General features: G+C 61.3%; 60 protein-coding genes, 1 tRNA gene and 1 pseudogene (2 of these 62 cut by a window edge). 43 read left to right on the top strand and 19 right to left on the bottom strand.

Features of this window, described 5'->3' with window-relative positions; translation table 11 throughout:
* The 4 genes in view from VFO29_09615 to VFO29_09600 are tightly spaced (at most 52 nt apart) and all read left to right on the top strand, a layout consistent with a single transcriptional unit that may run on beyond the window.
* Positions 1–266, top strand: the 3' portion of a protein-coding gene (locus VFO29_09615) for an HAD-IIIA family hydrolase (protein ID HET9393757.1). 292 nt of this gene lie to the left of the window's left edge; 266 of the gene's 558 nt are visible here — the last part of the coding sequence; its start codon lies beyond the left edge, outside the window; its stop codon occupies positions 264–266.
* The gene (locus VFO29_09610) at positions 263–1,012 is read left to right on the top strand and encodes a transaldolase (GenBank protein HET9393756.1); all 750 of its coding nucleotides are present in this window, start codon (positions 263–265) and stop codon (positions 1,010–1,012) included. The genes VFO29_09615 and VFO29_09610 overlap by 4 nt, the downstream gene beginning before the upstream one ends.
* A gap of 52 nt (positions 1,013–1,064) precedes the next feature.
* Positions 1,065–1,859, top strand: coding sequence for a hypothetical protein (locus tag VFO29_09605; GenBank protein ID HET9393755.1), 795 nt, complete (start codon positions 1,065–1,067; stop codon positions 1,857–1,859).
* Between the two features lie 11 nt (positions 1,860–1,870).
* The gene (locus tag VFO29_09600; GenBank protein HET9393754.1) at positions 1,871–2,797 is read left to right on the top strand and encodes a sulfotransferase domain-containing protein; all 927 of its coding nucleotides are present in this window, start codon (positions 1,871–1,873) and stop codon (positions 2,795–2,797) included.
* Here the strand turns inward: VFO29_09600 and VFO29_09595 are convergent.
* From VFO29_09595 to VFO29_09580, 4 genes are read right to left on the bottom strand one after another with little or no spacing between them, the layout of a single operon-like run.
* Positions 2,786–3,472: a hypothetical protein gene (locus tag VFO29_09595; protein ID HET9393753.1), complete on the bottom strand. Its 687-nt coding sequence runs from the start codon at positions 3,470–3,472 to the stop codon at positions 2,786–2,788. The genes VFO29_09600 and VFO29_09595 overlap by 12 nt on opposite strands.
* 9 nt (positions 3,473–3,481) lie before the next feature.
* Positions 3,482–4,384 carry a hypothetical protein gene (locus VFO29_09590; protein ID HET9393752.1) on the bottom strand — a complete coding sequence of 301 codons (903 nt, stop codon included), beginning with the start codon at positions 4,382–4,384 and terminating at the stop codon, positions 3,482–3,484.
* 9 nt (positions 4,385–4,393) lie between these two features.
* Positions 4,394–5,635: a glycosyltransferase family 2 protein gene (locus VFO29_09585; GenBank protein HET9393751.1), complete on the bottom strand. Its 1,242-nt coding sequence runs from the start codon at positions 5,633–5,635 to the stop codon at positions 4,394–4,396.
* Complete coding sequence (locus VFO29_09580) at positions 5,632–6,561, bottom strand: glycosyltransferase family 2 protein (protein ID HET9393750.1); 930 nt, start codon at positions 6,559–6,561, stop codon at positions 5,632–5,634. Before VFO29_09580 ends, VFO29_09585 begins: the two co-directional genes overlap by 4 nt.
* A 13-nt stretch (positions 6,562–6,574) precedes the next feature.
* Between VFO29_09580 and VFO29_09575 the strand changes: the two genes are divergently transcribed.
* On the top strand, positions 6,575–8,371 hold the full coding sequence (locus VFO29_09575) for an FkbM family methyltransferase (protein ID HET9393749.1): 1,797 nt from the start codon (positions 6,575–6,577) through the stop codon (positions 8,369–8,371).
* A gap of 13 nt (positions 8,372–8,384) precedes the next feature.
* Here the strand turns inward: VFO29_09575 and VFO29_09570 are convergent, their stop codons facing one another.
* From VFO29_09570 to VFO29_09520, 11 genes are all read right to left on the bottom strand, one after another.
* The gene (locus VFO29_09570; protein ID HET9393748.1) at positions 8,385–9,548 is read right to left on the bottom strand and encodes a glycosyltransferase family 4 protein; all 1,164 of its coding nucleotides are present in this window, start codon (positions 9,546–9,548) and stop codon (positions 8,385–8,387) included.
* Entirely contained in the window at positions 9,539–11,614 is a 2,076-nt protein-coding gene (locus VFO29_09565) for a glycosyltransferase (protein HET9393747.1), read from the bottom strand. The genes VFO29_09570 and VFO29_09565 overlap by 10 nt, the downstream gene beginning before the upstream one ends.
* The gene (locus VFO29_09560) at positions 11,611–12,048 is read right to left on the bottom strand and encodes a hypothetical protein (GenBank protein ID HET9393746.1); all 438 of its coding nucleotides are present in this window, start codon (positions 12,046–12,048) and stop codon (positions 11,611–11,613) included. The genes VFO29_09565 and VFO29_09560 overlap by 4 nt, the downstream gene beginning before the upstream one ends.
* Before the next feature lie 63 nt (positions 12,049–12,111).
* The gene (locus VFO29_09555) at positions 12,112–12,597 is read right to left on the bottom strand and encodes a hypothetical protein (protein ID HET9393745.1); all 486 of its coding nucleotides are present in this window, start codon (positions 12,595–12,597) and stop codon (positions 12,112–12,114) included.
* A gap of 46 nt (positions 12,598–12,643) precedes the next feature.
* Positions 12,644–13,933: a glycosyl hydrolase family 28-related protein gene (locus VFO29_09550; GenBank protein ID HET9393744.1), complete on the bottom strand. Its 1,290-nt coding sequence runs from the start codon at positions 13,931–13,933 to the stop codon at positions 12,644–12,646.
* Positions 13,934–13,943: 10 nt separating this feature from the next.
* Positions 13,944–15,161, bottom strand: a complete 1,218-nt coding sequence (locus tag VFO29_09545; protein HET9393743.1) for a PLP-dependent aminotransferase family protein — start codon at positions 15,159–15,161, stop codon at positions 13,944–13,946.
* A gap of 69 nt (positions 15,162–15,230) precedes the next feature.
* A complete protein-coding gene (locus tag VFO29_09540; protein ID HET9393742.1) occupies positions 15,231–16,571 on the bottom strand; it encodes an FAD/NAD(P)-binding protein in 1,341 nt (446 codons plus the stop codon).
* A 49-nt stretch (positions 16,572–16,620) separates the two neighbouring features.
* A complete protein-coding gene (locus tag VFO29_09535) occupies positions 16,621–17,466 on the bottom strand; it encodes a polymer-forming cytoskeletal protein (GenBank protein ID HET9393741.1) in 846 nt (281 codons plus the stop codon).
* Positions 17,463–18,008, bottom strand: a complete 546-nt coding sequence (locus tag VFO29_09530) for a zf-HC2 domain-containing protein (GenBank protein ID HET9393740.1) — start codon at positions 18,006–18,008, stop codon at positions 17,463–17,465. The genes VFO29_09535 and VFO29_09530 overlap by 4 nt, the downstream gene beginning before the upstream one ends.
* A complete protein-coding gene (locus VFO29_09525) occupies positions 17,989–18,630 on the bottom strand; it encodes a sigma-70 family RNA polymerase sigma factor (protein HET9393739.1) in 642 nt (213 codons plus the stop codon). The genes VFO29_09530 and VFO29_09525 overlap by 20 nt, the downstream gene beginning before the upstream one ends.
* Positions 18,631–18,729: 99 nt before the next feature.
* On the bottom strand, positions 18,730–20,007 hold the full coding sequence (locus VFO29_09520; protein ID HET9393738.1) for a PQQ-binding-like beta-propeller repeat protein: 1,278 nt from the start codon (positions 20,005–20,007) through the stop codon (positions 18,730–18,732).
* A gap of 54 nt (positions 20,008–20,061) precedes the next feature.
* Between VFO29_09520 and VFO29_09515 the strand changes: the two genes are divergently transcribed.
* The 12 genes from VFO29_09515 to VFO29_09460 all read left to right on the top strand — a co-directional run bounded on the left by VFO29_09515 (position 20,062) and on the right by VFO29_09460 (position 34,717).
* Positions 20,062–21,597: a lysine 5,6-aminomutase subunit alpha gene (locus tag VFO29_09515; protein ID HET9393737.1), complete on the top strand. Its 1,536-nt coding sequence runs from the start codon at positions 20,062–20,064 to the stop codon at positions 21,595–21,597.
* Complete coding sequence (locus VFO29_09510; protein HET9393736.1) at positions 21,594–22,319, top strand: OAM dimerization domain-containing protein; 726 nt, start codon at positions 21,594–21,596, stop codon at positions 22,317–22,319. Before VFO29_09515 ends, VFO29_09510 begins: the two co-directional genes overlap by 4 nt.
* Entirely contained in the window at positions 22,316–22,957 is a 642-nt protein-coding gene (locus VFO29_09505; GenBank protein HET9393735.1) for a hypothetical protein, read from the top strand. The genes VFO29_09510 and VFO29_09505 overlap by 4 nt, the downstream gene beginning before the upstream one ends.
* Before the next feature lie 19 nt (positions 22,958–22,976).
* Positions 22,977–23,954, top strand: a complete 978-nt coding sequence (gmd, locus tag VFO29_09500) for a GDP-mannose 4,6-dehydratase (GenBank protein HET9393734.1) — start codon at positions 22,977–22,979, stop codon at positions 23,952–23,954.
* Positions 23,955–24,911 carry a GDP-mannose 4,6-dehydratase gene (locus VFO29_09495; protein ID HET9393733.1) on the top strand — a complete coding sequence of 319 codons (957 nt, stop codon included), beginning with the start codon at positions 23,955–23,957 and terminating at the stop codon, positions 24,909–24,911.
* On the top strand, positions 24,908–25,483 hold the full coding sequence (locus tag VFO29_09490; protein HET9393732.1) for an isoprenylcysteine carboxylmethyltransferase family protein: 576 nt from the start codon (positions 24,908–24,910) through the stop codon (positions 25,481–25,483). The genes VFO29_09495 and VFO29_09490 overlap by 4 nt, the downstream gene beginning before the upstream one ends.
* 2 nt (positions 25,484–25,485) lie before the next feature.
* Positions 25,486–26,394: a cation diffusion facilitator family transporter gene (locus VFO29_09485; GenBank protein ID HET9393731.1), complete on the top strand. Its 909-nt coding sequence runs from the start codon at positions 25,486–25,488 to the stop codon at positions 26,392–26,394.
* A 2-nt stretch (positions 26,395–26,396) separates the two neighbouring features.
* Entirely contained in the window at positions 26,397–27,743 is a 1,347-nt protein-coding gene (locus VFO29_09480; GenBank protein ID HET9393730.1) for a thiolase family protein, read from the top strand.
* A 297-nt stretch (positions 27,744–28,040) separates the two neighbouring features.
* Positions 28,041–29,207 carry an ADP-forming succinate--CoA ligase subunit beta gene (sucC, locus tag VFO29_09475; protein HET9393729.1) on the top strand — a complete coding sequence of 389 codons (1,167 nt, stop codon included), beginning with the start codon at positions 28,041–28,043 and terminating at the stop codon, positions 29,205–29,207.
* 84 nt (positions 29,208–29,291) lie between these two features.
* Positions 29,292–30,170 carry a succinate--CoA ligase subunit alpha gene (gene sucD, locus VFO29_09470; GenBank protein HET9393728.1) on the top strand — a complete coding sequence of 293 codons (879 nt, stop codon included), beginning with the start codon at positions 29,292–29,294 and terminating at the stop codon, positions 30,168–30,170.
* Between the two features lie 152 nt (positions 30,171–30,322).
* Complete coding sequence (locus VFO29_09465; protein ID HET9393727.1) at positions 30,323–34,405, top strand: TonB-dependent receptor; 4,083 nt, start codon at positions 30,323–30,325, stop codon at positions 34,403–34,405.
* A gap of 102 nt (positions 34,406–34,507) precedes the next feature.
* Complete coding sequence (locus VFO29_09460; protein HET9393726.1) at positions 34,508–34,717, top strand: hypothetical protein; 210 nt, start codon at positions 34,508–34,510, stop codon at positions 34,715–34,717.
* A gap of 120 nt (positions 34,718–34,837) precedes the next feature.
* Here VFO29_09460 and VFO29_09455 read toward each other — a convergent pair whose 3' ends face one another.
* Positions 34,838–35,134 (bottom strand): LysM peptidoglycan-binding domain-containing protein, encoded by a 297-nt coding sequence (locus VFO29_09455; GenBank protein ID HET9393725.1) that lies wholly within the window; start codon positions 35,132–35,134, stop codon positions 34,838–34,840.
* Between the two features lie 223 nt (positions 35,135–35,357).
* On the opposite strand from VFO29_09455, the gene lexA reads away from it, so the two are divergent.
* The 4 genes from lexA to VFO29_09435 all read left to right on the top strand — a co-directional run bounded on the left by lexA (position 35,358) and on the right by VFO29_09435 (position 38,742).
* Positions 35,358–35,963, top strand: coding sequence for a transcriptional repressor LexA (gene lexA, locus VFO29_09450; GenBank protein HET9393724.1), 606 nt, complete (start codon positions 35,358–35,360; stop codon positions 35,961–35,963).
* A gap of 81 nt (positions 35,964–36,044) precedes the next feature.
* Entirely contained in the window at positions 36,045–37,085 is a 1,041-nt protein-coding gene (locus VFO29_09445) for a PTS transporter subunit EIIC (GenBank protein ID HET9393723.1), read from the top strand.
* Positions 37,082–38,374, top strand: coding sequence for a methionine gamma-lyase family protein (locus tag VFO29_09440; protein HET9393722.1), 1,293 nt, complete (start codon positions 37,082–37,084; stop codon positions 38,372–38,374). Before VFO29_09445 ends, VFO29_09440 begins: the two co-directional genes overlap by 4 nt.
* A complete protein-coding gene (locus VFO29_09435) occupies positions 38,371–38,742 on the top strand; it encodes a PilZ domain-containing protein (GenBank protein ID HET9393721.1) in 372 nt (123 codons plus the stop codon). Before VFO29_09440 ends, VFO29_09435 begins: the two co-directional genes overlap by 4 nt.
* Here VFO29_09435 and VFO29_09430 read toward each other — a convergent pair.
* Positions 38,739–38,945: a hypothetical protein gene (locus VFO29_09430; GenBank protein ID HET9393720.1), complete on the bottom strand. Its 207-nt coding sequence runs from the start codon at positions 38,943–38,945 to the stop codon at positions 38,739–38,741. The genes VFO29_09435 and VFO29_09430 overlap by 4 nt on opposite strands.
* Positions 38,946–39,010: 65 nt before the next feature.
* Between VFO29_09430 and VFO29_09425 the strand changes: the two genes are divergently transcribed.
* Genes VFO29_09425 through VFO29_09410 form a run of 4 tightly spaced genes read left to right on the top strand, consistent with a single transcriptional unit; the run spans position 39,011 to position 42,103 of the window.
* A complete protein-coding gene (locus tag VFO29_09425; protein ID HET9393719.1) occupies positions 39,011–39,316 on the top strand; it encodes an FHA domain-containing protein in 306 nt (101 codons plus the stop codon).
* A 9-nt stretch (positions 39,317–39,325) separates the two neighbouring features.
* A complete protein-coding gene (panC, locus tag VFO29_09420; protein HET9393718.1) occupies positions 39,326–40,153 on the top strand; it encodes a pantoate--beta-alanine ligase in 828 nt (275 codons plus the stop codon).
* Positions 40,150–41,352 carry a bifunctional phosphopantothenoylcysteine decarboxylase/phosphopantothenate--cysteine ligase CoaBC gene (coaBC, locus tag VFO29_09415; protein ID HET9393717.1) on the top strand — a complete coding sequence of 401 codons (1,203 nt, stop codon included), beginning with the start codon at positions 40,150–40,152 and terminating at the stop codon, positions 41,350–41,352. Before panC ends, coaBC begins: the two co-directional genes overlap by 4 nt.
* Positions 41,336–42,103: a type III pantothenate kinase gene (locus tag VFO29_09410; protein HET9393716.1), complete on the top strand. Its 768-nt coding sequence runs from the start codon at positions 41,336–41,338 to the stop codon at positions 42,101–42,103. The genes coaBC and VFO29_09410 overlap by 17 nt, the downstream gene beginning before the upstream one ends.
* A 144-nt stretch (positions 42,104–42,247) precedes the next feature.
* On the opposite strand, the gene VFO29_09405 is transcribed toward VFO29_09410, so the two are convergent.
* Positions 42,248–42,319, bottom strand: a tRNA-Val gene (locus VFO29_09405).
* Between the two features lie 58 nt (positions 42,320–42,377).
* Here VFO29_09405 and dusB point away from each other — a divergent pair.
* The 11 genes and pseudogenes from dusB to truA all read left to right on the top strand — a co-directional run bounded on the left by dusB (position 42,378) and on the right by truA (position 52,744).
* Entirely contained in the window at positions 42,378–43,388 is a 1,011-nt protein-coding gene (gene dusB / locus VFO29_09400; GenBank protein ID HET9393715.1) for a tRNA dihydrouridine synthase DusB, read from the top strand.
* A complete protein-coding gene (locus VFO29_09395; protein HET9393714.1) occupies positions 43,389–44,630 on the top strand; it encodes an aspartate aminotransferase family protein in 1,242 nt (413 codons plus the stop codon).
* Positions 44,631–44,644: 14 nt separating this feature from the next.
* Positions 44,645–45,085 carry an aromatase/cyclase gene (locus tag VFO29_09390; protein HET9393713.1) on the top strand — a complete coding sequence of 147 codons (441 nt, stop codon included), beginning with the start codon at positions 44,645–44,647 and terminating at the stop codon, positions 45,083–45,085.
* Entirely contained in the window at positions 45,082–46,203 is a 1,122-nt protein-coding gene (locus VFO29_09385) for a hypothetical protein (GenBank protein HET9393712.1), read from the top strand. The genes VFO29_09390 and VFO29_09385 overlap by 4 nt, the downstream gene beginning before the upstream one ends.
* Complete coding sequence (locus VFO29_09380; GenBank protein ID HET9393711.1) at positions 46,200–46,841, top strand: hypothetical protein; 642 nt, start codon at positions 46,200–46,202, stop codon at positions 46,839–46,841. The genes VFO29_09385 and VFO29_09380 overlap by 4 nt, the downstream gene beginning before the upstream one ends.
* Complete coding sequence (locus VFO29_09375; GenBank protein ID HET9393710.1) at positions 46,838–47,740, top strand: hypothetical protein; 903 nt, start codon at positions 46,838–46,840, stop codon at positions 47,738–47,740. Before VFO29_09380 ends, VFO29_09375 begins: the two co-directional genes overlap by 4 nt.
* A gap of 90 nt (positions 47,741–47,830) precedes the next feature.
* Positions 47,831–49,216, top strand: a complete 1,386-nt coding sequence (locus VFO29_09370; protein ID HET9393709.1) for an APC family permease — start codon at positions 47,831–47,833, stop codon at positions 49,214–49,216.
* Positions 49,217–49,282: 66 nt separating this feature from the next.
* Positions 49,283–49,795 (top strand): transcription elongation factor GreA, encoded by a 513-nt coding sequence (greA, locus tag VFO29_09365; GenBank protein HET9393708.1) that lies wholly within the window; start codon positions 49,283–49,285, stop codon positions 49,793–49,795.
* Positions 49,796–49,848: 53 nt separating this feature from the next.
* Positions 49,849–51,294 (top strand): annotated as a pseudogene (gene lysS / locus VFO29_09360) (lysine--tRNA ligase).
* Between the two features lie 236 nt (positions 51,295–51,530).
* A complete protein-coding gene (locus VFO29_09355) occupies positions 51,531–51,965 on the top strand; it encodes a DUF5069 domain-containing protein (protein ID HET9393707.1) in 435 nt (144 codons plus the stop codon).
* On the top strand, positions 51,905–52,744 hold the full coding sequence (gene truA, locus VFO29_09350; protein ID HET9393706.1) for a tRNA pseudouridine(38-40) synthase TruA: 840 nt from the start codon (positions 51,905–51,907) through the stop codon (positions 52,742–52,744). The genes VFO29_09355 and truA overlap by 61 nt, the downstream gene beginning before the upstream one ends.
* Here the strand turns inward: truA and VFO29_09345 are convergent.
* Complete coding sequence (locus tag VFO29_09345) at positions 52,728–53,600, bottom strand: hypothetical protein (GenBank protein ID HET9393705.1); 873 nt, start codon at positions 53,598–53,600, stop codon at positions 52,728–52,730. The genes truA and VFO29_09345 overlap by 17 nt on opposite strands.
* 178 nt (positions 53,601–53,778) lie before the next feature.
* Here VFO29_09345 and rplM point away from each other — a divergent pair, with 178 nt between their 5' ends.
* The 7 genes from rplM to VFO29_09310 form a co-directional block, all read left to right on the top strand.
* Complete coding sequence (gene rplM, locus VFO29_09340; protein HET9393704.1) at positions 53,779–54,204, top strand: 50S ribosomal protein L13; 426 nt, start codon at positions 53,779–53,781, stop codon at positions 54,202–54,204.
* Complete coding sequence (gene rpsI, locus VFO29_09335; GenBank protein ID HET9393703.1) at positions 54,201–54,590, top strand: 30S ribosomal protein S9; 390 nt, start codon at positions 54,201–54,203, stop codon at positions 54,588–54,590. Before rplM ends, rpsI begins: the two co-directional genes overlap by 4 nt.
* Before the next feature lie 85 nt (positions 54,591–54,675).
* Positions 54,676–55,755, top strand: a complete 1,080-nt coding sequence (locus tag VFO29_09330) for a DUF3810 family protein (GenBank protein ID HET9393702.1) — start codon at positions 54,676–54,678, stop codon at positions 55,753–55,755.
* A gap of 61 nt (positions 55,756–55,816) precedes the next feature.
* Positions 55,817–56,035 (top strand): hypothetical protein, encoded by a 219-nt coding sequence (locus VFO29_09325; protein ID HET9393701.1) that lies wholly within the window; start codon positions 55,817–55,819, stop codon positions 56,033–56,035.
* On the top strand, positions 56,028–56,360 hold the full coding sequence (locus tag VFO29_09320) for a hypothetical protein (protein HET9393700.1): 333 nt from the start codon (positions 56,028–56,030) through the stop codon (positions 56,358–56,360). The genes VFO29_09325 and VFO29_09320 overlap by 8 nt, the downstream gene beginning before the upstream one ends.
* Entirely contained in the window at positions 56,357–56,644 is a 288-nt protein-coding gene (locus VFO29_09315; GenBank protein ID HET9393699.1) for a hypothetical protein, read from the top strand. The genes VFO29_09320 and VFO29_09315 overlap by 4 nt, the downstream gene beginning before the upstream one ends.
* Positions 56,645–56,647: 3 nt before the next feature.
* Positions 56,648–57,014 carry the start of a flagellar M-ring protein FliF C-terminal domain-containing protein gene (locus tag VFO29_09310; protein HET9393698.1) on the top strand. Its footprint extends 1,097 nt past the window's final position, so only the first 367 of its 1,464 coding nucleotides appear in the window; it begins with the start codon at positions 56,648–56,650; its stop codon lies beyond the right edge, outside the window.

Here is a 57,014-nt window from a genome sequence, read left to right as displayed (position 1 = left end):
ACGATGCCGACCGATGCGATTGCCGCAAACCCAAGCCGGGTCTCATCGTCAGCGCCTGCGCCGATTTTGGTTTGGACGCATCGCGCAGCTATATCGTGGGCGACCGTCTCAAGGACGTACTGGCCGGCCAAGCCGCCGGATGCACGACCGTTTTCGTCGACCGCCGGTATAAGGAAACCCCCGCCGACGTTCCGGCGGACATCCTTACCCGGTCTTTGGAAGAGGCCGTCGAAGTGATACTCCAGCGCGAAAGGACTCCAGCATGATTCCCGATCGAGTAACCGCTCTGAAAGTCAAACTCTTTGCCGATGGAGCGGACAAGGCCGGTATCCTCGAGATGTATGAGAAACCGTACATCAAGGGATTTACCACGAATCCGACGCTGATGCGGAAGGCCGGAATCGAAGATTTCGAGACATTCGCGCGCGATATTCTGAGCGTCGTGCCGGACAGGCCGATCTCGTTCGAAGTTTTTGCCGACGAGTTCGATGAAATGGAGAGGCAAGCTCGCTGGATCGCGACGTGGGGCGAAAACGTCTACGTAAAGATTCCGGTAACCAACACGCGCTCCGAAAGCTCGGCGCCGCTGATCGGGCGTCTTTCGCGGGACGGCATCAAGCTGAACGTCACGGCCATGATGACCGTCGATCAGGTGCGCGAAGTGTGCGGCGCACTCGATTCCGCCACGCCTGCATGCGTCTCGATTTTCGCGGGCCGCATTGCCGACACCGGACGGGACCCTATTCCGCTCATGCGCGAAGCGCTCCAAGTCCTCGCCGCGTACCCTAAGGTGGAACTGATTTGGGCCAGCCCGCGCGAGCTCCTCAACGTCTTTCAAGCTGACGAGATCGGTTGCCACATCATAACCGTGACCAACGATATTTTGGCCAAACTCGCACTCGTGAACAAAGATCTCACCGAGTACTCACTCGATACGGTCAAGATGTTCCACCGCGACGCGCAGGCCGCTGGGTTCCGAATTCGTACCGAACCCCTCGTTGAGAGGGCGTAAAGTCTTCATAATCCCGACAGGTTGTGCCATGGGACCGGGGAAGATTTAGGGTATGGCTATGACAGCTGCTGTTCCTGATATTATCGCCGAATCGCCCGATTTGGCCCTCGGCCGCGGATGGTACCCGGTCGAGTCTTTCGCCGGTACGCGCTTTCGTTGGGCAAGCAACGACGCGGAACTTTTGGTGGTGGCCTTGCAGCCGGTGCGTCACGCGCTGGTGCTTACGTTAGAACCCGGTCCCGGCGTAGGGTTGAAACCGTTTACGCTGCAGGTCATGGAGAGCGGCAAAGAGATTGCGCGCGCTGACGTGCGCGGGAAACAGCCCATTCGAATCGAGTTGCCGCCGGCGGGTCCGAAAATCTACCGTTTGATTTTTCATGTCGAGGGCGGCGGACGTACGATTGCCAACGATGCGCGCATCCTGAACTTCCGCGTTTTTGAAGCAGCTGTCCAGCGGGCCGATCGCGACGTCTTGCCGGCGGACATGGAATTGGGAACGGGATGGCATCCGATTGAAAAACACGGTGACGCCTCGTTCCGCTGGGTGAGCAACGATGCGAAGGTCACAATCTCCAATCCTGACGGCACGAAACACCTGGATCTCGATCTGCAGTCCGGACCGGGACTCGAGAACAAACCCTTCGTCTTACACGTATTGCAGAAAACCGGAAACGACACCAAGCTGGTGACAGACGTCCAGGTCACGGACCGGCAACGTGTGGACGTTCCCATCCCGAAGGGCGAGCGGGTCGAGCTGATTCTGCGCGTTGATTCCAAAGGACACAAGACGCCGGGTGATCCGCGTGAACTGAACTTCCGCGTCTTCCAATACGCCGGCACAGCCTAAAGAGATCGACCGTGCGATTTGCGCACATAACCCTCGGTAAAGCCGGCAGCCAATGGATAAAAGATGTCCTGAGCGATCCGGACATCTTTTCGTTACAGCGCGGGCTGCGCTTGGCGCCGCCGCCCGGCGGCATGTACAGCATTGCAGACTTTGCGAAAGAACCCGAAGGCTCGTTTGTCGCTCCCATCTATCACGTCGGCTACTCAGCTTGGAAAACCTATGCCGGTAAAGACGACCGCTGTATTGCCGTCCTGCGAGATCCGCGTGACTCGATCGTTTCCTGGGCGTTTTCAACCGCATACAGCCACGTCACGGAAGAGCACATTCAAATCATCCGTCCGACGATGCTGGCGCTCGATCTCCGTGGCAAGCTCGAAGTCGCCATGTACACATTTTGGGAGTCATCGGCAGCGCAGCGCTCGTGGGCGAAGAAGCCGAAGACGAAGACCGAGTACGTGCTGACGTACGAATGGATCATAGCCGATCAAAAGAAAGCGTTTCGCAGCATTCTCGATTTTTTCGGGTGGAAGGCTCCGGACGACGTCCTCCAAACCGTCATCGACCGCCTGTCGTTCACAACGCGAAGCGGCGGCCGCAAGCCCGGCGACAAGCAAGAGTTCAGCCACTACCGTAACGGCAAGGCCGGCGACTGGAAAAATTACTTCGACCGGAGCCTCGCGCAGCGCTTTGAGGCTGCATGCCCCGATCTGCTCAAAGATTTGGGCTACGAGAAGAGCAGCGATTGGTGGAAAACTGTCCCGGAACGGGTCGCCGGCCTCGATGAAGGCGCCGTCGGATCGAAGAAAGATTCTAAAGGACTGCAAGCCACGGTTGACGCGCTCACCAAAAAAAATCAGCTGCTCGAAGAGGTCGCGCAAGAACGGTTGGAGGCGTTGGAAAACGCCGTCCACATTGCCGAGCGCGCCTTAAGCCCCTGAGCCGGACGCCAGTCTGGCCTGAAGGTCCCGCACGGCCTGCGCGTTGCTTTCGAGCGCGACCAGACGTTCTTGCGCGGCTTGGGTCATGATCTGGAGTTGCGTTTGCAAGGACTCGATCTGCGCCAGAAGCGCCGCCACTTGCGTATCGGCCGACGCGTGCAACAGCGCGTTCAGTTCCGCGGCCTGGCTCTGCGACACCGCCAAATCGGCGTCTTTGGCGCGCAGCGCGGCGTCCAGCTGGGCGATCATCTGATTGCTTTCGACGAGCAACGTTTCTCGCCGCTGCGCTTCAACGGTTATTTCCTTGAGCGCCTTGTCGGTGCGCTCGACCGCGTCGTTGCTCCTTTCGAGGAGTTGCTGCAGGTTCTCGGCGTGCGCTCTCAGCCGCTCTGACTCGGCAACCGCGTCGTTGAGCTGTTGCAAGCGGCGATCGGCGGATCTCAGACGCGTGTCGGCTTCGGTTTTCGTCTCCTCCAGCTCTGCGAGGCGCTGATCGGCTTCGCGCTGCAGCTCGGCGAGCCGGCGATCCCGTTCCTCGAGCGCAGATGCGAACGCATCGCTGAGATTTCCCGATGGAAGCTTCGCGAGTTTTTGGAGCTGCGCGCGCATCTCTTTGTCGCGGCGCCGTTGCCGTGCGAGAATGTCGCGCAGCTCCTTGAGCGTTTTTGCAGCCATCGCTAACTCTTAAGGCTTGATCTTCAACCCGAAGACTCGGAAGTTCAGCGTGCGTTTGTCGTTGGCGACTTTGACGTTCTTGCTGTTGACGGCAAGGGCCAGGACGGTGCCTTTAGGCTGGGCCGGAATCCGCAGCGAAACGTAGTTGCGGCCTTTTACCGGAGCGCTTTGCACGATGGTTTTTCCGGAGGCATTGCGCACGGCGATCGCCAGCGGCGCGCCGCCGAGACTCGGACCCGGTTCCACTTCGGCTTCAAGGACGAAAGGCCGCGGCTGCGCGGCGGTCAGTGTGACTTGGGCGTCGTTGTCGACCCAGCGGAAACTCTGCCCGTTGAACGTTTCATACGGGTACCAGTTCTTGCCCACTGCCAAAGGCGACGCGTCATACACGATCTCGTTCTTGCAGTCGCCGGCCGAAGAGCCCAAGATGATGCTGCGCGCGCGGAAGTTTAGCACGTGGCGCGGGTCGCGAGGCGTTGGGATATTCGGGCTATCCGCGTGCAGTACGAACGTTTCTGCGGGCGCATTTTGGTTCACCGTAACCTTCACATATTGGCCCGCTTTCACGACCGACGTTTCGCTGTCGCCGTGGTTGCCAAGGACATGCAACGTAAACGGCTTGCTGCGCACGCCCGGGCCGGGTTCGATCATCATGGCCAGCGTGCGATTGTTGGCGTCGGGGCAAGCTGTCACTTCCGCGTCGTTCGTTACCCAGCGGAATGTCAGCCCATTGTGAAATTCGACCGGCCACCATCCTGACCCGAGGCGAACGCCGTCGCCCGTTCTGACGATATCGTTCGAAGCGCTTGGCGCAGGCGAGGGACCCGCTGACGGATTTCCGCAGCCGGCGATTCCAATGGCCGTGCTCGCTAAAAAGGCGAGTGCGGCAGAACGTGCTGATCTTTTGTTCACAATTGTTCCTTATGCGCTCTGTGCGAGCGGGGCTGAGAGTGCGAAAGTCTTCGGATGAACCCATCCTATGTCAAACATTTTGAAACTGAGCGTGCGTTTGTCGGTGGAGAGGCCGATTTTTGCCAAAACAAAACTTTCCGATGCTTCTATATCCAGTATTGGGGACGTCCCTGCGGGCTGTTCGGGTACCGCGAACCGGAGCTCGAATTTCCCGTGACCGAACGCCTCGTCCGCGAGAACCATTCCGCGATTGAGGACGCGGACGCGCTGTTTCTCGAGGCCCGGGATGTTCCCTGGAACCTGTCCGTGCATGATCGCTTCGCCGCTGCCCTCGGAGAGCATCACCTGCGCTCGCGGCGCCATCCAAAGGTCGCGATACCAACGCTGACCGTGCACCATCGCGCGGTTTACGAGCTTGAATAGGACCTTCCGAATCGCCTTGCAGAGAAACGTGCCTAGCGGTTCCAGCCACTTCGGCCACGCTTCGATCGTCTTGGTCCACACGTGCTCGTAGGTGACGAACCCGTACACTTGGTAGCCCGGCGGGAAGGGCATCCGGCAATGCTCGGCAAGCATGCGCCTGATCTCGCCGGCGCGCACAATGCCGCCTTGCGAAGTCTTGGCTGCTTCGTGCTCGCGCAACGATCCCAGGTAATCGGGCAGCTGGATGAATTCGTATTTCTTGGCCAATCGGATCAGAATCTCCCAATCCATGACCCAGTCCAGATCTTCGCGCAGCGGCCCGACGTCGTCCAGCGCCGCTTTGCGAAAGAAAACCGTCTGCTGCAAGATGTAATCGGAAAGAAAGACGAGTTTCCAGCGATCGAAATGCTGCGTGAACGGAAACCGCTGTTTTACGTTGCTGTCAACGTCGATTTGAAAGCCTTCGCCGTAAATGACGGCCGCTTCGGGATGCGCCGTAAAGGCCGCTACGGCATTTGAGACCGCTCCAGGCAGAAAGACGTCGTCGCTATTCAACCACGCCACGATCGAGCCGCGCGCGAGCGCAAAACCCTTGTTGATCGCGTGGGACTGTCCGTTGTCGGGCTCGGAAATATACGTCAGCCGTTTCAGATATGGCTTGATCACGTCGGCCGTGCTGTCGGTCGACGCGTTATCGATGACGATGTACTCGATGTTCGGGTAATCTTGGTTGAGGACGCTTTCGATCGTTTCGCGGATGAAGCGGCCCTGGTTGTATGACGGCGTGACGATCGTTACGAGCGGGAGATTCGGATCGTGTTCGCTCATGCGCCTTCTCCACGTATTGCGGCGGTCTTCAGGCGCAGCACTTCAATGGTGAACTCGCGCAAGAAGCGCGTCCAGTGCCGCCGGTTCTCGCGCAGCCCGACGCGCAGCGTCAGCAGCGTGCGCCGCGGCGAGCCGGCCGGTGGTGCGAAGAAGTCTTTGCCTTCCAACATATATCCGGCGTAAGCATGGATCCAGTTGAACGGCACGTACCCGTAATATTTCCTCATCATCGCGAAGACCTCGCCGTACACGACGGCGCGATGCTGCATCGACTTGCTTTGCGTATGCATGCGCGACGTGGCCCACAGTTCGTCAACTCTCACCGGGGACGCTTCTGCGCTCAAACGGATCCAGAGATCGTAATCGAACGCTGTCTCGAGGTGCTCATCCAAACCACGCACAGCGGCCAATGCTTGCGAACGCACGAGCGTCGCGGGTTGGCAGATGAAGCATTCCTTGGCAAGCGCGTCTTTCGAAAACGGTAGCGACGGATACGAACCGATCGGGCGGCCGAGCGAGTCAACGTGCAGGCCTTCGCCGTACACGAAAGGCGCGTTAGGGGCGCCGCGCAGCGCGGCCACGGCCGATTCGATCGCGTGAGGATACAACGTGTCGTCCGCATTAAGAAAGGTAAAGAATTCACCAGTAGCGCGTGCAAAACCATAATTAATTGCCTGCGCTTGATTGAGTCCCGGTGCCGAAAGAAATGTGAGCTTGTCTTCCGCCGAACGCGCGATCGAAGCGGTTTCGTCGCTCGAACCGCCGTCGACGACGATGTATTCGATTGGCGTGTAGGTTTGGCTCAAGACGCTCTCGACCGTTTCACGAAAGAAGCGGGCTGCGTGCAGCGTGGGCGTGACAATCGAAACAAGCCCTGCGCGAAAAGCGCGGGCCGAAGAGTGCTTGTGCCCGGTGTCGAAGCCCAAGAGCCTCCAACTTATGTCGACAAGTATGCAAGCCGACGAAATCCGCGAGCTCCGGCTGACCTCCAGCGAGGCCTACGGCGACGGATACTTTGACGATCCCGCCGTCCAGCAGAGCTTGCTCTTCGAAAAACGCGGCGACGTTATCTTCGATAAGGCGGGCAACCTAAACCTTGAATACCGGTACCCGTCGACCATTGGAACGGCGCTTTTCTTTCATGGGGCTTTCGAAGGGGGCGAGGCCGATTTCGCGGCCGCCGTGCTGCGCCAATCCACGGCTCCGATCGTGATCGATGCCGGCGCAAACATTGGCCTTCACATCGTCGCTTGGGCCGAAGCCGTGCCGGCGTTGCGCGGGTATGCATTCGAGCCCGTCGCCGCAAACGTGGAGCTGTTGGAAACGAATTTACGATCGCACTCCTTGCTCGACCGAGTTCGCGTCGAACGTTCGGTCCTGGGAGCGGCCGTGGGCTCGGTTGTACTCCATGAGACGGATGACGCGGCCTATAGCTCGATCATAGATACCGGGCGGCGGAAGATCGTCGCGAGCTACGACGTGCCCGCAACAACCGTCGACGACTATGTCGCGTCCAACGCGATCGCGCAGCTTGATTTGCTGAAAATCGACGTCGAGGGATACGAAGATGCGGTCTTGGAAGGCGCTCAGCGAAGCATAGCGACGCATCGGCCGCACCTTTTTGTAGAGATCTCGGCGGAAAACCACAATACCGACCCCGAGGCGACGATTGCACGGCTAAAGGACATCGGCTATACGCCGTACGTGATTAGCGATGGAATCGTCACCGAGTGCGAGCGTCACGACGACCGGTTCTATAACTATTTCTTCATCCATGAGTCGCGCCCGGTTGTGCTTCCGCAACCGAATCTTCGCCAGGTGCGGCGTTCCGTCGGGCTTTATGCGGATCTGATCCGGAGACAGCGCGTGGGTGTGCTGCAGATGCGTGCCGATCTCGACGCAAAGGACCTTGAGGTTCGCCGTTTGCGCACCGCTGCGGAAGAGCGGCTCAATCTCATCCGGCGGCTGCAGAGCGTTAGCCGGAATGCCGGCGCGCAGATCGCCGAGCGGTCGCACGAAACCGATGAACGTGTTGAAGCGATGGAAACCGAGCTTCTGCAATCGGGCCAACTGGCGGAAGGGCGGCTGCGCTTAGTCGAGACGTTGCGCGAAGAGAACGCGGCACTTGCCGCCCGCTGCGAGGGTTTGGAATCGGATCGCCATCTCAAGGCCGGCTTGCTCGCATCGCTGGAGTCGCAGGTCAAGCAACTCTCCGAGGCGCTCGCTGCGACGGGAGAGGCACAGACGCTGCGCGAGCATCTGCGGAAAAAAGAAGAAGTGATCCAAGGCTTAAAAACGACGGTCGATGAGCAGCGCGAACATATCGGCCGGTTTCAAAAGGCTGCAAACGAACGGCTTGGCATCATTGAGCGCTTCGATGCACACGTGGCCTTCCTGCGCGAGCAGCTCGAGTTCTTGAACAGGAGGACCGAGGACGAACAGAAGGCCGCTCAGGAACGCGGCCGCCGCATCATGGAGCTGACGCAGTCGCTTGACGAGCGGAACCGTCAGCTGGAGGAACTTCGCGGCGCGTTTGAGTCCACGAAAATGGATGCGACTGCCAAAGATCTCTTGATTAACAAACTCGATGAGTTCTTGAAGTCACAACGCGACGAAGCGGTGGAGATGCGCAAGGTTGCAGAAGAACGACTCGCCGTCATCGAGCAGTTGGACGAGCTCGCTCGCGAACGGCTTGAAGTCATACGCTCGCTCAACGAACGCTTGAACGCGGTTTAACCCCTTCGATACCTCAGGATGACAATAAAGAGCTGAACGATTCGCGGACGTTGCCGCGCTCGTAGTGCTCGCGGAAAAACCGGCTGCCCTGGCGCCCCAAAATCTCGCCTACCTCTGAAGTTATTACATCAACCGCGGCGTTGAACGTCTTTTGGTCGCTGTACCAGAGGCCGCCGTTCGCGCGCCGGCATTGCCCGACGAGCACCGGGCTCGCCCCGTTTACCAAGGCCGGTTTTTGCGCGGCCCACGCCTCCAGCAGCGCAATGCAAAGACTTTCATTGCGGCTAGGCATCACAAAAGCGGAACAAGCCGCCAGAGCATTCCATTTCGTCGCTTCGTCCACGTAGCCCAAAGCATGAATGCGCTCGTATCGCGGCAGCAATTCGCCGCCCTCACCCGCGAGCACGAGATGCAATCCGCTTTGCCCGTGCGATTGCGAGTACTCCGCGAAGAGTGCGCACAGCTCGTCGCATCCCTTCGAGCCGTCAATTCGTCCGACGTAGAGTAAGAACGGTTCCGAGATCCCTGAGCTGCGCCGGAAGGCTTCCGCATCGCCTTTTTGCGCGGCGTGAAGAGGTACGTAGCAGATCGGGCTCTTAGGCAGCGTACGCGAAAATCGCCGCTGGACGAAGCCGCGCTCTTCAGGTGAAACGAAAAGCATGCCGCGCGGGCGATCGAAGAGCGCGTTCCATGCCGGCATGTAGACCGGCCATTCATCGTGTGTCAGCGGAACGAGGTATGCGCGATCTTGGACGAGCGGCAGGCCGAAATACGTCGTCGCGTAGAGGTACGTGAAGAAGACGAACGCATCGTAGTTTTCACGCTGCTCCCAGAGGTACCGAAGCATCGTCGTTGAGTACGGGCCTTGCTCGCGCAGCCACAGCTCCTGTTCCCGGTCGCTCAGCGTGCTTAGGCGATAGCGAAACTGAGCCGAGATCTGGTTGAAGCGCAGCGTGTCACGCGGCTGGTCGACGCGAAAACGCCGAACCGTAAGACCATCAATCGCATCCACGCCTTCGGCATAGACGTTCGCCCACGTCTGATAGTCGTGCGCGCACGTCGTGAGCACCTCGACATCGTGATTGGCCGCCAGTTCTCGCGCCGCCGTCAGGCAAAAGGCCTCGGCGCCGCCGGTGATCTCTTCGGAAGCGCGCGGGACGACCAGCGCTATGCGCATCCGACCAGCGCGCCGACTTGGCGGCACCACGCCTCGGGTGCGAAGACTTCGCGCCGGTTGCGCTGCGAGGCCACCACCTTTTCGCGAACGTTCCGATCCGTCGCAAGGACGCGCAGCAACGCCGCCAGCCGCAGCCGATCGCTCGTGTCGTCGATCAAAACGCCGGCGTTGCCAAGCAACGCTTGGCTCGCGGGAGTCCGCAGCGCGCAAACGGGAATGTCGAACCACATCGCTTCTACGAGCGGCAAGCCTAGCGTTTGGCGGCCGGAACTGAGCGAACAGAAAACGCTCGCCGTGCGATAGAACGCCGCCAGCGCCGCTTCTGAAACCGCTCCCGGGAGAAGAATCCGCTGCGCTACGCCTGTGCGATCGATTGCCTCGCGCAACCGGCGATGATAGCCTTCGTCGGCGATTCGTCCGGCCAGGATCAAGCGCGCATTGAAATCCAGCATCAGGTAGTGACCGAAGACTTCCAGCAGGTCGAGTTGCCCGTTATGTTCGTCTACTTCGCCGACAAAGAGTATATTTGTTCGACCGTCTTGGAGGGCACTCATCAGCGTTACGTCCGGCGCGATGTTCCAGCGCTGCGGATCCGCTACCGGCGCCAGGTCGGCGCGATTGCGCAGGACGACCGCGCCGTTGGGCGGCGGCGCTCCCGGTATCGCTTCGGCGGCATACTCCTCGTCGGCGTCTTGAGCGAAGATGAGCGACTCGAACCCGTGCGCCCGCAACTCGTCGCGCAGCGCGATCGCGCCGATCGCTTCGGACGTGCCGTAGGTGAGATGTGAAACCACTTGATGCACGGCGTGGCGTTCCGGCGTCGCATGCCACGGAGCGTGCCGCGAACCGGAAGAAACCTTACTCAGAATCACTTCGTAGCGATCGAGCACTTCGCTCCACGATGCATAGCGTTGCACGTAGTCCGCGGCGCGCGCGCCCAGTGCCGACAATTCGGCCGCCGGAGTCGCGTCGAGCTGCAGAAAAGTCTTTTGCCAGGATTGCTCGTCGGTTGCCAGCCAGCCCGCACCGGTTTCACGCACGGCATCGGCCGTCGGCGGACAATCTGCGTGCACGGTGACGGGCCGTCCAGCGTGCCAAGCCTCCATCAACACGCGCGAATAGCTTTCATTGACGCTGGGCTGCATCAACATGGCGCAGTTCCGCAGCAGCCGCACCTTTTGATCCTCGCTCACGAATCCGAGATCGACGATGCCGGGGACGTCTTCCAGACTCGTGCGTTCTCCGAGTCCCGCGCTGACCAGCTGGAGTTGCGATTCCGGCGCAAGCTCGCGGAATCTCCGGTAGCCTCGTTCCAGCACGTCGACGTTCTTTTCAGCCGAACGCCGGCCCAAGTACAGCGCGTACCGCGAGCTTTCCGGCTGGAAGCCGCCGATCGGTTCGCCGGACTGGTTGGCGGTTTGCGGCCACGAGATCGCCGCGCCGACTACCGTGCTGCGCGGAATAATCGCCGGGCCGTAGAGACGCTGCGCGACTTGATACGTGCTCTCACTGTTGAAGGCCAGCTGCGCGACTCCGAGCATCATCTCGCAAACGCGCGGCAGATACGCGTAGGCCTCGTCGTGCAAGCAGGGCAGCAAGACAGCTTTTTCCGGCACGAACCGCCAGCCTTGCAGCGTCGTGCCGTAGAGGTACGGCAAAAAAATAAAGGCCGCATAGTCATCCGCATGGTTGCGGATGTGCACGCCCATCTCAAACGAGTTGATGTTGTGTTTGATAAAGTCGCGAGCGCTTCGTTCGTCTATAGGAGATAGTCCCGGCTTCAGCCGGGACCGTCGAGTCTCGAGCAGCACCTGGTTGACTGCGTCGAAGCGTTCGCGATTGGCGCGGTCGACGCGAAACCGGCGAACGGGTAGGTCTCCCTCTTGTGAAAGCCCCGGGCGATGTGCGTTCCTGTACCAGTCGCCGTCCCACGATTCCGAACAGGTCGTGATGATCTCGACGTCATGCCCACGCGCCTGCAGACCGTGAGCCGCCTCGAAGGCGATGCGTTCGGCGCCGCCTCGCAGGTTCTCGCCGAACCACGGCGTGACGAAGGCGAGCTTCAACCGGTTTTGCGGCGTTTCGGCCGTTCGATATCGTCGAGCCGCGCGCGCATAGCGTCGACCTGCTCGCACAGACGAACGTTGAGCTCGAGCGAAGCGCGGAATGCGTCGATCAGCATCGCGTTGACCTGGCGCTGATCGCGAAAGATAAACGCCAGCACGCGTAAGAAGAACGCGCGCAGCGGCAAGATGTTAAAGGGAAAGCGCGCCAAACTTGCTCCCCACGACGTGCGCACGTGTGACGCATTTTCGGCAGTTTGGATGATGGCTTCCATGTTCGCCACCGCGGTGACGGTGTCGGCGGTTAACGATCGCATGCCTTCGGAATCCAAGAGCGATGCGGCACGGCTGCCGGCGATCTGCTCGTTGATTTTGGTCATGAGCTCGTCAACGCTGACAGAAGGATTGTTTTCGGCGATCATATGGCGGTTCGGCATTATTTAGTGTGTTGAGACAGATTCCCCGCCGTGCGCGCTAGGGAAGGCGCCTTCCAGAACGAGCTAGTCTTTCTTTGTTTCGAAAGTCTTTACGTTTCTTAATCCCGCGTCGCGGAACGTCTGCTCCACGCCGGGCGCCTCGCCCGGCGCGGCCGTATACGTGACGACGCTCCGTCCCGCTTCGATAGCGTCGTTATAGTTTTGGATTTGGTCTTCGGGAATGGGCCAGTCCGCCAAGTGATCGATGATGTGGGGTTCGGCGAAGAATCCAATGTAGCGGTTGTCGGAACTGATGTTCGGCACTTGCGCATCGAACGTCGTCATGATCCCGGTCGAGCCGGTGATGATGTCGTGCGAAGAGTCGGTGGTTGTGTGACCCTGGCCCACATGCAAGAAGTTTACGAGCGATTCTTCATGCTCGGTCGTCGGCGAATCTTTGGTAATGACCGCGAGCTTGTCGCAATTCATGCTTGGCTTGTTGCACAAGGCATCCTCAAGCTGCCCGGGATTGGACGATTGTGCGATTCCGGTTACCAAATGTTCAGCCACGATGATTCTCCATAGGTGTAGTCCCGTCGTGTACCCTTCGACGGGCTCAGGGTCCTTCGACCCGCACGTGTTTGCTGCCGGGATGAATGCGATATGCCCGCGCGGCGCTTTCCGGCGTGCCGACGTGCGCCCAAGCGCCGGTGGCTACGCCGCTGAACAACACGTCGTCGACCGGGGACGTCAGCCCGACGGCAACGGCGGGATATTTTCCGGGCGCGGCATGCGACCAAGCCGAGACGCTGCCGCCGGTGAAGGCGGCGTGCATCGGAAAAGCCGGATCGTTTCCGCGATCGAGCGCGATCCCGTACGTTTGCGCCAGGGGAACCGTGAAGTTACTGATGCGTACGCCGTCGACGCCGGTGCGCCGCGGGCCGCCGTCGAGAAGAATCCCGACCGCGCTCGTTCCGCCCGGTGCGCCCTGCGCGCCGGCCCAAAGGTTGTCGAGCGTCACGCGCAGCACCATGCCGCTTGCTCGCACGCCTTGCGGGCGCATCAGCAGCGCGGTCTGTTCCATGCCGTCGAGAATAATGTTCGTGCCGATGATATCCTCGGCGATCGCGCCGTCGGCAGGTGTGAAGGCCATGCCGTAGCCGCAATCTTGCAAGTACACGCCGCTCATCGTGAGCGTGTCGAACGAGCCGCGCGCGCGCAATCCGTAGGCGTTGCCGGCGCGGCGAGCCGGCTCATTGCAATTCAGCCGCACGTCGCGCAGCTCGATGTCGCTGTAGCCGGTCTCGACGTCGATGCCGGCGCCGCCGGCATGCGCGATATGGCCGTCGATGCTTTCGATCGTAACTTTGTCGGAGCTCGCGCGGGCGAGCTCGGGCGCGCCGATCGCGATGTCGCCGAACGTCTGAAAGCCGAACCACAGGTCGTACGCCCGGACGAAGCTGCCGGAGCGGAAAGCTAACGCCTGGCCGGCAGTGCATTGCGTCACGCAGTCGAGTGACAGCGATTCGATCGTGAAGCGCGATTGGTTGACGCTCACGATGTCGCATGCTGGGCTTGATGTTTGGATGATCGTGAGGAATCTGCCGTCGCCACGCAGCGTCAGCGGCACGGTGCTCGCAAAGTTCAGCGCCGGACAGCCGGAGACGCGGTAAAACGCGTGCACGTGCGGGGCGTAGATGACGCCGCCGCCGGCCGCTGCGGCTGCATCGCGTGCAGCTGCAAACGCTTGCGTATCGTCGGCGATTCCGTCGCCCTTAGCGCCGTAGAGTTGGACGTTAAATAGTGCCGGCGCAGTTTGCGCGCTCGCGGGGAGGGTTGTAAGGGCGATAAACAGCGCGAAAAGCGCGCCTCGCCAAGCTCGGCGGTGGTTCGACAAGCTCACCATGACACTGGGGTCAGGATGACAGTGTGGGCATCTCGCGTACCGCAAGAGCCAGCCGTTGGATGCCTTCGCGGATTTTTTCTGGGCGCGCGTTGGAAAAGTTGAGGCGCATTCCGTCGGTCACGTCGCAGTGCGGATAGAAGGAAACGCCGGGAACGAAGACCACGTTTTCTTTGGCCGAGACTTGCAGAAGATCGGTCGTGTCCACGCCGGCGGCACGGGCCCACAGAAACATGCCGCCCTGCGGACGGTTGAACGACACCGTCTTCGGCATATGTTCCGCCAGTGCGTCGTACATGACGTCGCGGCGCTCGTGATAGACGCGCCGGATCGTTTCCACGTGTTTTTCAAACTCTTCCGCGCGCGAGACGACGCGGGCGAAGACGTACTGCGTGAGCGTTCCGCTTTGCAGATCGGCGCCTTGCTTGGCCAGCACGAGTTTCTCGTGGACCTCGGGATCGCGAACGGCCAGCCACGCTACGCGCATGCCGGGCGCCAGAATCTTGCTGCCGGTGCCGCTGTAAATGATCGTTCCGCTCGTCGGGTAGGAGGCGAGCGCCGGCAAGTTCTCACCTTCGAAGCGCAACTCGCCATACGGGTCGTCTTCGAAGATCGGGACGCCGAAGTGTTCGCAGATGCGCACGATGCGTTCGCGGCGTTCGAGCGAAAGCGTGCGGCCCGTCGGATTCTGAAAGTTGGCGACGAGATAGACGAATTTCGGCGGCGGCTCCGCGTGCGCCAGAACGTGCTCGAGCGATTCCGGAATCATGCCGTTTTCGTCGGTGTCCACCGCGAGATAGCGTGCTTGATACGCGTCGAACGCGTGAATCGCGCCGAGATACGACGGATTCTCGAGCACGATGTGATCGCCCGGATCGATCAGGATCTTGGCGATTAAATCGAGGCCTTGCTGCGAACCGTTGACGATCATAATCTCGTGCGGTTCAAACGGTGTTTGCAGGCGGCGCGTGAGCCGGTGTGCCACCCATTCGCGCATCTCCGGAATGCCGTCGGTTACGGTGTACTGCAGCGCGCGCGGACCGTATTCACTCATTACCTCGCGCGTGCACTCGGCGATGGCGTCACACGGAAAGAGTTCGGGCGCCGGGAGTCCCCCGCCAAACGAAATGACGTCAGGCTGGAGTGTAACCTTGAGCATCTCGCGGATGGTGGAGGCGCGCATGCGAGCGGTCCGCGCGGCAAAGCGCACGGTTCTCGGGATGGTAGCCATAGGCCAGCTCTATTCCCCGAAATCGGCCCCTCGCCCGCTAGGTGAGTACTCAGCCTTGAGGCCGGGCTTCTAGGAGGCTGACTCCATCGCGGCGTCCTCTGCCAGAAAGTCCGCGAGGTCCCGCGCTTGGACGCGGATCTCGGGTATCGCGGTCGTTTCGATGAGCGTTCCGTACCGTACCGGTCCGATTGCAAACACCCGTTTCGAAGGCACCGACGTCGCGCCGATCAAGGCTCCGTTCTCGTCCACCGCAACGCCGATTCCCAGCGGATGCGGCGTCATCACGCCGGCTGCCAGCAGACTTTGTATGAGCGGATTCGGAAGCTTGCGAAAATCATGCTCGGGTCCGCTGCAGTTAATGATGCGCCCCGGCTCAAGGTTGAGCGTTTCCGTTTCACCGCGCAACTTGATTGAGACGCGCAGGCCCCGCGGTGTGCTTTCGACCTCACCTGTGCGGCCGGCAACAATTCGCAGGCTGCCGCCGGCGATCAGGCCGGCGACTTCCTTGGCGGCCTCGGGTGAAAGCCGATGACGGTGAACGTTCCAATAGGGCATTAAGTGGCGCATGAACTGCCGCTGATCGGAGAGCGCCTGCGCCTGCCAAAACGTATTGGCGTGGGGACGGAGACGGTCGAGGATTGCGCGCCAGTTCTCGCCGCGCACAACGCCGATCAAGTCACGGATGCTTGTGGCGTCCGGTCGCGCTTCCGGTGGCGTATCAAAGAGTCGGTGTTCGTGCGGAAACAAACCGCGGCGTGAAACCATGTACATCGTTCCGCGATGTCCGTTGCGGCGTAAGCCTAGCACGGCGTCAACTGCGGTGAGTCCCGTGCCGAGCAGAAGAACCGTTTCGTTCGCGCTTCCGGGAACGAGCGCGCCTTTCTCCCACGCCGAGCCGAAGAACCGCGCCCCTCCTGGATTACCGGACGTCGTGCCGGGCCACGCGGCCGGCGCGGCATTGCCTGTCGCAATAACAAGGCTGTCTCCGTGCACGGTCGCACCGTCCGAAAGCAGCACCCGCACGCCGGCATCGTCGATGCGGGCTTCGTGAGCAAATGCGCGCGCGTGCTGCCATCTGGCGCCTGCCGCTTCCCGTTCGCGTGATGCAATCGCGCTGATGTAGTCGCCGTAGATCGATCTTGGCGCGAACGAGGTTGCGTCGGCGGACTCAGGCGTGTTGGCCTTCAGCCATTGCACGAAATCATCCGGCTTGTCGGGAAATGCAGACATGTTCGCGGCCGGGACATTGAGCAGGTGGGCGCTGCAATCGGTCGAGTATGCGACGCCTCTTCCGAGCTCTTCGCGCGGCTCGACGATGATGACGCGAGCATTTTTCGAACGGCGTAGAAGCGCGGCCGCGAACAGAACGCCGCTCGCGCCGCCGCCCGCAATAATGGTAGCACGTGTCATTTGCCGGAACTGCCTTCGTTGCGGTTCTTGAAATTCCGGCGGACGATTGTTAGGCGGGCATCGGCGGGCCGCTCGGAGGTGGCGCGGCCGTGACTCCGGGACCGGTGAACGTCGTTTCGCGGATGAATGCCAGGATGGCTGCGCCCAATCCGATCGTCCAGACCAGCGCAACCACGAGTGGGCCGACGACCGGTAAGATTTCTGCCGCGCAGAGCACAACGAGTCCGATGAGCAGCGCGCCGAGCGGCGACGGCGTGCCGTGCGGATGCACAAGTTCGTAAAGGCGCCGGCCGATCAGCAAGCCGAGCGCCGCCTGGCCTATCAGCACGCCCGCTACTATCGCCACCACTTCGAGTGGAATGAGCGGCCAGCCGATGAAGCTGATGAAGAGCAGCACCGCAATCGGTATGAAAGCGATAAGCGCGAGCACGCCGACTGCGGCCGAAAGGCCCGGATGTTTCTCGACACGATCGAGCGCAGTGCGTACGCGCACCGGAAAGATCAGGAAGATCAGCACGACGACAAAGCTGTACGCGAGCAGCGTGGTGATTTTCGCGTTTTCCGCGGCAAGCGTGGACGCGCCGGCCGCCCATGGCACGATGGAACCGACGTCGCCACCGTAGACATGCTGGCTGCCGTTGATGACGGCTCCGGGACCCGTTTGAATAGTTCCAACGTAGACCGCAACGTCGCCGTCGACCTCGCCCTCAATGATGGCGTTGCCGCCGAAGACCGTGATGTCGCCTTGGACGACCTGACCAGGTGCAACGTAGACGTTTTCCAACGTGTAAGTTCCACCGCGATCGATCGGGAGCGTCTTTGCCGACGCGGGCGCGGCGGTGACGCCGAGCGACAACGCGATCAACGTGATGAGAATGCCGAGGCGGTACGTCATGAAACCTCCCGTGCCGATGCGAGATGCGCCGCCAGCCTCGGGCGCACGACGAAATACAAGAGTGCAACCGCGGCGGCAAGTGTAAAGTCGATAAACAGCACGCCGATGCCGAAGGTCGCCAGGGCCGGCGCCCCTTGCCCGATGCCGTCGAAGCCTGCCCCGATCGCATGCGCGACAGTGCTTGCACCGCCCGCGGCTGCGGCGCCAATCGTCGAAAACTTCGCGCCTGAGATCGCGATGGCGGCGATAACGGCAACCCAGGCCGCCGTAACGTACAGCGCGACGAAACTCCAAATCCGGTGCTCGCGCCATACGGGCGCGGGCATCGATCGCGTTTCGGCCATCACCGCGAATGTGAAGTTGACGGGCAGCTCAGGCGCGTTGGTGGTGAAAAGCAGCGCGTCCACGACTTTCAGCTCTTCCAGCAGCAGCGCGCACTGCCCGCACGAGCGAACGTGAGCTGCGACCTCGTTCTGCTCGCGCGGCGTGAGCGTGCCTTCTAGATACCGATCGAAAAGCGGTTCACACGAGGAGCAGCGCACGCGTCCCTCCGTTTAGCGGCGCTTCATGCGAGTTTGACTGCGCCTGCTTTTCTCGTTCGAGCATCTTTTGCGCGAGCGCGATCTTGCCGCGATGAATCAGCGTCTTCACGTTGCCGAGCGAGAGTCCGAGCGTGCTCGCGATGGTGTGGTACTCCATATTATTGTAGTAACGCAACGCTAGCACCGTACGCGTCCGCTCGGGGAGCTCGGCGAGCGCGGCGCGCAGCTCGCGCTCGGCCTCCGCGCGAACGACTCCCGATTCAGGGTTGCCGTCGCGTGAGAGATCCGGCAGTGCGTTTTCGAGGCTCTGATCTTCCGGCAACTCAGCCGTCTGGACACGCCGCTGGGATTTCCCCAAATACGTGCGAACGACGTTGCGCGCGATTTGGTACATCCAGGTTGAAAACTTTCCGAGCGCCGGATTGAAGGTGCCCAAATGCGCATAGGCTCGCAGGAAGGTTTCCTGCGAGAGGTCAGCCACGTCGGCCGGCGTGCGCACTGCGGCGCTGATGAAGCTTGCAATTCCACGTTTGTAGCGGTCGACCAATACGGAGAAGACCTCGCGCTCGCCGCTGCGGACTAGCCGCACCAGAGCTTCGTCGCTCTGCTCTCCGATAGTCATGCCCCTTTCTTGTTCGGGCTTTTGGGAGTTCTACCGCCGTGGCGGGCGATGGTTACACTGGGCCGGGCAGGGCCGGCCCGGGCGGCCGCTCGGCAGCCGTCAGACGTCGGCAAGCGGCATCGCGATGATCACCGGGCCGACGGCGAAAACGATCGTGTCGCCCAGAATAAGCGGCGGCGCCGCCGAGAACGGCTGCAAGAACGAACTCGTGTGCACGACGCGGCCGGTCTGCTGATCGACGTTGTACAGAATGCCGCCCGTGTCGCCGAAATAGACGCGTCCGCCGGTGATCAGCGGACTCATCTTCACGTTCGCCCACGTGCGCAGATTCCAGAGCACTTTGCCGGTGCGAGCTTCAAAGGCGATCACGTTGCTGGCGTTGCCAATAGGCTGATAGAGAACGCCGTCCGCAAACGTGGCGGCTATCTGCCGCTCGTTGGTGACGGGAAACGTATACGGTCCTGGTTCGCCGGCGTAGGTCCAGCGCGTCTGGCCGGTCGTCTCGTCGACGGCGGCCACGACGTCCACGCCGCCCGTGTGAAAGCGGGTTTCATCGTTGCGGTTGGTGTTGACGAAAACCAGACCATCGGCGACCGTCGGCGCGCAATCGCTGCCGCCGTTGGGATTAACCCAGAGCGTGTGCCCGTCGCGCAGATCGAGCGCGCGCGTTTCGCAATAGTACGGCGCGTTGTGGCACGAACTGATGAACGCAGCTCCGCCGTCGATCGCGGTCGAGGCCATCGTCACGGCGCCGGCCAGCGGTTTTTGCCATTTGAGTTTGCCGGTTGCGAGATCCAATGCGTATGCGTGCGCGTCGCCGTTGCCGAAGATCACGGTGTCGCCGGCAATTGCGGGCGACGGCATGTCTTCACCGGTCGTGTGGAACGTCCAGACGAGCTTTCCGTCGAGCGAGAAAGCAAAGACGCCGTTGCCTTGCGGCCTGCCCCAGACTTGGCTCGAGCCGTCGAGCGGTTTTAAAAATCCGTTCTCGCCGCTGCCCACGACGATCAGACCCTGTGCAAAGACCGGCGTTGACATGAGAACGCCATCGGCCTCGGCGCTCCAAAGTATCTTCCCCGTTGCGGCTTCGAGCGCGTAGAGCTTGTGATCGAAGCTCGCGGCGTAGAGCGTGTCGCCGTCCAAAGCAAAGCCCGCGTTAATGCGATCTCCCAGCTGGCTCTGCCAGCCGGCGTGCAGTTTCGGCGCGTCAAAGACCGCGTTGTGCGTGGCGTACCGCTGATACATCGGCCAGGCGCTGCTTGCATCCACCTTCGGTGCGGGCGATTGGGCTTGCGAGGTGCGCAAGCCGAACGCCGTGGCGGCGGCAAGCACAAGGGCGATTGCCGCGATCGATCCGGTCCGCTGCGTCTGGTTCATCGCGGGCGTAGTTCGAGGGGCGCCGCCGCGTCGCCCTTAACAACCTACGGACCCATGGAATTGCAGATCGACCGCAAGGCCATCGACCGCTGCCGGAAGTTGGCGGCGCAGATCGCGGCGCCCATCCACGCGTTTATCGAAAAGCACTCGACCGTTTCGGTGGAGCGCTCGGTGCTGCGGTTACTGGGCGTGGACGGCGTGGATGCCGGTGATGTCCCGGTTCCGAACCGCATTGTTGACGCGATCGAACCGCGCGAGCTCGGAAACGGCGCCGCGCTTGCGTTCGGCCGCGTGCTTGCAAAGACGGGAATTGAACCGCTGGCTGCCGGCGAGAAGATCGCAAGTGGAGCGATCGCTCTGGCAGATTACGCCAACGTCCCGGCCGACGCCGCGCGCAAAGCGGTGGTTTCGCACGCGCGCCGGGGTTTGGATCGTATCGCTTCGCGGCGCGACGAGCGCCACGAGTTATTGAAACGTCTTCCGCAGTTGCCTCCGCCGCTGCTGTACATCATCGTTGCCAGCGGCAACATCTACGAAGATCGCTCCGCCGCCGTCGCCGCTGCGCAAGCGGGCGCGCAAATTATCGCGGTGATCCGTTCGACGGGGCAGTCGCTGCTCGATTTCGTTCCGTACGGTCCGACGACCGAAGGATTCGGCGGCACGTATGCCACGCAGGCCAACTTCGCGATCATGCGCGAGGCGCTCGACGAAGTCTCGGCGAGTTTGGGCCGCTATGTGATGCTCACGAACTACGCGAGCGGGTTGTGCATGCCCGAAATTGCGGCGATGGCCGCGCTCGAGCGGCTGGACATGCTGCTTAACGATTCGATGTACGGCATTTTGTTTCGCGACATCAACATGAAACGCACGTTTGTCGACCAGCATTTTAGCCGCAGGCTGAACGCCGCCTCGGGAATTATCATCAACACCGGCGAGGACAACTATCTCACCACCGCCGACGCGGTCGAACAAGCTCCGGCGGTGCTGGCGTCGCAGTTCATCAACGAAGAGTTCGCGCATCGCGCGGGCATGCCCGACGAACAGATCGGTCTGGGTGACGCCTATGAAATAGATCCGAATGCCGAAGACGGATTTCTCTTTGCGGTCGCCCAGGCGCAGCTCGCGCGTCAGGCCTTTCCGAACGCGCCATTGAAATATATGCCGCCCACAAAACACATGACGGGCGATATTTTCAAAGGACATCTGATCGATGCGATGTTCAATCTCACGTCAGTGATGACGAAACAGACCATTCACCTGTGCGGCATCCTTACCGAAGCGATTCACACGCCGTTTCTTGGCGACCGCGCGCTCTCGCTGGAAAATGCGCGATACGTCATGAATACGGCGCGCCATTTCGGCGACGACATCGAAGCGAAGAAGGGCGGGCGGATCGAGCGGCGCGCGCAGGACGTCTTGGCCGAATGCACCTCGCTGCTCGAGCGCGTCTCGGTGCTCGGGTTGATGCACGCGATCGAGGGCGGAGTCTTTGCCGACGTCCGACGATCTCCCGACGGCGGCCGCGGATCCGGCGGCGTGTTCAAACGCGCACCGGACTATTGGAATCCCTTTGAAGAGTTGCTGCCGTGAGCAATCCGATTAAACCCTATGGCGACACCCTCAACGACGGCAAAGTGCAGCTTTCATTTACATTGCCGCTGCCGTGGAGCGAAGCTGCCGACGAAGCCGCGCGCCAACTGGTCGCCAAAATGGGGTTTTCCGACGTGCAAGTGGCCGAAGGCCGCTCGATCGCGCGAGGCTATTCATTTTTTGTCGTGTACGCGAGCACGAATCAAAGCGTCGACGCTGATTCGATTACCGCGCCTTCGGTAAAAACGCATGCCATGACAATGGATGAGATCGACGCGCTGGTCGCCGAACGGCTGGGCCGCAAGATTCGCGTCGCCGGCGCGACCATCGGCACCGACGCACACACGGTCGGCATCGACGCTATTCTCAATATGAAAGGCTATCACGGCGATCCGGGCCTGGAACGCTACAAGATGTTCGAAGCGTTCAACTTGGGAAGTCAGGTCTCGCCCGAGGATCTCGTGCAGTTTGCCAAAGAGAAACAGATCGACGCACTGCTGGCATCGCAAGTCGTAACGCAGAAAGGGAGCGACGTTAAGAATTTTACGGCGCTGGTCGAATTGCTGGAAGCCGAAGGTCTGCGCGATGCCATCGTGCTCTGCGCCGGCGGTCCGCGCATGACGGCGCTGCTCGCGACCGAGCTCGGCTACGACGCCGGTTTCGGCCGTGGAACGCTGCCGAGTGAAGTTGCGGCCTTTATCGCGACACGCGTGACGAAGTGAGCGTTCCGGCAGCGGTTGTTTTGGCGGCGTCGCTCGCCGCTCGCGATCACACGGGCATTATCGGCTACCGGATCCAGCGCACCGTCGACATGGCAGCCGGACCGATCCGTCGTCATGAGGATGTCTTATTGGCGGCGGTTTTCGAAAACGACCGGCTGGTGCGCATTCGCGTCCTGCGCGACATGGTGAGCGGGCGATCGACGGGCACTCCCGCGCAAGAGGCGCTCGAGCGTCAGCTGCTGGCAGCTTCAAAGGAGCCGGGCTTCGCGGTGCCCTTCGATGCGCGGTACCTGCACGATTATACGTATCGCGTTGCAGGCAACCTCGTCGCTTTTTCGAGCGCGCTGAAAGACGCGCGGCACGCGGACGGCTATTTTGTGTTGGGCAGCGGCGGAATGGTAACACAGTTGCAGTACGCGCTGAACGTTCTTCCAAAATATGCTACCGCCGGGACGGTGCACGAAGATCGGGCCGAAGTGCTGCCGCATTATTGGGCGACCGTCCGTTCGACCCAATTGTTTGAAGGACGCTACGCGATCTTTCAGGGACGCGGCGAGTTCGTAACGGTCGATTCCGGCTTCCGCCGGTTCGGCACCGTCGACGCGGCGACAGCGTGGCTCCAGGCGGAACGGCCATAATCGAGTCGAAGGGAGCCTCATGAAAAAGACGGCGCTCATCACCGGTATAACCGGCCAGGATGGCTCCTATCTGGCGGAGCTGTTGCTGGATAAAGGTTATCGTGTGGTCGGCATGACGCGCCGCACCAGCACGGACGTGCACGAACGCATCCAGCATATCGTCGACGACATAGAGTTCGTGTCGGGCGATCTGTTGGACCAAACGTCTATCACGAGCATCGTCGAGAGCGTCAAACCGGGCGAAATCTATAACCTGGCAGCGCAATCGTTTGTGCCGGCCTCTTGGGCGCAACCGGTGCTGACCGGAGAGTTTACCGCCTTGGGCGTAACGCGCGTGCTCGAAGCGATCCGCGCCGTCAACCCGAAGATCAAATTTTATCAGGCGTCGAGTTCCGAGATGTTCGGCAAAGTTCAAGAGACGCCGCAGCGCGAGACCACGCCGTTCTACCCGCGCAGTCCGTACGGCGTTGCGAAAGTATATGGGCACTGGATTACTGTGAACTATCGCGAGTCGTACGATTTGTTTGCGGTGAGCGGAATACTGTTCAATCACGAGTCCGAGCGTCGTGGGCGCGAATTCGTCACGCGAAAAATTAGCGACGGCGTCGCACGCATTAAACTCGATCTTGCGAAAGATCTCGTCCTCGGAAATCTCGATGCAAAACGTGATTGGGGATTCGCCGGCGATTACGTCAAGGCGATGTGGCTGATGCTCCAGCAGGCGGAGCCGAACGATTACGTGATCGCGACGGGACGAACGCACAGCGTGCGCGATTTCTGCCGGATCGCCTTTGAAGCGGCGGGCTTGGGATCGTACGAAGACTACGTGCGAACCGACGCGCGATTCATGCGTCCCGCCGAAGTGGATATGCTGGTAGGCGATCCGAGTAAGGCAAGACGCGAGCTCGGCTGGGAGCCGGAGACTTCATTTGAAGAACTTGTCGAGATGATGGTCAAGGCGGACATCGACAGACTCGTTCGTGCCGTACCGGTGTAGATGCGCGCACTTGTAACCGGAGCAAACGGTTTTGCCGGGCGCCATCTCGTGCACGTACTCGTCGAAGACGGATACGACGTATTTGGCGCTTCGGGGCCGGCTCGCGTGGACGGCTATCATTTGCACCTGGACATCACCAATTCCGAAAGCATTGCGCGCAGCATCGCCGAGTCGAAGCCCGACGTCATCTTTCACCTGGCCGGCCAGGCATTCGTGCCGACGGCGATCGCGCATCCGCTCGAAACCTACGACGTCAACGCGATGGGAACGTTCCGGCTGCTCGAAGCCGTGCAGGACTACAGCGGGCGTTCAAAGGTCGCGCCGAAGATCGTGCTCGCAAGTTCGGCGTCTGTTTACGGCCGCGTTGCCGAAGCGATGAATCCGTTACGCGAGGACTATCCGATTAGCCCCGTCGACGCGTACGGCGCGAGCAAGGCCGCAGCCGAAGTAGCGTGTTTGGCGGCCGCGCGGTCGTACGGAGTGAAAGCGATCGTCGCGCGGTCGTTCAATCACATCGGGCCCATACAGGACAAGCGCTTCGTGGTACCATCGTTCGCCGCGCAGCTCGCGCGCATCAAATGTAATCTTGACGAACCGGTGATGCACGTCGGCAGCCTCGACGCGGAGCGCGACTTCTTGGATGTCCGCGACGTCGTGCGAGCCTACGCCGCACTCGCGCAATCCGGAGCTCCGGGCGAGATTTACAATGTCTGTAGTGGCGTGCCGGTAAGCATTAAAACGATATTGCGCCACTTGATCGAGATCGCGCGCGTTCCGGTCGAAGTCAGAGAGGACCCAAGCAAGCTGCGCGCGGCAGAAGTGCGGCAGTTCTATGGCGACAACAGCAAGCTGCGCGCGCTGGGCTGGCGGCCGACGTTCTCGCTGGAGCGGTCGCTGAACGAGATTTTTGCAGAGGCGCTCACCGAGGCGGAACAACAGACCGAGAGCGTGCGTTGAGCGCGTTCGTCTTCAAGAATCGCGGCGCGCTGCTAGCCTTGCCGGCGGTGCTGCTCGTGATCTTCGGAAAGCCCAGCGCGCTAGGAATCATGGTTGGGTTACCGATCGCCGTAGCCGGCGAGCTCCTGCGCTGCTGGGCGGTCGGCTACTCCGGCGTCACGACGCGGAACGACGCCGTCATCGCACCCGAACTGGTGACTGCGGGGCCGTACGCGTACGTGCGCAATCCGCTGTATATCGGAAACTTCATCACCGCCGTCGGCTTTGCGATCGCGTTCACCGGCGGCAACCCGGCCGCAACTCGCACCGCCTTACTAGTGGTTGCATTAGGTACGATGATCGCAGTTTACGCAACCATCATCCCGCATGAAGAACACTTCTTGCAGGCGCGGTTCGGCGAATCGTTCATTCGCTATTGCAGAGAAGTGGCGCGCATTATTCCACGCGGCAAATCCGCGGCCAATCCGCAGGGGACGTGGAAGCCCGAGGTAATCGCGCAAGCCGAAAGCCGCACGTTTCTGTTTTTTGGCGCGATGCTGATCCTGCTCGCAGTAAAGGCGTTTTTGGTGTAGCGATGCCGCGCACGCGGCTCATGTGTGCTCTGGCTCTGGTTGCAATCGTCGCCGCTGTTGAATTTTGGGGCGGATTCCGCGCGGGCAGTTTGGCGCTGCTGGCCGACGGCGTGCACGTTTGCATGGACGTCTTTGCGATCGGCATCGCGTTGGCGGCGCTTACCGGTGCTGCGCGTCCGGCAAATCTACGCAAGACATTCGGCTACGGACGCCTTGAAATCTTGGGAGCGCTCGCCAACGGCACGCTCTTGCTCGCGGCGACGTTCTTCATCATCTACGAAGCGATCCACCGCTTCTTCGTGCCGTACCATCCGCAAGGAACGCTGATGGCGGCCGTTGCCGGATTCGGCTTTGTCGTGAATGCGTTCGTGGGCTTGCTGCTCATGCGCGACCGCGCCGAGAACCTGAACGTGCAGGCCGCGATCTTTCACGTCTGCGGCGATGCGCTGGGCGCGCTTGCGGTAATCGCCGGTGGCGCCGCGATCGCGCTGACAGGCGCGGCCTGGATCGATCCGGCCTTGACGCTTTTCGTCGCGGCCATCATCGTCGTCGGCGTGGTCCGCATCGTACGCGACGCCGCCGACATCTTGCTCGAAGCGACGCCGCGCGGCATGAGCATCGAAGACGTGCGCGATTCTTTGGCGCCCGTGCCCGGCATCGTAGCGGTACACGATCTGCACGTTTGGACTATCGGCACCGGGGACCGCGCGCTTTCGGCGCACATCTTAGTTGACGATCGCCGCGTTAGCGAAGCGACCGCGATCGCCCGCGAGATCGACGGCCTGCTGCGCGCACGCTACGGCATAACCCACGTCACGCTTCAATTCGAATGCGAAAGCTGCGGCCCGGACGAGCGCGTCGTCTGCACGCAACCCCGCGGGACGGCATCCGAGCCGGCGCGAATGCGCTAACCATGATGGACTCAAAGACTGTCGTCGTCGGTATGGCGCGCACGCCGTTCGGCCGCTTGAGCGGCGGCCTAGGTTCGCTCGAGGCAACGACCCTCGGCGCGGCCGCGCTGGTAGCGGCGATCGAACGCTCGGGCGTCGATCCCGCCGAAATCGAGCATCTCGTCTTCGGGCAAGTGCTGCAAGCCGGCGCCGGACAAAATCCCGCACGTCAGGTCGGCTTCAAGAGCGGTCTTGCAAAAACGGTTACCGCCGAGACCGTCAATAAGGTCTGCGCATCCGGACTGCTCGCCGTGGTCAATGCGGCGCGCCTTATAAATGAAGGCAGCAATTCGCTGGCCGGCGCCGGCGGCATGGAGTCCATGACGAATGCGCCCTACCTTTTAAAGGACGCACGTACGGGCTATCGTTTCGGCGACGGCCGGCTGATCGACGCGATGATTCACGACGGCCTTTGGGATTACTACTTTCCGATGACGATGGCGGCGCAAGGGACGAAGGTCGCGAACGAGCTCGGCGTCACGCGCGAAGAGCAAGATCGCTTTGCGCACGAGAGTCATCGGCGCGCAACCGAAGCGCAGAACACAGGCGAACTTTCGGATGAGATCGTGCCGCTGCGCGTCGCAACCAAAGCCAAGGGTAAGATCGTCGTCGACAAACTTCCGGAACCGGCGCGAGCGCGCGTTCCGGTAGCGGCCGGCTCTTCAAATGGTGCGGCGGATGCCGTGTGGGAGCATCAGCCCTCCAAAGAGTTCACGTTGAACTACGGCGAGTGGGCGCCGTTCGTCACCGGCGATGTGCCGAGCACGACGGTCGACCGCGACGAATCCGTTCGCGCCGACGCGAACTTGGAAGCCATGGCCAAGCTCAAACCGATCGACAAAGACGGAACGATTACCGCGGCCAACGCACCCGGCGTGAACGACGGCGCTGCGGCGCTGGTGCTGGCGAGTTCGGAGTATGCAAAGTCACATTGGCATTCCGCGCTGGCGACGATTCTGGACCACGCGACCGTCGCGTGGGACTCGCCGTATATCGCGCTGACGCCGGCGATGGCCGCGTCCAAACTGCTTGCGAAGACGGGTTTGCGTAAAGAGCAAATCGACGTGTGGGAGATCAACGAGGCATTTTCGGCGGTCGCGCTGGTTTCGGCCAAGCGCCTCGGATTAGATCCGGAAAACATCAATCGCTTCGGGGGTGCGGTCGCGATGGGCCATCCGATCGGCGCCTCGGGCGCGCGGCTCATCGGTACCGTCATCAACCAGTTGCGCAAGCGCGGCGGCGGTTACGGGATTGCGGCGATCTGCAGCGGCGGCGGCCAAGGGGACGCAGTTCTCATTCGAGTCGACTAGCGCGCCTATTCTCACCGCGACACGAGCATAAATAAAAAGAGGCGCTCCTCCGTGAGCGCCTCTTTTGATGGTGTGACGTGCCTGACCAGCCACCCAACTCTATCACACCGTCAACCCACCTCAAGGGATGAGGCTGGAGCGTACGGGCCCTTCGACAGGCTCAGGATGACACAAATTTGCGTGCGAGTTTCACAAGCCGCCTGTAGCCATCGATACAGCCTGTCCTGAGCAAGCGAAGCTTGTCGAAGGGCCCCAGCAGGTACCAATCACGCCGAAGGAACATCTCGACAACCCCGTATGAACTTAATGGAGCACCAGGGCAAGGAACTGTTTCGCCGCGCCGGGATTCCCGTGCCGCGCGGACAGCACGCCACGACCGCGGACGACGCGGGAAACTTCGTCAAAACCAACGCCGGCGAATGGGTCATCAAGGCCCAAGTGCTGATGGGCGGACGCGGCAAAGCCGGCAAAGTAAAGTTCGCAAAGAACGCTGCCGAAGCCAAAACCGTCGCGCACGATATCATGGCCACGCCGATGCCGCCGAATCGTCAGAATCCAAAAGGCGAACCGGTGAACTCGATCCTGGTAGAAGAAAAGCTGCCGATTGCCAAGGAAGCGTACTGCGCGATTGCCATCGATCGTACGACCAAGCGGCCCGTGATGATGGTCAGCCGCTTCGGCGGAATGGACATCGAAGAAGTCTCGGAAAAACATCCCGAGTCGATCGCCAAGTTCTTTATAGACACCGCGATCGGCTACTCGCCGTTCATCGGTCGCGATCTGGCTTTCAAAGCGGAGCTCGATCCCGGTTACCGTAAAGCGTTCCCGGCGATTGCCGGCGGCATCTACGATCTGTTTTTCCGCTACGGAGCGAAACTGATCGAGATCAACCCGCTCGTGCTAACGACGGATGGCCGCGTTTTCGCATCCGACTCAAAAGTCGAGCTCGACGACGACGCGCTTTTCAAGAATCCCGAGTTCAAGAAGTGGGAAGAGACGCTGCCGCTGGATGAGGACGAGCAGCTGGCTGCGGAGGCTGGACTCGGCACGCGCAACTTCCGCCGCTTCGACGGAAACATCGGCACAATCGCTAACGGCGCGGGACTCGCTATGGCGACAATGGACGCGGTGAAAAACGCGGGCGGTAACTTTGCGAACTTCCTGGACGTCGGCGGCGGCGCGAACGCCGAGCGCGTCCGCAAGTGTTACGAACTCGTCGTCAACCACACGGGAGCGAAGGTCATCTTCATCAACATCTTCGGCGGCATCACGCGCTGCGATGAAGTGGCAAAGGGCATCGTGGAGGCGATCGACACGACAAAGTCGCGCAAAGTGCCGCTCGTCATCCGCTTAACCGGCACGAACGAAGAAGAAGGCCGTCGCATTCTTGCCGAGGCCAAGATGACGCCGGTTGAAACCATGGACGAGGGCGCCGCAAGAGCTGTGGAGTTGGCGAATGCGTAACCCTTCGTTACCTCAGGGCCGCTCGCATACGCTCGCGCCCCTTCGACCACTGCTCAGGACTCGATACCTCACGATGACAATTGTATGAGTATCTTCCTCGATAAAAATACCAAGGTGATCGTGCAGGGCATTACCGGCAGCGAAGGCTCGTATCACGCGGGACGCATGCTGGAGTACGGCACGAACATTCTGGGCGGCGTGACGCCGGGCAAAGGCGGACAGAAGAGCGAGCATGGATTGCCCGTCTTCGACACGGTGCGCGATGCGGTCGACGCGACCGGCGCGACGCACACGTGCATCTTCGTGCCGCCGCCGTTTGCAGCCGATGCGCTTTTCGAGGCGTACGACGCCGGCATAACCTTTGCGGTCTGCATCACCGAGGGCATTCCCGTCCACGACGTCCTGAAGGTCGTCGCCACGACGCCCGGCATGCGCATCATCGGGCCGAACTGTCCCGGTTTGATCTCGCCGGGAAAATCGTTAATCGGCATTATGCCGGGCCATGTCTTTAAGGAAGGCAACGTCGGGCTCGTCTCGCGATCCGGCACGCTCACGTACGAGGTCGTTGATTTGCTGACGCGCGCCGGATTTGGACAGTCGACGTGCGTCGGAATCGGCGGCGATCCAATCATCGGCACCACCTTCGTGGACTGCCTGCGGGAGTTTGCCAACGACCGGCAGACCGAGGCGCTCGTGCTCTGCGGCGAGATTGGCGGATCCGACGAAGAGGACGCGGCGGCTTTCATTAAGGAGCACATGTCGCAGATGCCGGTCGTGGCCTTTGTCGGTGGCCGCAACGCCCCGCCGGGCAAGTCGCTGGGGCACGCCGGAGCCATCATTTCCGGGGCCTTCGGGACGGCTCAGAGCAAGATCGCGGCCTTTGAGGCCGCCGGCGTCCCGGTCGCGGACCGGCCCTCCGCCATCCCGGGCCTTTTGGCTCAACGGATGCCCGCCGCCGTTTAAGGGCCTGCCTGTTTAGGGCATATTTCCCCTCAGGAGCCTCCCAGAGGATTAAGAATCTGTGAAAAGAAGGCTCTCGTAGCCGCACGGGTCTGCGACTTTAGGTTCGCATGCCCGGGCGACATGTCAACTGGCCTCACAAAATAGGAGGAACCATGCCAAAATTCCGACTCAGGCATGCGTTCGTGGCCATCTTGCTACTCGTGGCAATGCTCTCCCAGGGAACATGGGCACTGGCGGGCACCACAGGTAGCATTACCGGACAAGTGATGGATGCGACAACGGGCAAACCCGTTGCCGATGCGACGGTTACTGCCGTCTCGCCGTCACAATCCGCTACAGCCACAACGGATGCTGGGGGGAACTACCGGTTCTTCACTTTGGCGCCTGACACGTATACCGTCTCGGCAACGAAGACGGGCTACAACAGCGCGTCACAGTCAGGAATCACTGTGTTTGCGGACCAATCGCACACACTGTCACTCAACATCTCACCATCGTTAAGAACGATCGCAAACGTCACGGCACGGGCTGCCGGTAATCTGGTCAAGCCCGGTACCACCGCGGACGTTTACTCCGTCAATGCCGCGACGCAGCAAGTCGTCTCGGGCAGCGGCGGCGGTTTCAACTTGAACCAAGCGTACTCGGGCATCTATTCGCAACCGGGCGTTACCTCTTATATCGGTAATGCGGGTTGGGGACAGGTGTTCTACATCCGCGGAAGCGCGTATAGCCAAATCGGCTACGAGTTCGACGGCGTTCCGGTGAACCGCGCGTTCGACAACTATCAGGCCAACTCGCTCGCGAGCTTGGGCCAACAGGAACTGCAAGTCTATACGGGCGGATCGCCTTCCGGCGCATCGTCCGCAACGCTCGGCGGTTTCATCAACCAAGTCATCAAGACCGGAACGTATCCGGGCTTCGGTACGCTCAAAGGCGGCATCGGCGCACCCGGGTTCTACCATGCCTTGACGGCTGAAGCGGGCGGCGCAAATCCGAATCGTACGTTCTCGTACTACGTCGGAGTCCAAGGTTACAACCAGCACTTCCCGGCCGGAAACTGGAATAACCTGAGCAATATCGCCTCGAACGGCATGAGCTCGCAAGGCATTCTGGGCTCGGCCCAGATCGCCAACTGGCTCGGCGCCGTCGACGGCGACATTAATATTGGGCCACCCGATTTCAATCTTGCCCAGTGCCTTGGTACTGGTGTGAATTGTGGATCGGCTGAATTCTTCGCGAACGGACCGTTCGCACCGTGCCAAGCTACCGGCGCGAACGCCGGTCTGCCGCTCGGGACGACCGCCGCGAATCCAGGTCCATTCAACGGCGCCTGCAACGGATACTATCCGTTCCAAACGGTCCTCTCGGACATTTACGAGCGGGACAACGTCATCAATCTGCACTTCGCGCTTCCGCACAAAAATGACAGCGGCCGCGACGATCTGCAGCTCTTGTACGACAACTCGATGCAGTACCAACTCAACGGCGACGCTGCCGTTGACGCGGGCGGCTATCAGAACATCAGCAACCTGCTGACGCCGTACTCGATCTACAGCACTGGAAGTAGCCAGTTCCCAGGTCTCTGCGGGTATGAGAACTTCTGGGGCACACAGTTCGGACGCATCGGCTGCGCCGCAAACAACGCGCCGTTACCGTACATGGACTCGCTCATTTGGGCGCCGGGCACGGCGTTCGGCCAACTGGCGAGCACAGCGGTTGCCAATCCGTACTACTTCCCGAACTCGCCGACGAACCGTTCGCTCAACGCTCCCTGTTCGTTCGGTAACGCGCTTGCAGGCAACTGTCAAGCAAACGGGAGTAAGAGCTCCGGCCAGCCGGCGACGCTGAAGGACGGCTTCTGGAACGACGTCGGAATCGTCAAAGCGCAGTACACGAAGAACATCGGCAGCAACGCCTATGCGCGTCTCTTCGCGTACACGTTCTACTCCGACTGGCTCATCAGCGGTCCGGTCGCGGCAGGCACGGCCTACCTCGACGGCCTGGTCACCGGTGCATACGGTGGCGACGGCACGGCCGACTACGAGCTCACCACGCACACGCGCGGTGCAGAGTTCCAATTCGCCGATCAGTTCAATCCGCAAAACCTGCTGCGTCTCACGGCTAACTACACGACGGCCTCCGTGGCGCGCTGGAACAACGGTTCGTGGGAATCCGGCTACGCCGGATCGCGCACGGGCGTAACGGATTGGACCAACGGTAATCCGGCCAACCCGATCTGCTACAACAGGACGACGGGGCAGCCGTGGAATTGCGACGACTCGGGTGCTTATGGAACGTTCCCGTTCCCGGCAACGAGCGGTCGCGTAGGCCCGACACCGACGAACCTCGCCGTAGCTTGCGGCGTCGGCGGAACCCTTGTGGGAACGCCGGGATGCAACAGCTTCAACGCTGGTACGTCCAACTGGCTCGTCACGGTGCCGAGCGGGCAAGGTACGTACAACACGGTCCGGCCGGTCTTTACATCGGTCGCGCTGGAAGACGAGTTCAAGCCGAACGATAAACTCGACCTGAATCTCGGCCTTCGGTACGAGTCCTATCAGTACAACCTGGCGAACCTGAACAATTCGGAGTTCAACTTCTGGTTCAACGCATACGCGCAAGTGCTGTGCTACGATCCGGGAACCGGACTGCCGCAGTTCTCGCCACTGACGCCGGGTCAACCGATCCCGCCGGCGCTGAAGGTTACCTCGACTCCGCTCGCCTCGTGCGGTCCGGCGCCGTCGGGCCAAACAGGCCTGCATCCGACCGGAAATATCCCAGGCTGCGTCACGTGCGGACCGTTGCAATACACCGCGCAAAGCCCCGGCCAGTTCACGCGTTTGGCACTTTCGCCGCGCGTGAGCGGAACGTACACGCTGTCTCCGGATGACGTGTTGCGTTTCTCGGCCGGCAAATACACGCAGCCGACCGAAACCGCGTTCGAGCAGTATGCGGACCAATCGGGTAAACGCGCCGCGAACTTCGACTTCAGCCGATTCTGGGGTCTCGGGTTCACGACGCCGGCACACGATAATCCGATCCAATACTCGAACAACTACGACTTCTCGTGGGAGCACCGGTTCCACAACAGCGACATCACGTTCAAGATCTCTCCCTTCTATCGCGATACACACAACCAGATCGAGACCGTGGTCCTCGCACCGGGCTTTGTTTCGGGAACGAATACCGGACATCAGCACAGCTACGGCGTCGAAGTCGGCATCCAAAAGGGTGACCCGACTCGCGACGGTTGGTCGGGACAGCTTTCGTATACCTATACGAACGCGCTCGTCCAATATGGTAATCTGCCGAGCGGAACAAACTCGATCGATTACCTGAACACCTACATCTCGGCGTTCAATAAACTGACGTCGGCGGGTGGGGGTTCTCCGTGCTATAACGGCGGTGTCGGCGTTGCCTGTCCGGCAAACTTCGCCGCGAACCCGACCACGATCGTTAATCCCTACTTCAATATGGCATCGCAGCCGTTACTGGATCGCATGGGCTGGTACCAACCCTATCCGAACGAAGCGCCGAACGCTCCGTACGATCAGGGCGGGGCCCAGAGTGCAATCTGGCCGCACCAATTCAGCGGTTGGATCCAGTATAAGAAAGGCCGTTTTGCCATCGCACCCAACTTCACGATGATCTCTGGGGCGTACTACGGGTCGCCGACCGACACGTACGGTACGGATCCGCGCACGTGTGCCCAGAATCAATCGGCGGCGATTAGTCCCACTGGTACACCAGTCGCTCCCCCGGCATCGACCGCGGGCTTCTGCGACTTCCTTACCGCCGGAGCGACCTTCTCGACGGACAGCGGCTATCTCGCGATACCGAATCCGTATACGGGTTCGTTCGACGGCATGGGCAAGTTCCAGCAGCCGTGGCAGATCAATGTCGGTGCGCTGATCAAGTATGACATCTCACCGCGGGTGACTGCCAACTTGACGCTCACCAACATCCTGAACTACTGCTGGGGCGGAACGAACACAGCATGGTCCTCGCAATTCAAGCCGGGGAGCATCGTCTGTGGTTACGGCTCGTCCAACGGTACCTATGTCGGAGCAAACAGCAGCCAGCCCGGTTATGGCAGCGGTTTCTATTACGGAACTTCTGCGAACGGGGCAACCAATGGCAGCCCGAACTATCCGGCAGCGTACAACTATCCCTTCGCTCCGCTCTCTGGAGCTCTGCCCTTCCAAGCGTACTTGGAACTGCAGATCAAGCTCTAGTTCGAAGCTAGGTTAGTTCAAGCGAAAGTGCCCCTGCGAAAGCGGGGGCACTTTTTTATTGTCATCCTGAGGTATCGAAGGACCCTGAGCGAAGTCGAAGGGATGGCAGCCGGTTACTTTTGTGAAGACTGCGAGATCTCGATCTGGCCGGCGGCTCCGCGCTCGGAGCTAGCGTGGCTCAAAGATCGCTTGCACGTTGTGCGCGAGGTTGCAAAACACTCGCAAGGCGGGCTCGACATCTGGATCGCGGACGGATTTGCATTTCTGGACGAGCATCGCGACCACAGTGTGATCGTCGTTACGAAAAGCTAAAAAAAAGAACCGCCCTTTGACAATGCTCAGGACAGGCTCTGGTGCGGTTTGGACTGGGAAAGAAAAAGACCCCGGGAGGTGGGGTCTCTTGCGTCAGCTCTGACGGAGGTTACCCTCTTGTCATATTGAGCTTGACGAAATGGGGACGTGGAGGCGCTGGCCCGGAACGATCGGCGAGCCGCCAAGGTGGTTGACCTCAGCGATGCGATCGATGGTCTCTTGGACGTCGCCACTGCGGGCAGTCCGCGCCGAGGCGATGGCCCAGAGGGTGTCGCCGGGCTGCACGACGACTGTCGCGTAGCGCTGGGTTCCGGCCGCGTAGAGGTGCATGCTCGAGAGAGCCGGCACCGTCACCATAAGGCTCAGCGCGGCCAGCATGATGGCCGGCATCAAGGTGAATCGTCTGCGCTTGCCCATGGTACTCTCCTTACTCTATCTTGTGCCGAACGGGCGTTCGTTAACAAGTATACCCATATTTTGTGCCAAACGCTTGTTCGTCCCCTAGATTTTATCACACCCGCTCGCTCGGGTGTCAATGCCTCGAACGTATGTTTGCCTTCAAATCCGATTTATGGTACGGTTGTAACCGGCCCTAGTGCCATATGCATGGCATTCTGCCGGGGTCATGGGGGCTTTTTGCATGGAGGGAGCTACCGAGCGCCAGAGGCGCATCCTCGAGGTCATCGAGGAATTCCGGGCCGAGCGGGGTTACCCGCCGTCGGTCCGCGAGATAGGCGAACGCGTCGGCCTTTCATCGTCGTCAACGATTCACGCCCATCTCAAAACCCTGGAACGCCGCGGGTACATCACGCGGGATCCCACGAAACCGCGCGCTTTACGCAGCGAGAGTTCGAGCGCTAATCCTCCCGACAGCGTCGTCATGCCGATCATCGGCCGCGTGGCCGCGGGTGTGCCCATCACGGCGCAGGAGAACATCGAGGGTGAATTCGTTTTGCCGGCCTCGTTCGCGCCGCGCGCCTCGGAGGCGTTCATGCTGCGAGTGAAGGGCGACTCGATGGTCGGCGCCGCGATCCTCGACGGGGACTTACTCCTCGTCCGCCCGCAAAAGAGTGCGGAAAACGGCGAGATCGTCGTCGCTATGGTAGACGACGAAGCAACGGTCAAACGCTTTTATAAGGAAGACGGGCGCATCCGTCTGCAGCCGGAGAATCCGGAGATGGCGCCAATCTTCTCGAGCGATGTCACCGTTGTCGGACGCGTCGAAGCCGTCGTCCGAAAAATCTAACTGCTAGCCGCGCTGCGCGCGTTCGGCGATCTGCCCGCTCTGATCGCCGTGCGCGAGAGCTTGCCGCGAAGTTTTTTTGCGTTGCTGGCGGCCCTGCCCGTTTTGATGGCGTTTGCGCCGGGCTCGTTCTTGCAGCGGCTGGTCGCGGCCGAGTTGCCGGCGTTCGGCGTGATGGGCATTGCCCTGGCGATCATTCTCTCGTATCGCTTGGCCCTGCACTTACAGCTGATGCGCGGGCTCGTCGTCGGCGTGACGGTCGTCGCTTTTGCCCTGGCGCTTCCGCGGCCGTTTTCTTTCGATCAGCCGATCGCGTATTTGAAAACGCTCGGCGGCGTCGCGCTGTTTCTGGCGATCGTGCTGGCGCTGCTGGTCGCCGGAGCATGCTCGCTCGGCCGCCGCGCGGGCATCCGCGGACAAGCGCTCGGAGCGATCCTGGTGCTCGCCGTGCTTGCGGCGATCTTTGCCCTGCACGTATCGCCCGCGAATGAACTGACCGCATGGTTCGCACCGCTCGGAAGGTTGGGCGATTCGTATCCGGCGCTGATGACGATCGTCGCGCTCGAGACGGCGTTGTGGATTATCGGCATTCACGGTCCGGCGACGCTGGCGGCGGTCGTGACGCCGCTCTATCTCGCGCTCCAAGTGCAAAATACCGACGCCTTTATCCACCACATGCCGCTGCCGCACATCGTGGTCGTCTCGCTGTTTCTCTTTATCTTTCCCGGCGGAGCGGGCGCGACGCTGCCGATTGCATTTCTGCTGTTTTTTAGCCGCGCGCCTCGCTTGCGGCTGTTGGCCAGAGCCACGATTCTGCCGGCGCTTTGCAACATCAACGAGCCGCTGCTGTTCGGACTGCCGATCGTCTTGAATCCATTTCTGATAGTTCCGTTTGTCGGCGTGCCGCTGATAACGGCAACCGTCGCGTATTTCGCAACCGCGAACGGCTTGGTCGCACGCGCGTATACGTACATTCCGGCGGCGGTGCCCTCGCCGCTGGCGGTCTTTCTGGCGACGCTGGACTGGCGTGCCGTCGTGCTGGTGGTGGTCAACATCGCGCTGGCGACGGTGCTCTACTTTCCTTTCGTTCGCGCGTACGAGCAACACGAGGCCGCCACCGCGTGAACGTCCAGCTGCTGTGCGAGCGTTTCGGAGTGGCCGGGCCCGTTCGCGAAGCTGCGCTGCGCGCGCAAGAACGCGTTGCCGGTATACCCTACGCTGCGCAGGAGCGCGTGAAAGCCAACGTGATGGCGGCTTTCTTGGAAGAAGGCGTCACTGAAAGCGATTTTTCCGGAACGCTCGGCTATGGATACGACGACGCGGCGCGCGCCAAATACGAGGCGCTCCTCGCGCGGATCTTCGGCGCCGAACGGGCGCTGGCGCGTCTGTCGTTCGTCAGCGGCACGCACGCGATCGTTACTGCGATCGCCGCGTGCGTGCCGCCGGGAAAAACGCTGCTCAGCCTCACCGGCCGGCCATATGACACGCTGCGCAATGCTATCGCGGACGCGCCGAATTCGCTCGTGCGTGCGGGCATGCAGTATAAGGAGCTCGACCCTTCGATACCTCAGGGTGCCCTTCGACAGGCTCAGGATGACAACCCGATACCTCACCATGACAAGGATGTCGCTGCCGTGTTCGTGCAGCGATCGCGCGGATACGCGCCGCGGCCCTCGCTTTCGATCGCGGAGTGCGCCTCGCTTTTTGCACAGATCAAGAAGAAGCGCCCCGACGTCGCCATCATCGTTGACAACTGCTACGGCGAACTCGTCGAAGACCGTGAGCCGACGCATATCGGAGCCGATCTGGCTATCGGATCGCTGATAAAAAATCTCGGCGGATCTTTGGCCCCCGCCGGCGGCTACGTGATTGGCCGGAGCGACCTGGTTGCGCGCGTTGCCGATCGGTTGTACGCACCCGGCCTTGGCGACGCGCTGGGACCGTCGCTCGGCTTCGGCCGCGCGTTTCTGCAAGGGCTCTTCATGGCGCCGCTGATCGTAGAACAATGTCTGCGCGGACTCGATTTTGCGGCGGCGCTGTTCGACGAACTCGGCTATCCCGTCGATCCGGCCGCGGGCGCTGCGCGCACCGACATCGTGCAGGCGATCCGTTTAGGTTCCGCTCGCAGCATCCGTCTGTTCGCGCAAGGATTGCAGTCGGCGCTGCCGGTCAACGCACGGTTTCGTCCCGAACCTGGGAGTGTGCCCGGTTATGCGGAGCCGGTCGTTATGTCCAGCGGGTCGTTTATCAGTGGAGCGACCATCGAGTTATCGTGCGATGCGCCGCTGCGCGAGCCGTTCGAAGTCTATCTGCAGGGCGGCGTTGTGGCGGAACATGCGGTGTTAGGTGCGCTTTTTGCGGCGCGCGCAGTGCAGGGCGGTTCGCTTTCGCGAGAGAAGCGTGATCGAGCGTGAGCACAGAACAACCGGCGGGTTCGGGTCCCCAGCAGCGGCGCTTCTTTCGCGCAGCCGTTGATTTTCCGGTAGCCGTCACGGTAGCGGGCGACGATGCGGCATTAGATGGCGGTGTGGTCGATCTGAGCGGCGGCGGGATGCGCGTTATTACCAAAAACGATTTAAGCGCCGGTCAGAACATCACGCTGCGCTTTCGATTACCTGAAGGCGAGCGGGAGATGATGGTGCGCGGCCGCGTGGTGCTCTCATTCTTCGATGCTTCGCGGCAGCAGTTCGCGCACGGGATCGCCTTCACGCAGATTGCGGCTCCCGATCAGAGCGAGATTGTGGAGTTCATCCACGAGCTGCAGCAGCGCGCGCGGACTTAGTCGAGGCCCAAAAAGCCGTAGAAGAAGTACTTGTTTCCGTCCGCGGTCGTGATGACGATGCGCGTGTCTTCGATTTCGGCGGCCTGCACGGTCTTGCCGACCATCTCGTCGAGAATAGACTGAACCTGCGCGAACTCCGCTTCGCGCAGTGCGTCGGGTTGCACCTCGATAAGGTGCAGCAGCTCGTCGATTCTGTCGTTCACCGTGCCCATTATACAGCTCGCCACCCTAGAGAGTATCGTCCCCATAAAGAGAATAGTTAGTCCTCATGCACTCGACCTTTGTGCTGGAGGTCTTGAGCGGGCCGCTGGACGGGAAGACCTGGCCCTTCGAAGACGAGATCGTGATAGGCCGGGACGAGACCATGGCGGGCGCCTGCATCACGCTCGACCGCTACGTGTCGCGCCGGCACGCCCGGCTGCGGTCGGATTCCGGCAGTCTGCTCTTGAGCGATTTGGACAGCCGCAATGGAACGCGCGTCAACGAACGGCGAGTTCGGGGCGAACAGCGGATCGAGCCCGGTACGCCCTTCCAGGTCGGCCGCACCGTGCTGCGGGTTACGCGCGCTTCGTAGGATTCGAAGATGAACGTTGCACACGAGCTCGCGCCGGCGCGCGCGCAGCTCGAAACGCTTGCGCGGCCGCTGGGATTCGTGCCGACGATGGGAGCGCTCCACGCGGGCCATTTGCGCCTTGTGGAGGTCGCGCGACGCGAGTGTAAATCCGTCGTCGCGAGTTTGTTCGTCAATCCAATGCAATTCGGTCCGCAGGAAGATTTCGAACGGTACCCGCGCGATTTCGAAGCGGACAGCGAAAAGTTCGCGCAAGCCGGAGTCGATCTGCTCTTCGCGCCCGAGAGTGCTACGATGTATCCGCCGGATTTTTCCACGTTCGTTGACGTCGGCAAGCTGGGCACCAGGTTTGAGGGTGCCGCGCGCCCCACGCATTTCCGCGGCGTCGCCACCGTCGTCGCCAAGCTGCTGAACATGGTGGAACCGGACGTATTGTATTTGGGACAAAAGGACGCGCAGCAGACGGCGGTACTCAACAAACTTGTGCGCGATTTGAATTTCAGAACTCGCGTGGAGATCGTCGAAACCGTGCGCGAGCCCGACGGCCTGGCGCTTTCCAGCCGCAACGCCTATCTTTCCGTTCAGGAACGCGCCGCGGCGCCGACGCTGTACGCCGCGCTGCAGACCATGTTAAAAGAGATTCAAGCCGGCAAAAGTGTGGAGGAAGCGCGCGAGACTGCGGTTCGCGTGATTAGCTCGCAGGCGAAGCTCGAATACATGAACTTGGTAGATGCGCAGAGTTTTTCGAACCTGAAAACGTTGCGCGCGCCGGCATTTTTGATCGGCGCGGCGCGGTTCGGCCGGACGCGGCTGCTCGACAACCTGTGGATCCGATCGTGAGCGAAGCCATTTTTTCCGGCAAGCGCATTCTGCTGTGCGTGACGGGCGGAATCGCGGCATATAAAGCAGCGGCTTTAACGAGCACGCTGGTGCAGCGGGGCGCGATCGTCGATGTTGCCATGACGGAAGCCGCCGAGGAATTCGTCGGACCGCTGACCTTCGCCGCACTCACCGGCCGTCAGGTGTTCACCTCACTCTGGGATGCGCCCGAAACGATTCCGCATATTCGCCTGGTGCGCGACGCGCAAGTTGCGCTTGTGGCTCCGGCGACGGCCGATGTCATCGCGAAACTCGCGCAAGGCATCGCCGGCGACTTGGTGACGAGCGCGCTGCTGGCGGCGCGCATTCCGATCGTGCTTGCGCCCGCGATGAACGATGCGATGTATACCGACCCGGCGACGCAGTCAAATTTGCAAACACTGCGCGAGCGCGGCTATGAAATCGTCGAACCGGAACGCGGGTATTTGGCTGAACGTGAAAGCGGTATCGGAAGACTTGCACCCGAGGACGCGATACTGCAATCGCTGGAGGTGGTGCTCGCGCGCGCGCAGTCGCTGAAAGGAAAGCGCGTGCTGATCACCGGCGGTCCGACGCGCGAAGCATTCGATCCGGTGCGATTCGTCAGCAATCCCTCTACGGGCGCAACGGGCATCGCGCTCGCGCGCGAAGCCGCGCTGCGTGGCGCAAGCGTGACGTTGGTTCTCGGCCCCACGCATCTGCCGGCGCCGCATGGCGTTCACGTGATCGACGTCGTCTCAGCGCAGGATATGAACGATGCGGCACTAGTGCAGGCGAAAGACGCCGATCTTGTGATCGCAACGGCCGCTGTGGCAGACTGGCGCCCGGAAACGGCTTCGCAACAAAAGGTAAAGAAGGGCGAGGGCGACGTGGACGTGCGGATGGTTCGCACTCCAGACGTTTTAGCTGCCATCGCGGAGCATAAGAACGCGACGATCGTCGTGGGATTTGCCGCGGAGACGGAAAACCACGAAACCAACGCGCGCGCCAAGATGGAGCGCAAGCACCTGGATGCCATTGCCGTCAACGACGTTTCGGACGGCCGCGGCTTCGGCGCTCAGGCGAACTCCTTGACGTTCCTCTGGGGAAAGGACGGCCGGTGCGAGCTGGGCGCCGCTTCGAAAGAGGTTTTGGCGGCCCGTCTGCTCGACTGCATCCAACAAAATGTTACTCGCGATTGACGTCGGCAATACCGACACGAAGCTAGGCTGTTTCGCCGACGGTAACTCCGAGCTCGCGCATGCATGGCGGATCCGCACGAACGCAAAGCGGACGCCGGACGAGTTGGGGACGCTCTTCGTCCAGTTGTTTGCCTCGAAGCAGCTGCTCCCGTCGGACGTGGAGGCGATCGTCGTCGCCAGCGTCGTTCCCAATCTCGATCAAGCGCTTGAGGAAGCGTGTTCGCGGTATTTCGGGCGCGAGCCGAGCTTTTTCAAAGCGCATCGTCAGAAGCTCATGCCGATCGACACTGAGCGGCCGGGCGAAGTCGGCGCCGACCTGGTGGCGTCCGCCATCGGCGGCAAGGAGCTCTACGGCACCCCGCTCATCGTCATCAGCTACGGCACCGCGACGGTCTTCATGGCGATTAACGCTGATGGCCGTTATCTCGGAGTAGCCATCGCTCCAGGCATCAACATCTCGATCGACGCGCTCGTCGAGCGAACGGCGAAGCTTCCGCAGATAGCGCTGGAAGCACCGGGACACGCGCTCGGAACGGATACGATTTCGGCGTTGCAATCGGGAATTGTGTACGGTTTCGTCGGTCAGACCGAGGCCTTGGTCGCGCGCATTCGCGCCGAGCTAGGTGTTGACGCGAAGGTAATCGCCACCGGTGGTATGGCCGACGTCATTGCAAAGCATACCAAGATCATTCACGCGGTTAATCCGAACTTGAGTTTGATCGGCTTGCGCCGTTACCATTTGTCATCCTGAGGTATCGAAGGACCCTGAGCTTGTCGAAGGGTGGCGGAAATAACAAGAGGACGCGTTTCCGCATCCTCTTACTGTAGCTCTGTTGGAAGACTCGCTCTCTGACTCGCATTGAGTTTAACCGAGGCCCTACCCGAAAGCAAGAGGCTCGCCCGAAGGGACTCGAACCCCATCCAGCCCTGAGTCAAGGAGCTGCTCTATCCAATTGAGCTACGGGCGCTACCCTGCTATCACGCCGATAGCCGGGGAACGCAAGGGGTGATAGAATACCGTCGCTATGCAGCGCACCGTAGCCCCGCTCGTCATCGGGCCGCACCAGATTTGGCCGCCTTTGGTTCTGGCGCCCATGTCGGGCGTGACCAACCGCACAATGCGAGCGCTCTATAAGCCCTTCGGTTTAGGCCTGACGGTGACGGAGTTCGTGTCTGCCAACGCGCTGCAGTATGCATCCAGCGCGAAGCGCACCATGGAGATGATCGACCAGCACGGACTCGAGAAGCCGGTCAGCACGCAGTTGTGGGGCGACGATCCGGCCGTGATGGCTAAAGCCGCGAAGATCGTGCGCGAGTGCGGCGCCGACATCGTTGACATAAACTTCGGCTGTCCCGCGCCGAAGGTTACAAAAATCAACGGCGGTTCGGCCTGTTTGCGCGACTTAGACCGCTGCGAAGCCATCATGCGTGCCGTTGTTGAGGCCGTTGATTGTCCGGTGACGATGAAGATGCGCCTGGGCTGGAGCGAAGACAAGCTTGTTTACATTGAAGCAGCCCAGCGAGCGCAAAAGGTGGGTGTGCAAGCTTTGACGCTTCACGCCCGTACTGCCAGACAGTTCTATAAAGGAAACGCAGATTGGGAGCACATCAAGCGCCTCAAGCAATCCGTTGACCTGCCGGTAATCGGCAACGGCGATCTCGGCGATCCCGATCAGGCGATGCAACGCATGCGCGAGAGCGGCGTCGACGCGATCATGCTCGGCCGCGCAACGCTCGGCAATCCCTGGCTTATCTCGCAGATTCGCGATCTCATGGAAGGACGCGCCGCGCAGCCGGTGCCGTCCGCTGCTGATCGTTTGCGCTACGCGGTTCACGTGCACTACCAAGCGATGCTGAACGATCTCGGAGAGTCGCGCGCGGTTCCGCAGATGCGTAAACACCTCGCGCTGTATTTCAAAGGCATTCCCGGCGCCGCCGTTCTTCGCGAGCGCATCATGCGGATCGATCGCGCGCAAGACGTCATCGCCGTGGTCGAAGAAGCTATTACAGCGCTCGAACGCCCCGTCGCCGCCTAGATGGACCTCTACGGCGAGACGTACGAGAATTACAAGCTCTACGTAAATCCGACGTTGGCGCGCGTGATGAAGGTCGCCGGCAGTCCGGTGGAAGTGCGCGCGCAAGGCTGCACCATCTGGGATCAGAACGGCAAGGCCTATCTCGATTTCGCCGGCGGCTACGGCGTCTTCACGCTCGGCCATCGGCATCCCAAAGTCGTCGCCGCCGTGCAAGCCCAGCTCGATGTAATGGCTCTCTCCGGCAAGACGATGTTTAACGTCATGCTTGGTCGCGCTTCCAAGCGCCTCGCGGAGCTCGCGCCGGGCGATCTGCAGATTTCCTTTTTCTGCAACAGCGGAACCGAAGCGGTGGAAGGCGCGATTAAACTCGCGCGCGCCGCCACAAAACGGCGCAGAATCGTCGCGACGCGCGACGCCTTTCACGGCAAAACGCTCGGATCGCTTTCCGCCAGCGGACGGGAGTATTTTCGAGACACGTACGCGCCGCTGCTCGAGGATGTAGCGCATCTCGAATTCGGCTCGACCGCCGGCTTGGAAGAAGCGCTTCGCGACGCGGCCGCGTTCATCGTCGAACCGGTGCAAGGCGAAGGCGGTATCAACGTTCCGCCCCTCGGATATCTGCGCGAGGTCCGCGAGATCTGCGATCGCACCGGCGCACTGCTGATCGCCGACGAAGTGCAGACCGGCCTGGGCCGCTGCGGCATGCTCTTCGGATGTAATCGCGACGACGTCGTTCCCGACGTGATGACGCTCGCGAAGGGGCTATCGGGCGGAGTCATTCCGGTAGGTGCTTATATCACGCGTCCGTCCGTGTGGAATGCCGCGTACTCCAAGCACCCCGTCATGCATACGTCCACCTTCGGCGGCAGTGAGATCGCCTGTGCGGCGGCGCTCGCCGCTATGGACGCGCTCGTCGAAGAGCACTTGGTTGAGAACGCGCGCGAGCGTGGGGCGCAGCTGCTCGCCGGCGCGCAAGAACTCTGCAAAGACTATCCGGAGATTCTCCGCAGCGCGCGGGGGTTGGGGCTGCTCGTCGGCGTGGAACTGACCAACGAAGGCTACGGCGGCTGGATTATCTCCGAAATGCTCAAGCATGGAGTGACCGCGGCGTGGACGCTGAATATGCAGCGCGTGATTCGCCTGGAACCGCCGCTGATCGTTACCCAAAGCGAGATCGAGCAAGCGCTGGCGGCGCTTGCGGCCGGACTCTCCACCGCTCGCGAAAAGCTCGGCGCACTCTAGGCGCAAGTCACTCGATGCCGTACGTTGAAACATCCATTGTGATCGCCGCTCCGCCTCGCGCCGTCTACGAACTGGCCAAGCAGCAGGAACGCTTTCCGGAGTTCATGCCGGACGTGGAATCGATCACCGTGCTCGAGCGCCGGCCGGACGGCGCGCTCACCCGTTGGAAGACGCTGGTTGAGGAAGCGCCGATCGAATGGACCGAAGACGATCGTTTCGACGACGAGAAGCTCCGGATTGACTACAAGCTCTTGGAGGGCGACCTCGACAAGTTCGAAGGCAGCTGGTCGTTTAGTGAAGACGAGGGCAAGACGCACGTCGTGCTGGGAGTGGACTATGATTTTGGCGTGCCGACGCTGGCGGAGCTGATCGGCCCGACACTCGAACGCAAAGTTCGCGAAAACAGCGAGATGATGCTCGCCGCGCTGAAACGTGAAGCCGAAGGCGCCGCATGAGCGCGAACACCGCAAAATTCGTCTTCGTCATCCATCCACTCTCGCTCGAAGACGTCGTGCGCTACGAGCCGAGCGCAAAAGGCAAAGGCGAGGCCATTTTGCGCAAGATCATGGAGTGGATGCCGGCCTGGAATGCCGCCCACGTTACCGGCATACGGACTCCCGACGGGCGTGAAACCGAAGGCTGGTTCGTTTCGGCGGCACTCTTGCCCGAACAGATCATCAGTTTTCCGCGTGAGAAAGTCTACGAGCGAATCGTGCGCGCGATCGAGATCGGGGCGGAGCTGGGCGCGGGGGTAGCGGGACTCGGTGCATTTACCGGAGTCGTCGGCGACGGAGGCGTGACGGTGGCCGAACGTTCGCCTATTCCGGTCACGACCGGTAATTCGTTGACAATCTCCGCGGGAATCGCCAGTCTTTTTCGCGGCGCGGACGAGATGGGCATCGATCCGCAAAACGCCACCGCGGTGGTCGTCGGCGCAACGGGTTCGATCGGCTCGGCTTGCGTCAAACTGATCGCGCCCCGCGTGAAACGCATAATACTCGTCGCACGCAACAATACGCGGCTGGCAAAATTCTTCGACTCCATGTCCGGCGAGTTGCCGGCCGAATCGTCGTACACCACGGATTTGTCCGCCGCTGTTCGCCAAGCGCAGCTGATTCTGACGGCAACCAGCTCGACGCAGGACGTAATCGAACCCGAGGATCTGCAAACCGGCGCAGTTGTGTGCGAGTTGTCGCTGCCGCACGACGTGAGCCGCCGCGTCGCGCAAGAGCGTCCGGACGTGCTGGTGGTCGAGGGCGGCAATATGCTGCTGCCGGGCAATCCGCATTTCGAGCGCGTTCGCGAACCTGGTCAAGAATTTGACTTGAATCTGCCGCCGCGCACTGCGCTCGCATGCATGTCGGAGACGATGGTGCTGGCGCTCGAAAACCGTCTCGAATCGTTTTCGATTGGCCGGGGTATCGACGTTAACAAAGTCGTGGAGATCGGAGAGCTCGCAGCCAAGGACGGGTTTACGCTCGCGGACATGCGCGCCTTCGACGCGGCGATTACGCCGGAGAAGATCGCCGCCATCCGCAAAGCCGCGGAAGAACGCCGGAGCGCCGTCGCGTGAGCGCTACGTTGGCCATGGCTGATCCCGAGGCGATCAACCTCCGATTCATCTCACGTGCCAGAATTGGTGTTCTGTTTTCGGTTTTGGTGGCGACCTGGCTGGTCTTGATCAGGGGCGATGTTAGACACGTCCCCTACCAAGAGAAAACGCTGATCGAGTCTGTGATTCGCGTTCTGATGATCGGTGGTGTCTTTGTTCTAGCCGGGCGGGAATTGCGAGAGGCGCTACTTGGCTTGTTCGATCTGACAAGAATGATACTCGTCGGCATCCTATTTGGAGCGGCAGGGACGCTCGTGGGTATCTGCCTGCTGATCCTCGCCCACTGGCGTTTCGGGCACTACTCTCTTGCTCTGCTAATCCCAGCCGGCTTGTGGGCGGCTTCTATTACTCTCCTGCTGTTCGGATGGCTTCAAACGCGACTTGCACAGTGGATGCCACCACTGGTGGCGGCAGTCGTTGTCTCATGCTCTTTTGCGCTCTCTGAATTCCTAACAACCCGTTCGTGGATTTTGACGGCGGCATACATCGGCTATTATTCACTTCCTTTTTTGAGGTGGAAGACAGGCTCGCTCGGAGCGTGCGCGATCGCGCTGCTTTTTTCCCAGACCCTCATCTGGGCAGTGACGGCAAGAGTATGAAGAAGGTTGTATCCGTTTCGCTTGGTTCCAGTGCGCGCGATCATAGCGCAAAGGTAAATCTGCTCGGCGAAGACTTCGAGATCTCACGCGTCGGCACGGACGGCAAGCTCGACGAAGCAATCCGCATGGTGCACGAGCTGGACGGCAAAGTCGATGCGATCGGCTTGGGCGGTATCGACGTGTATCTCTATGCCGGCAAACATCGCTTTGCGTTGCGCGACGGCTTGCGCTTGCTGGAGGCTGCTAAGGTTACGCCCGTCGTGGACGGCAGCGGCCTAAAGAACACGCTCGAACGCGAAGCCGTACGGTTTATGCAAGAAGAGCTGGGCATCGACCTCAAAGGCAAGAAAGTTCTTATGGTCAGCGCCCTGGATCGCTTCGGCATGGCGCAAGCACTTGTCGACGCGGGTGCGGACGTGCTCTTCGGCGATTTCATCTTCGCACTCGACCTCGACAAGCCGGTCAAAGGCTTGCACGAGTTCGAAGAGATGGCCGAAAAGTATCTGCCTGACGCGTGCAAGCTGCCTTTTCAATTCTTCTATCCGACCGGCAAGAAACAAGACAAACCGCCGGAGCCCAAATATCCGCAGTACTATCGCGACGCCGAAATCATCGCGGGCGACTTTCATTTCATGCGCCAATTCATGCCCGACGACTTGCACGGGAAGATCGTGTTGACCAACACGGTGACCGAGAAGGACGTCGACGAGCTGCGCGCGCGCGGTGTGAAGATGCTCATTACGACTACGCCGGATTTTCAGGGTCGCTCGTTCGGCACGAACGTCGTCGAGGCCGCGCTCCTCGCGTTGCTGGGCAAGAAATGGAGCGACGTAACCGCCGAAGACTACGAACGCGTTTTGCACGAATTGCATCTCAAACCACGGGTGATCGAGCTATAGGCACTCAGCAAGCGCCTTTCGTTACCGGGTCCGGAGCCTGTCCTGAGCAGTGTCGAAGGGATACCTCAGGATGACAACTAGGGCCACGTGATGGCAGCGAGACACCTTCCGCGCGTCCTGCGCTTTTTCGACATCTCCGTATTGTCGTCCGCGTCGATGGCGCCGGCGTACAGTCTAGCTTCGACGATGGGTCCGATGATCGTCGCCGCCGGCACGTTTGCGCCGCTCTCATTGGTTACCGTTTCGGCAATCATGCTGTGCATCGCGATTGGTTTCGCGCAACTGTCGCGCGTCGCGCCGAATGCAGGCTCGTCGTATTCGTGGATTCGCATGGCCTTCGGATCGTACGTGGGGGCGTATGGCGCGTGGCTGCTGATCCTCTCGAACGTGTTCGCGACGATGGCGACAGCGGTGCCGGCGGGCATTTACACGTTGGATTTACTCGCGCCGCAACGCGCGCAGAACCCGATCTGGGACGCGGCCGTCGGCGCCGCCTGGATTGCGGGCAGCGCGGTGCTCCTGTACGCCGGCGTTCGTCCGACGACGATCGTAACGATGGCGGCGCTCGCGCTGGAGATCGGTGTTATTGCCGTCGCGGCGATCGTCGCGTTGTTCTCACCGCACACCGGCGCACCGCATCCGGCATCGCCCGGCGACGTGAAGGCGCTCGCATTTAGCAGCCTTGGTTTCATCTACGCGATGACGCTGGGCGTATGGATGAGCGACGGATGGGAGCTCTCCGCCGCCACGTCGGAAGAAGTTGCGAAAGATCCGCGTGCTTCGGGACACGGCGGCATCACCGGACTGCTCGTAACGACCGCGGTGCTCGCACTTGCCATGTTCGCGTTCGGCCATCTCGGCACGCTGCGCGGCTTTACCGCCAATCAGGCGGACGCAATGCGTTATGTTTCCGATCTGTTGGGCGCGCCGGCGTGGCGGCCGGTGATCCTCACGACCGTCCTCGTTTCGACGAGCTCGGCGCTCTGGACGACGCTGCTCTACCTCTCGCGATCGGTCTTTGCCATGGGCCGCGACGGCGTTCTGCCGCGCGTGTTGGGAACGCTGGACAAGCGCGACGAGCCGTTTTGGTCGCTCGTGGCGGTAGCGCTGTTCGTCGCCTGTCTCGAGTTGCTCACGGGCCTCTCCCCGACCGCCGCAGCCCAATTGACGCTCGTTTTGAACGGCAGCTCGCTCTTTTTGGGCCTGCTGTTCGTCTTCACCGCGGCGGCCGCAGTCCGGACGTTTTGGTCGCAGCCATCGTTCCGCTGGACCGGGGTGGTGATTCCGGCCGCCGGAATGGCGGCGCTGGCACTGGTCCTGGGGGCGACCGTGCGCTTCGAAGACCACACGTCGCAGGGCTATGCCGCTGGCGGAATCCTCATCGGCATTCCGCTGGCCGTGTGGCGCGGGTGGGCCTCCCTCCGGAAGGCAGGCGACCCCCCCGGACAGGGTGAACCAACGGCGACGGCGCCCTGAACGGGGGCGCTTTCTCCTTGTCACTCCAGTCGCCGAAGGATCACCTTGCGGGCAGAGGGGTACCACGTGAACGATAAAGAGATCGTCCTCACTAAAGAAGGTCTCGAAAAAATGGAGCGGGAGCTCGACGACCTGAAGAGCGTCCACCGCCGGGAAGTCAACGACCGCATTCGTCAGGCCAAAGAGTTCGGCGACCTGAGCGAAAACGCGGAGTACGAGGACGCCAAGCAGGAGCAGGCGTTCATCGAGGGCCGCATCATGAAGCTCGAATCGATGATCCGCAACGCGCGACTCATCGACGAGTCGGAGTACGCCGCCGATGAAGTCCACCTCGGCGCGACGGTCAAAGTGAAGGACGTCAAGACGAGTTCGACCCACGAGTTCTGGATCGTGGGGTCGGCCGAGGCCGATCCGGTGAACCAGCGCATCAGCAACGAGTCGCCCTTGGGCCGCTCGCTGATCGGGCACAAGAAGGGCGAAACCGTCGACGTGGCCACGCCGCGCGGCATCGTCAAATACAAGATTGAAACGATCAGACGAGGAACGCCGGCTAAGAAGGCCGCCAAGAAAGCGAGTTAGGACTCACGGATTCCCGCGATCTCGGAAAGACTGAAGAATCACTCGTAGCGGCCAGACGTGAAAATCTGGCCGCTTTGCGTTCGCGCGGAAACGATCCGTTCGCGCAGACTCGCTATGCCGTCGACACGACAGCCGGCGAACTGCTCGAGAAATACGGTTTCCTGGAAGCCGGCGCAAAAGCCGACAGCGAGAACTGGTCGATTGCCGGCCGTTTGATGTCGCAGCGCCCGCACGGCAAGACGGCGTTCGCCGATCTGGCCGATCGAACGGGCCGCATGCAACTCTACGTCCGCGGCGATGAAGTCGGCGGCCGGTTTGCCGACTGGAACGATCTCGACATCGGGGATATCGTCGGCGTGCACGGCTACATGTTCCGCTCGCAAAAAGGCGAGCTTTCATTGCACGTGCTTTCGTTTGAAGTGCTGGCCAAAGCGATGTATCCGCTGCCCGACAAATGGCACGGTCTCACCGACGTTGAGAAACGGTACCGCCAGCGCTACGTCGATCTGATCGTCAACCCCGAAGTACGCGACGTCTTCATCGCGCGCAGCAAAATCCTGGCCGAAATGCGGCGCTTCATCGACGCGCGCGGGTTCTACGAAGTCGAGACGCCGACGCTTTTACACGTCGCCGGCGGCGCGGCTGCCCGCCCGTTCGTTACGCACGTCAACGCGCTCGATCAGATGATGCAGCTGCGGATCGCCACCGAGCTCAACCTAAAGCGCCTCATCGTCGGCGGGCTCGAGCGCGTCTATGAGATCGGCCGCATCTTCCGCAACGAAGGCATAGATCCGGTGCATAATCCGGAGTTCACGATGCTCGAGCTGTACGCGGCCTATTGGGACGTCAACGACATGCGCGAGTTCAACGAATCGTTGATCGCGCATTTGGTTTCGAACGTCACCGGGGGGAAAGACGAGCTGCAAATCGGCGACAAGACCGTTTCGTTCAAGCAGCCTTTCAAATGCGTGGAATACCTCGACCTCTTGCGCAGGCACGGCGGTCACACGCGCGAGCAATTGCTGGATCCCAAAGGCGCGGCCAAGATTCTGAAAGCCCTGGAGTTGCCGGAATCGCCCTCGCATGCGCACGCGCTCGACAAGATTTTCGAACGCGTGGCGGAGCCGCATCTGTTCGAGCCGACCTTCGTAACAGGTTATCCCGTCGTAATTTCGCCGCTGGCCAAGCGCCGCAAGAACGATCCCGAGATCACCGACCGGTACGAACTTTTCTGCGCGAACGCGGAGATCAGCAACGCGTTCACCGAGCTGAACGATCCCGACGATCAGCGCGAACGGTTCGAAACGCAGATCAAACAACGCACCGCGGGCGATGAGGAGATCCCCGAACCGGATTGGGATTTCGTGCGTGCGCTCGAGTACGGAATGCCGCCCACAGCCGGAATCGGCATCGGCGTGGACCGGCTGGTTATGCTGCTGACGAATCAGCCCAGCATCAAGGACGTCTTACTCTTCCCGCTTCAGCGGCAGCACGGCTGAAGCTCGCTGGCTAGGAGGCCGCGCGGCCCGGGTCCCGTTTCGCTTGGCCACGCGCTCGCTGCGGAATCCCGCCTCCGCTCACCCTGCCTCTTCAGGCCGCTCTCGCCATCCGTGCCCTTCGACAGGCTCAGGACTCGGCGCATCGCGCCTGCGGCTGGACCAGGAACGCGGGCCGTGCGGCCGCCTGGCTACCGAACCTGTGCAACCCACTTAAAGTAAGGTGGGTCTACGGGGGCATGGACTTAACAAAAACATACCCCCGCAGTGTGCACGAAAAGGTGCTGGGCATCGTCCAGCTGGGCCGAGCAATCGATAAGGGCAAGGCCACGGCGCACGGCAACGTTGGAGAATACCACTTCAACTGCCCCATGGATAGCGCAGTCTTCGCGTTTCTCGGGATCAACGGTGAAGAATTCTTGAGCGTCATCAAGAACGCCAAGAGCGATGCCGAGATCGAGGCGTACGCCAAGCAATTCGTCGACAAGAAAACGCCCGAGCAGATCGAGGCGTGGAACCGCGAATGGGTGACGCACGAACCGGAAGGCGAATCGAAGACGTACTTCCTGCAGTTGCGCGATCAAGTGGCCCCGGATCGGACGGACGTGACGAGCTGGGCGGACTTGCTGGATCTGGACGAGCGCCGTCCGGTTCCGCAGCGCGTAGCAGCTTAACAACGATCAGAGCCGTCGTCGAGTACGACGGCTCTGCTTTTTGCGGCTTTCAATTCCAACCCGAGCTGCGCACGATCGCCGGCGAGCTCGAGCGCGCCCTTTCGAAGTTGTGTGCAAGCCCGGTGAAAGTGACGTCCGCAGGACGCACCGATACCGGGGTACATGCGACCGGGCAAGTGATCTCGTTTAAGACCGAAGCGCGCTTTCCATTCGAACGGCTGGCGCTGGCCGCCAACACGGAATTGCCGGCCGATCTTTCAATTCGCGAAGCGGCAATTGCGCCGGATGATTTTTCAGCGCGCTTTTCCGCCGTTGAGCGCACGTACATCTACGTTATTTTGAATCGCCGGCAACGCTCGCCGCTCTTCGCGCGTTATGCCCATCACGTCTGGCTCCCGGTCGACGTCGAGGCGATGAGGATAGCGGCGGCTCACTTGATCGGCGAGCACGATTTTCGTTCGTTCTGCGGCGTGCTGCCCGAAAGCGGGCCGACCACACGCACGCTGCGCGGAATCGATATCCGTCGCGCCGGCGATCTGGTGCGCGTGGAGATTCGCGCGGACGGCTTCTTGCACCGCATGGCGCGCAATATCGCGGGCACGCTGATCGAATGTGGAACGGGAAGGCGCGATGCCGCCACGGTGCCGGAGATCCTGCGTACGTCGAATCGCGCGGCCGCCGGGCTTACCGCGCCGGCTCACGGGTTATATTTGGCGGGCGTGCGCTACGGTGACGGGTTCGACTCGTTTCGCGAACCGCCGGTCACCGGCGGATTGTAAACCCAAACCCCAAGTAATGTGCTTTCGAGTGACCGGCCGCGTTAAAGGCCGTGCCCAACTGTGCGCTGATCAGGACGTTGCGTCCGAATTCGTGCTGCACGCTGAGCGTTCCGGAGCTCTGCGCGCCGGAGTTCATCGCAGCCGCCGAAATGCTGCGTAGTTGAAGCGTGAGCCACGTCTTGCGCGCGACCGGCGCGGTGACGGCAAGGGCGAATGTGGCGGCGGTCCGCTGCGCGTGGCCCATTCCGCGCTGACGAAACCAAAACGCGCCGGCTTGCGCCGTCAAAATGAGATTCGATCGCGGCGGCGCCCACGAACCGGTGAGTGCGGCTTCGGCCATCGGTACCAAACTCAAATGCGCCAGCGCGTTGAGCTGCGGCCGCGATTCCACCGAAAAACTCGACGCGAAGACGCGGGTTTGCTTTAGCGAGGCTTTCAGTCCGAAGCCGGGATGGGTGAAGTAAAAGACGCCGAGTCCATCCACTCCTGACTTGGCCACGTCGGACGGGGCATCCATGAATACCTCGAGATTGCGTGCAACCCCGAACCGGATGGTGGCCTCGGGATATGCGGCCAAGGCCGTGCCGCCCACGCTGGAGGCGTTCTGATAGTACGTGACGTCGATGACGCTGTGACCGCGGGGCACGACGCACGCGTTCAGTTTGGCATGGGTCGGGTTGGCAATGGTGTGCACGGTTTGCCCGCAGAGCGCCTCGATTTGGCGTGAGGCGCTCGAGATGGGCCTATGTGCCGTTCCGCCCTGCGGGACGAGGGCCGCAGCGGGCTGTGCCGCGAGCGCCGATCCGGATAATGCAAAAAAGACGGCGGCTATAGCGCCGAGAACGCGAAGCTCCATGGGGCGGCTTGTTTGCTTGGTTAGCTGCTGTCTGCCTGCCGCTAGGCCAAACCCTCACAAAGGGTTAAGATTCCATTAGAACCCCCGGCCGGCCGGCCCAGGCCCGCGCTTGACGGCGGACTCAGCCGCACGTATAGTAGGTCGGTTGCCCTCTGTAGACTCGCTTATAAGGAAGACCATGCGCACGTACCAACAGAAAACCGCCGAGGCGAAACACGATTGGTATATCGTTGACGCCGCGGGTCAGCGTCTCGGAACGCTGGCGGTGCGCATTGCCCGGACCCTTGCCGGCAAACACAAACCGACTTGGACGCCGCACATCGACGACGGCGATTTCGTTGTGGTTGTGAACGCGGAGAAGGTGGAGCTGGGCGGCAACAAGTGGGACCAAAAAGTGTACTACCGTCACAGCGGCTATCCCGGCGGCTTGAAGACGCAGACGGCCCGTGAAGTGATGGATAACCATCCCGAACGGCTGATCGAGCGCGCAGTGCGCGGCATGCTTCCGACCAATAAGCTGCGCGACGTCCGCTTAGGACGGCTGCACGTCTACACCGGCGCCACACATCCGCATGAAGCGCAGAAACCGCAGGAGCTCGCGTGATCGATAACTTTCAAGGTACGGGACGCCGCAAGCGATCGGTCGCGCGCGTGAAGATCGCGCTCGGAGAAGGAAAGATCACCGTCAACAAGCGGCCCATCGAAGAGTATTTCACGCGGCAGACGCTGCAGCAGATCGTGCGCCAGCCGCTCGAAGCAACGCAGAGCCTTTCGCGCTTCAACATCGACGTAAAAGTCGAAGGCGGCGGCACGTCCGGCCAAGCCGGAGCGCTGCGCCACGGCATCGCCCGCGCGCTGGTGGAGATGGATGAATCGCTGCGCGTCATTCTGCGCAAAGCCGGCCTGCTCACGCGCGACCCGCGCGAAAAAGAGTCCAAGAAGTACGGCCGCAAGCGCGCCCGCAAGCGCTTCCAGTTTAGCAAACGGTAGAACAGGCGCATCCGCCCTGCGGGCTCCGCGCCCCCCGTCGGCAAAGCCGCCGGGGCCCCCGACCTTCGGTCCCTCTGCCAATTAGTTGAAACGCGCATCAGTTCTTATCGACACCCTCCTGATCGCCGCAGGGCTCTTTGCCGTGCTTTGGCATCCGTCCGCGCAGTGGGTCGAAGCCGAGTTCAGCAACGGCTGGTATCCCAAGTGGGAGAATTTCTGGGGAGCGTTCACGCCTTCGGTGTTCTTTTCGCTCGGCGACTTCGTGGTGCTCGCGGGCGTCGTTGTTCTGATAATCAAAGTCTGGAGAAACGTCGCGCGCATGCGACGCGGCCGCTTCGGCGTTCCGCTGCTGCGCTTGCTCGCCGGTGTGGCGGCTTTGGCGGGATTGTACGCATTTTGGTTTTACGCCGGATGGGGCTGGGGCTATAATCGCGCGCCGCTCCAGACGCGCGTCGTGTACGACAGCTCGCGCATCACGCCCAAGAACGTTGACGCATTGCGCCGGCGTGCGGTCGCCGAAATCAACCGGCTGGCGCCGCTCGCACACGCGCAGCAAGACGCGGCGCCCGGATACTCGCCGCTGGCGGACGAGCTCATGCGCAACGCGTGGATGCCCGTCGTGCAGCGCTTGGGCGATCGCTGGACGCCTTCGGTGGCGCCGGCAAAATGGTCGCTGGCGGGATTCTTCATGGACGCCGGCGGCACGAGCGGCTTCACGAACCCGTTCACCCTCGAGACGCAGCTCGCGCCCGACCTGCTGTGGTTCGAGCGCCCCTTCTCGCAGGCGCACGAATGGAGCCACGTGGCCGGTTACAATCGCGAAGACGAGGCTAACTATATCGCAGCGCTGACGTGCATGCGCGATTCGGATGCGATCGCGCAGTACTCCGGCTGGCTCGCAGTCTTTCTGTATCTGCCGCCGCTGCCGAAGTATCCGCATACAATGTTTGCCCCGCAAGTCTGGCAAGACTTCGCCGCGCTGCGCGCGCGCAATGCGCACTTCGTGAACTTGAGTTTTTCGAGATTTTCCTGGCGGGTGTACAACTCTTATCTCAAGTCGAACCGCATTGCGTCGGGAGTGCGCAACTATGGCGAAGTGACCCAACTCTTGGTGGCAATTCCGCTGAACCGTCAGGGTCTGCCCTTTCCGCGCGTCTCGCTCTAGGGACATGTCGCGGTAACATCCGCGCACGTTTTCGGACACGAACCGCGCGTAGCGTTGGGGCATGTTCGATGTTGCAGACTCACTGATGGGCGCGCTCGCGTCCGCCAAGAGCGGCCTCGCTACCGCCGCCGGCGGCGTATCGCGCTCGGCGACTCCGCTGGGTTCGGCGCGGACCGAGAGTACGTTGGCCCAGGCCGCCGGCCAAGCGATCTTCACCGAAGCGTTGCTCAATGCGGTACACGCACGGCTCGCCGAGATCAAGAGCGTCGCGCATGGATAGCCTGGACATGTTACGCACGGCGGCGAGCGGCATGGATGCGCAACGTGCGGCGCTCGACGTCTTCGCGCGCAATGTAGCGGCCTCGCAAGCTGCCGGTCCAAAGGGATCCTACGAACGTTTTGTTCCGCAGTTCCGGCTCGTTGACGACGGCGGCTCGTCGCGTATTGTCTACGCCGGCGCGGCGAGAAGCAGCGGGGACGACGCCGGCGTTCTCGCCGAGATGGTCTCGGTGCTGAACGCGTCGCGCGCCTATGAAGCAAACGCTGCGATCTTCGAAATCGGCAAACACGTCGCGGAGCGCACGATCGAGATGGGACGCGTATGACCGTGACACCGTTCGTTCCGGATGTTCCGAGCCCGGCGGGCCACGCGAACGTGATGCAAACGCATGAAGCGGCGCAACCCGGCAGCTTTGGCAAGGTTCTCAACGATCTCGAAGCGGCTTTGGGTTCGGCAAACGGCGCCGAGGATGCGTTCGCAAACGGCACTGGAGATTTGCAGAGCGCGATCTACGAGCGGGCTCGTGCCGACGTCGCCATAGCGGTAGCGACCGCCGCGTCGCAGCGTGCGGCGCAAGCCTTGCAAGCGATCTTCACCATGCAAGTCTAGCCCGTGCAACTCGCGCTGCTGCTCGAACGGTGGAAGAGCCTGCCGCGGTTGGCACGGACCGCCGCGGGCTGTATTGCGAGTTGCGCGATAGTGCTGAGCATCGTTTCGGCGATGCTGGCGCATCCGCAGCGCGCGGCGCTCTTTTCATCGAGTTTGCATGCCGAGCAGTTGACCGAGGTTGAAGAACGGCTGGCGAGCTGGAACGTTTCGTTCGCGCCGGTCAGCGACAACGTTCTCGTTGACGGCAAGAGCCGCAGCAATCTGCTCCTGCGCCTCTCCCTCGCGGGCGTGCCGCACGCGCACGTCGAGAGTTCGAACGACGTGTTGAGCAAGATCGGAGCGCTCACGCCGCAAGCCGTCATCGACGCGC

It is taken from the genome of Candidatus Rubrimentiphilum sp., assembly GCA_035710515.1.
Lineage (GTDB): Bacteria > Vulcanimicrobiota > Vulcanimicrobiia > Vulcanimicrobiales > Vulcanimicrobiaceae > Rubrimentiphilum.
Note: the sequence above shows the minus strand (reverse complement) of the source record. Positions and strands in the feature narration are given on the sequence as shown.

Coding starts and splice junctions, on each gene's coding strand:
- VFO29_09610 (HET9393756.1), top strand. CDS start 263: ATGATTCCCGATCGAGTAACCGCTCTGAAAGTCAAACTCTTTGCCGAT.
- VFO29_09605 (HET9393755.1), top strand. CDS start 1,065: ATGGCTATGACAGCTGCTGTTCCTGATATTATCGCCGAATCGCCCGAT.
- VFO29_09595 (HET9393753.1), bottom strand. CDS start 3,472: ATGGCTGCAAAAACGCTCAAGGAGCTGCGCGACATTCTCGCACGGCAA.
- VFO29_09585 (HET9393751.1), bottom strand. CDS start 5,635: ATGAGCGAACACGATCCGAATCTCCCGCTCGTAACGATCGTCACGCCG.
- VFO29_09575 (HET9393749.1), top strand. CDS start 6,575: ATGTCGACAAGTATGCAAGCCGACGAAATCCGCGAGCTCCGGCTGACC.
- VFO29_09570 (HET9393748.1), bottom strand. CDS start 9,548: ATGCGCATAGCGCTGGTCGTCCCGCGCGCTTCCGAAGAGATCACCGGC.
- VFO29_09560 (HET9393746.1), bottom strand. CDS start 12,048: ATGCCGAACCGCCATATGATCGCCGAAAACAATCCTTCTGTCAGCGTT.
- VFO29_09550 (HET9393744.1), bottom strand. CDS start 13,933: ATGGTGAGCTTGTCGAACCACCGCCGAGCTTGGCGAGGCGCGCTTTTC.
- VFO29_09545 (HET9393743.1), bottom strand. CDS start 15,161: ATGGCTACCATCCCGAGAACCGTGCGCTTTGCCGCGCGGACCGCTCGC.
- VFO29_09540 (HET9393742.1), bottom strand. CDS start 16,571: ATGACACGTGCTACCATTATTGCGGGCGGCGGCGCGAGCGGCGTTCTG.
- VFO29_09535 (HET9393741.1), bottom strand. CDS start 17,466: ATGACGTACCGCCTCGGCATTCTCATCACGTTGATCGCGTTGTCGCTC.
- VFO29_09525 (HET9393739.1), bottom strand. CDS start 18,630: ATGACTATCGGAGAGCAGAGCGACGAAGCTCTGGTGCGGCTAGTCCGC.
- VFO29_09520 (HET9393738.1), bottom strand. CDS start 20,007: ATGAACCAGACGCAGCGGACCGGATCGATCGCGGCAATCGCCCTTGTG.
- VFO29_09515 (HET9393737.1), top strand. CDS start 20,062: ATGGAATTGCAGATCGACCGCAAGGCCATCGACCGCTGCCGGAAGTTG.
- gmd (HET9393734.1), top strand. CDS start 22,977: ATGAAAAAGACGGCGCTCATCACCGGTATAACCGGCCAGGATGGCTCC.
- VFO29_09495 (HET9393733.1), top strand. CDS start 23,955: ATGCGCGCACTTGTAACCGGAGCAAACGGTTTTGCCGGGCGCCATCTC.
- VFO29_09485 (HET9393731.1), top strand. CDS start 25,486: ATGCCGCGCACGCGGCTCATGTGTGCTCTGGCTCTGGTTGCAATCGTC.
- VFO29_09480 (HET9393730.1), top strand. CDS start 26,397: ATGATGGACTCAAAGACTGTCGTCGTCGGTATGGCGCGCACGCCGTTC.
- sucC (HET9393729.1), top strand. CDS start 28,041: ATGAACTTAATGGAGCACCAGGGCAAGGAACTGTTTCGCCGCGCCGGG.
- sucD (HET9393728.1), top strand. CDS start 29,292: ATGAGTATCTTCCTCGATAAAAATACCAAGGTGATCGTGCAGGGCATT.
- VFO29_09465 (HET9393727.1), top strand. CDS start 30,323: ATGCCAAAATTCCGACTCAGGCATGCGTTCGTGGCCATCTTGCTACTC.
- VFO29_09460 (HET9393726.1), top strand. CDS start 34,508: ATGGCAGCCGGTTACTTTTGTGAAGACTGCGAGATCTCGATCTGGCCG.
- VFO29_09455 (HET9393725.1), bottom strand. CDS start 35,134: ATGGGCAAGCGCAGACGATTCACCTTGATGCCGGCCATCATGCTGGCC.
- lexA (HET9393724.1), top strand. CDS start 35,358: ATGGAGGGAGCTACCGAGCGCCAGAGGCGCATCCTCGAGGTCATCGAG.
- VFO29_09425 (HET9393719.1), top strand. CDS start 39,011: ATGCACTCGACCTTTGTGCTGGAGGTCTTGAGCGGGCCGCTGGACGGG.
- panC (HET9393718.1), top strand. CDS start 39,326: ATGAACGTTGCACACGAGCTCGCGCCGGCGCGCGCGCAGCTCGAAACG.
- VFO29_09410 (HET9393716.1), top strand. CDS start 41,336: ATGTTACTCGCGATTGACGTCGGCAATACCGACACGAAGCTAGGCTGT.
- dusB (HET9393715.1), top strand. CDS start 42,378: ATGCAGCGCACCGTAGCCCCGCTCGTCATCGGGCCGCACCAGATTTGG.
- VFO29_09395 (HET9393714.1), top strand. CDS start 43,389: ATGGACCTCTACGGCGAGACGTACGAGAATTACAAGCTCTACGTAAAT.
- VFO29_09390 (HET9393713.1), top strand. CDS start 44,645: ATGCCGTACGTTGAAACATCCATTGTGATCGCCGCTCCGCCTCGCGCC.
- VFO29_09385 (HET9393712.1), top strand. CDS start 45,082: ATGAGCGCGAACACCGCAAAATTCGTCTTCGTCATCCATCCACTCTCG.
- VFO29_09375 (HET9393710.1), top strand. CDS start 46,838: ATGAAGAAGGTTGTATCCGTTTCGCTTGGTTCCAGTGCGCGCGATCAT.
- VFO29_09370 (HET9393709.1), top strand. CDS start 47,831: ATGGCAGCGAGACACCTTCCGCGCGTCCTGCGCTTTTTCGACATCTCC.
- VFO29_09355 (HET9393707.1), top strand. CDS start 51,531: ATGGACTTAACAAAAACATACCCCCGCAGTGTGCACGAAAAGGTGCTG.
- VFO29_09345 (HET9393705.1), bottom strand. CDS start 53,600: ATGGAGCTTCGCGTTCTCGGCGCTATAGCCGCCGTCTTTTTTGCATTA.
- rplM (HET9393704.1), top strand. CDS start 53,779: ATGCGCACGTACCAACAGAAAACCGCCGAGGCGAAACACGATTGGTAT.
- VFO29_09325 (HET9393701.1), top strand. CDS start 55,817: ATGTTCGATGTTGCAGACTCACTGATGGGCGCGCTCGCGTCCGCCAAG.
- VFO29_09320 (HET9393700.1), top strand. CDS start 56,028: ATGGATAGCCTGGACATGTTACGCACGGCGGCGAGCGGCATGGATGCG.
- VFO29_09315 (HET9393699.1), top strand. CDS start 56,357: ATGACCGTGACACCGTTCGTTCCGGATGTTCCGAGCCCGGCGGGCCAC.